This is a genomic window from Xenorhabdus sp. PB62.4 (assembly GCF_014467285.1).
In the GTDB taxonomy this organism is placed as follows: Bacteria; Pseudomonadota; Gammaproteobacteria; order Enterobacterales; family Enterobacteriaceae; genus Xenorhabdus.
The window spans coordinates 57,672-108,073 of the sequence record NZ_NKHR01000016.1 but is presented as its reverse complement, the minus strand read 5'-3'; the positions used below and the strand labels follow the sequence as shown (position 1 = coordinate 108,073).

Below are 50,402 nucleotides of genomic sequence, written 5' to 3'. Positions count from 1 at the left end.
CTGAAAATACACACCTCGTCGGGAAAAGTTTCACGCAACGTATCGAGCGTGAAAATCTTACACTTCGCAACAGAATTAAACGATTGAATCGTAAAACACTCGGCTATTCAAAATCCCCTGAGATGCATGACAAAGTTATCGGGACTTTTATTGAAAGAGAATACTATCTTTAAAGCAGAGCAACGGATTGAATACATGACCCAAAAAATTCGTCTCGCATTATTTTCCCTTTACTTAGGCATAATTTTAACATAACTAAAGTGGCTGTATAAACAGCCACTTTAGTTAACGGGTAAATATAAGGGAAATAGGAAATCAAATTTCCTGAATATCTGGATCAGCGAATTGACGAAGAATGTCGAGATGAATATGCATATCCAATTTACTGACATTTTCAAGTTTAATTTCGCCACCTAAAATAATGGCAGGTTCAAAGCCAAATATTTCGTGCTCACCTAATGGACCATGTTTTTTTACAGCTTTGGAAAAAATACCTGTTTTTGTTCCGCCTTTTAAATCAAAATCATCAGGTGATTTTATTCCAAAGAAAGAGGATATTTCTTGGTCTAACTTTTTCTTTTCTTTCTTGTATGCTCTTTTTTTCGAATAATTAATAGAGTTAAAAATACAAGATATTGTTAAATTAATTCCTGTTTGTTCGCCACAAAGATAAAGTTTACCAAAGCCACTTCTGGCAATAACATGATAAGAGTCCATAGATTCGAATGGGGTATCTTCTAACCACATATCAACGATATCTTCATAGTCATCAGGATTGACAATACTAAATAATCCATCTCTATAACTGTTCCAACCTTCATGTTTCCAATAATACAATAATTGCCCAGGCAGTTTTCCCAGCCATTTATCTATGGCTTCGTCAGGGACTGCTCTGTGTTGAGTGGCCTCTCCCATATCTTCAATGAAAAGCTCAAAATCTTCATCCCGCATCACTTTTTCCCCTTACCTCGACACAATTCTAATTGTACATTCATTTTGGCATCACCTACCCCACTGCCCAGAGCTTCTTTAGCTGCATCATCAAGTGATTTTATACGTTTTCCATTCCAGCTACCACCGATGGCGCTGTTAATTCCCTTATCGCCCATTTTCTTAGGTGCATATTGACCATACCCTCCTGCTACCATATCAGGTTCATGCAACGCAGCCAATCCATCAAATATATCGTCTGCTTTTTTCTGTGATATTTTCTTCGCTTCTTTTGCAGGAACTCCTCGGTTTTTTAAACTATCATATATTTTTCCTTTTATATCTTCTTTAGTATCATTTCGGAAATCTTCCTGCGCTTTCCCAGCCAGACTATTCCGCTTATTCTTCTTATAAGAATCCCGTGCAAATTTGAACTCTTCAGGCGACATATTATTAATCGCATCCTGCTGTCTGCGCAGTTGTGCAGAATATTCTTTCAAAAATGCCTGACGCTCTTTCTCTGTTTTTAATCGCTTATAGCGTTTGCTGTTATAAGGATTAAAACACGGGACTTTAGTTTTTTTAGCCCCCTTGACTTTTCCGCCTTTTTTCTCTGGTTCGTCAGGTTTTCCTGTCTTCTCCTGTGGTTTTTCAACCTTATTAACTGTTTTTTTCTTTCCTTCTTTAGCAGTCACTTTTTCAATGGCTTTCCCGATATGCTTAACGCCCCCGACGATCCCTTTAACGACACTTTTAACAGCTCCTTTCGGGTTCAGATCTCCCAGTAGTGCACCGGTCTCCTGATCTGAATTGTCTAATGTCACCCGGAGTTCATCAAAATTGTCGGTGGCAGTGCTTTTTCTGGTTTCTTCAGCAGCTTCTGATAACACCCTGGCCTGTTCTTTATTGCCAAGGATATCATGCCACCTTGCTGCATCTTCCATATCACGGGCGGCTTCCATTTTGGCCGCAGGGTATGCAAGTTCCGCAAGATCCACCCCAAAATTCCAGGTATCTTTTGCCGCACCCTTCCCCATTTCAACGGCGCTTTCATATACCTGATTGGCAAAATTCTGTTCGTTCTGCGTGCCGGGCTTAAGTACCGGACTCGCTTCATCAGGGGCTGTAGTGACTTGTGGTGGCTGCCCGACAATTTCACCGAGGGTATTGCCTTCCCCTGTTGCAGCATCATTACGTGCCTTTTTTTCCAGTAAAGGTTTATCGCTCACCATAAGCGGTGTTTTTTTGGTTTTTTTTGCCATCGCCGTCTCCCTATGCGCCGTTCATCCAGAATTTATCCCCATGTCGCAGTAGCAGTTTGTTGCCTGCTCGGACACTTTTTGAGTGTTCTTTCGGGTGGCACTTACCCCCGACTGTGCCGCTTTTGATGCCATTGGCCACACCGGGCTGATCGCCCAGTGTCTGTGGCACAAAACTTTGGGCGAAGACCACCACGGGTTTGCCATTTGTCCGCACGGATTTGACTGGTACAGAGCTGTCTGCCAGTTTGGCCACCACCGGATAGGGAATGGGTGGCGTTGATGCCCCCATCGGCGTTTTGCATACGTCAGGTACAATGCTGACGACCATCCATTGGGTTGCTGTCCGGGCGAAATAGTTATCAGCCATAATGCACCTCCCTGCCATCACCCAAATCGACCCTGACCAGAGGTGCAGCCGGATCCATCTCAAACCGGGCCTCCATCACCCGGATGTTGTCGTCAATCTCGGCGTGGTAGCGGTAGGTCATGGAGAGCGTGAGGGCTTCGCTGTCGATAATTAAGGTATCCGGATACATCAGATCAGGTAACATTTCGCCATTCAGCATTCTCAGCAGCATAAAGGGGCGATGTCCCGGTAGCTGCACCCGCAGTGTGCCCTCACGGGTTAAATGAAACAGGCTGATACGGATATTATTATCCGGATGGTCGATTTGCTGATCTTCCGGCGCGTTATTCCAGTAGCTGAAATCAAAATCATCGGGGAGATACGGATGGCGTTCTTTCAGCCAGGTGTTATCGTAGGTGCCAGCTTTTGTGCGACGGGGCAGCCAGGGACGACCAATCATACCGAATCCTGCCGGCAGGCAGCCGAGGTCTGTCATGGCGGCCGGCTGCCATGCGCATTGGTCCATGTGTTTCCCGGTAACAGGCGCATCAAAATGTTCAAGACGTGGAGCCGGATAACGGGAAAGTTTTTTCGCTTCCACATACCACGGTGTGACAAATCCCGTGCCAATCGGATTGTATTCGAAAGTGGCATGGGCAATGGGGGGTGCCTCTTTTTCCGGATGCTGTGCCCGTTGCTCATCGGACAGCCTGAATCCATCTGCCACGGCAGCGGCTGCCTCATCATTTTCGTAGATCTTACACTGTCCGCCAAAGGCATACCGGTAGTCTATCGGTAGTTCCGTGAATTTTTGCGGCGGGGTCAGTTGCCATTCCCCTTCTAGGGAACGCTGAAACTCGCGTTCTCCCCACACCAGTAAGGTTTTATCAATAAGGGGTTGCCGATCCGCTGTCGTGACGAGTAACCGGACAGGGACTCTTTCAGCCGGAATGCCCGCTGGTGCATAGGCCACCCCGTTGACAATCACATCACATTTCGGTTTTAAGGGGGCCAGATCACTTTCCAGCCGGACAGAGGATAGGTTAAGTTCACCGCTGAATTCATCCTGCAATGTCAGCTCCCCGAACGGCTCGGTTAATACGGCCTGATAATACGGTCCGTTGCCGACAGGCTGGAGCTGATAAACGATTTTCATCGCAACAACATGATATTCTTCGTCTTCGGTATCCAGCATCTTGTAGTGCATGACCGAAAAGGGTGTCAGATTCTTAAATTCCATCGCAAAGCTCCTTAGTTCAGGTCAATGTCCTGTGCGCTGATTTGAATGGCATCACTAGCCTGAAACAGGAAGTTATTCCCCTGAATTGTGACATTACCCAGCTTGTCCATGCGCAGGACGCTGTTGCCACAGCGCAGCTCAATCACCGTGCCTGCGGTAATGGATAAGGATTCACCCACATCCAGTGTATCTGTCAGGCCAATGGTCTCTTCCCGGTGTTCGTAGACATCAATGGTCTGGTTTTTTTCGACCGTTTCACTGTGGTTCGCCAGCACGTGGGTATTACGATCATTGAGTACTTTGGTGTTCATGTCTTTTTGTGCATGAATAAATACTTCCTCACTGCCTTTCGCATCCTCAAACCGCAGTTCATTAAAACCTTTGCCTTTGTGGGTTTTGGTTCTGAAGGTCGTGCGGGTTTTCTGGGCCGGTAAATCCAGTGGCGGGCGGTTCAGGCCGTTATAAACACAGCCGGTAACAATCGGCCGATCAATATCCCCGTTGAGATAGGAAATAATCACTTCCTGTCCGATACGCGGGATGGCCATAAAGCCAAAACCGTTGCCGTTCCAGCCCTGTGCCACCCGTACCCAGCAGGAAGCACCGTCATCCGCTTTGTCATAGCGGTTCCAGTGGAAATGCACTTTGATAGCCCCATCTTTATTGACGAAGATTTCTTCCCCCTCAGGCCCAACGACAGTGGCGGTTTCATCACCATCAGCCTGTGGTCTGTAATGGAACGGCGGACGCCAGTCGGCGAGACCATCAATAAAGCTGAAGTGATTACTGAGCGTTGTGCCATCACCACTGCTATCGCCCAGTGCCTGCGGGCAGCGACCGTGATGGCTGATACCGACAATCTGCCAGCGGGCATTGAGCGGCAGGTGTGGGTGACTGATGATTTCGAAGATTTTGCCCGGCATCAGTTTGATGCAGTTGCTGCTGCCGCTGCCGGTCTGTTTCTGGTTATCCAGAGCATCATGGCGGTATTTGAGAAACGGTTTGGCGGCGGCATCTTTCTGAAAACGGCCGTAACTTTCAAACACGGTATAGGGGGTTTGGGTGCCAAAATCGCGAAACCCCTCGCTGCTTTGCATATGGGAGAGGTGATAGCGGGGATTATCGTAGTTAAAATCTTTGTGAAGGCTGCGTTGCGGACTCATCCCGACACCCAGTCGCACCTGATAAATCGTATCTGTACCCAGCGCGGTTTCCGGTTGCGGGCTGTAAGTCAACGGCAATCCCGCAGTCATGCCTAAATGGCTGTCGCTGAAAAACAGGGTTTCATCCTCGAACCAGAAACTGATGCCTTCTTCTGCTGCCAGCCGGCTGAAAAAGGCATAATCCGATTCCCGCTTCTGGGTAACATATTCTCTGTCCTGATGGGGATCGTAGAGTTTCGAATCGGCCCGGACTTTATGTTTTTTCAGTAAGCCACTCAGAATGGCCGGCACATTTTGCTGATGGAAAATACGGCTCTCCTGATTCAGCGTCAGACACCAGAGTACCGGGCGGACAGTGACGCTATAGAGCGTCTTATTGCCGTCGGTGCCGATCCAGTCCGCGTGGGAGATGATCCCGGTGATTTTGCGTTGCAACAATGGGCCGTGAAAAATTTGCAATACCGCTTCCTGCATCAGCAGCGACGTTAACTTAATCTCTGTCAGTGGCTTAAAGGGATTCAGATTACCGGCTCTGACCAGCGTCAGGTTCAGGGTAAACAGCTCAGATAATCCTTCCTGAAGGGAAAACTCCCCTACGCTGAATGTCCCTTCGGGCAATCCTGCTATCTGAAAAGTAAAGCGTAATCCACTTTTAGCGGTGGGAAGTCCATCTGTAATATTCATCATGTTTTGTGGTGCTCCTTGTTGTAATGGGATGATGGCTTACATCTCTGCGCGTGTTGCCCGTTCTGACCAGTGTCAGATTGAGGGTAAAGAGTTCGGATAATCCTTCCTGTAGAGAAAAATCGCCAACCGCAAAGGTGTCTTCCGGCACACCGGCGATGTGGCAGGTAAAACGTAATCCACTTTTCATTTTTTATTCCTTATCGTTTATGACATGCATGCCTTACATGGCCGGGCGTAATCCATCGACATGCCAGAACTGCCATAGCACCTTGTGACTGTCTGGGGTGAAAATCTCCAGCATGACAAACGTGGACTGGGTGATAAAACAAGCCAGCGCCTGATTGATTAACCGGCAGAAGCGATACATTTCTCCCTGATTACGATAACAATCAGGGTTCAGCGTCAGTGAGAGTAAATGCCCACGAATGGGGCGCCCCCGCCGCATCCGGTCAGTCAGACTCTCTTCCACCTGCACAATGCCTTCAATATGTTGGCGGAACTGGCGGCTCAACGGGCGATTCGTATCGGCATGAGGGACAAACAGGCGGAGAAACTGTTTCAGGCTTTCTGTGGTAAATAACATCACCGGCGAGCTGGAGAGGCAGGACAGCAGCGGCCAGCCGGAGTTTTCCTGCAACAACGGCGGATAGTCGGTAGTAACCGGAGTAATATTCTGCACACCAAGATGGGATGGTGAGCTTTCCTGTGTCACCGTAATAGCACCTTGTGCCAGTGTCAGCGCCTGTTCATGGTAGCCGGTGAAATGGCATGAAACCGCAATAGCGGGCAGGTCATTTGCGGGTTTGCCGGTCAAATCAAAAAAATGCAGCCGGTGCTGGGTTCTGCCCAGAAAATCCCGCGTGGTCTGAAGCTGGTAGTAAAAGTAATCAGGCTGTTGATCATCATCCAGAAAATACCCTGCCGGAGTGAACTGTTCAATCGGCAGCCAACGATAAGGCGTGCCCCGTTGTTCACTGTCATCGGGCTGTTGCACCACCTGAATATCCCGCAGCCGGAACAACCGCAACGATTCCCCCCAAAGACAGCGGATAATTGTGATTGCCAGCGCCTAGCAGGATCGGCGGGCTGATCTGGTTTTCCAGATGAATAGCAGATACGCAGCCCAACAAAAATGCTTCATCGACATTATCCAGTGGCAGTTCACCCTCAAAACGCCAAATCAGTTCAAACGTGCCATCTTCATTCAGCGGAACGTTCATACAACTCTTACTGATATCCAGAGTCACAAAATTATAAAGCTGGGGCAGCGCATAATATTCCACCAACGGTTGCAGGCCGGAATACGTATTCTTTGGCGCAGGCAGCACCGGATTATCAAACAGATCATGCCAGCCATAAGGGGAGCAGCCCAGTTTTCGCTGCTCTCCCTGTGTTATCAGGCTGATATCACAGAGATGCTGATCCAGCCACAAACTAAGCTGTGCCGCTTTTTCCGTATCGGTGCCGAGGAAAAAAGATAATACGCCGCTTTGCCAGACCGGAGAAACGGTGCCGGTTTGACACAGGGTCAGTATGATTTCACTGTGTGTGCCGGTTTTTTTCACCATGCGTTGTTGCACGATCAACGGCTCAATATGCAGGGGGCGGCAGGTTTTAAAGGTGAGTAACTGCCCGTTGAGGCTGGCAGACACGGACGTGCTCGCCGGAATATCGGAGGTGCCCTGATGCTCGCCCTCAGTGGGATAAAACTGCAATACGGTCGTGGGCGGGATCGGACACAGAGCTAACGGCCAGATACGGGACAGAATGCCGTGGGTAATTTCGGGAAAGTCATCGTCCAGTTTATCCCGTAAATTGGACGTCAGCAGGGCAAAGGCTTCGAAAACCCGTTCAATATCGGGATCATGGGATGAAGACAGAAAATCAGCTAAATGCGGCGAGTCTTTCGCCACGCGTTGCGCCAGTTCCCGCAGGTAGGCGCGTTCTTGCAGGTACAGCGATTCCTTGTTGTTTATCATTCGATTTCACTTATGTTTTATCAATCAGGGATCGGTATCATGCTGAATAATGTGAGTATAAAAATGGATATCCGTCAGTCAAGGTGGTTTATTGTACATGCTTACCAATAAAATTAATTAACCAATTAGATTCAATTTTCATCTAATTTTGGCGGGATATGGGGATGTCAGCCGTTTTTGAGAAGGAATTCAGATAAAAATAGGGGCAACTACCGTTTGATTCCACCATACCTGACCGCTAGCATCCTTTTTCTGCAATAACGATCCATCGCCTATCAGGATCGCCTTCGGGTGGCGAATGAAAACACCCGTAGCCTGCAAGGGAGAGCAAGATTGCGGTACATCTGCTCACTTTTGGAAGCAGATATCGTCGGACACATAACTCACCGTCTACTACTGTAGAACTTAATCATTTTAATCGTGTTTTTTTATTTAACCCTGTTTTCATTATTTACTATTAATGCCTTATATCTTATCCACCAAATTATTTTTAATACTCAGCTATTATTATTCAGCCGTAACTGACGAATGTATTTTTATCACAGAAAAATGAAATTGCTTAAAAAGCAATTTGCATTATTGGCAATGTACTCATTATCGTTTTTTCGGCACGATAATTCGTGATGTACGTATGATATAGCCGCCTAAAAATATTTTCAGAATGATATACCTGTCATTTTGTGGCGGTAGCTTTATCCAAATATATTATCCTGCATCTTATTTTAATTGAAATCAATCATAACCATTTTCATTTTAAAAGAGGCTATTATGTCTACAAGCACATCTCAAATTGCTGCTGAATATCCTATTCCTTCTTATCGTTTCGTTGTTTCCGTCGGAGATGAACACATTCCATTTAATAGCGTTTCAGGACTGGATATTAATTATGAAACCATTGAATATCGTGATGGTGTCGGTAGTTGGTTCAAAATGCCGGGTCAGCGCCAGCCAATTAATATTACCCTGCGTAAGGGTGTTTTTCCGGGAAAAACTGAATTGTTTGATTGGATTAATTCTATCCAACTTAATCAAGTAGAGAAAAAAGATATTACCATTAGCTTAACTAATGACGCAGGCACTGAATTATTAATGACCTGGAATGTCGCCAATGCTTTCCCTACCTCATTGACGTCTCCTTCTTTTGATGCCACCAGCAATGATATTGCCGTTCAGGAAATTACCCTGACAGCCGATCGCGTGACCATGCAGGCTATTTGAGGCATCTATAGTTAATCATTTCATATAAGGGATTTTTTATGACAACCGTTACCAGTTATCCTGGCGTTTATATTGAAGAATTAAATAGCCTGGCTTTATCCGTATCAAATAGTGCCACCGCTGTTCCTGTTTTTGCAGTGAATAAAGAAAACAAATATATTGGTGAAGAAACTGCCCATCGAATTAATTCTTGGATGGATTATCTTAATCTGGTGAACGACTTTGACAATAAGGATAAATTGTCAGTTTCTCTTCGGGCTTATTTTACCAATGGCGGGGGTTATTGTTATCTCATCAAAACGCCAAATTTAGAAAAACTCATTCCAACCTTAGATGATGTCACTTTATTGGTTGCTGCGGGCGAAGATATTAAAACAGCAGCGGCAACTTTATGTCAGCCGGGAAAAGGATTATTTGCCATTTTTGATGGCCCGGAAGAAGCGTTGACTATCACGAATGCGGAAACAATCAAGAGCAAGTATGACGCAACAGCATTCGCCGCAGTTTACTACCCGTGGCTGAAAGCGGACTGGGCAAAAATCACCATTCCACCGAGCGCGGCTATCGCAGGGGTTTATGCTTCCGTCGATCTCTCCCGCGGCGTGTGGAAAGCTCCCGCCAATATCGCATTAAAAGGTGGACTGGAACCTGCATTTTTGGTCACGGATGAAGTTCAGGGCGAATATAACTCCGGTCGCGCCATCAATATGATTCGAAATTTCAGTAATACCGGCACCACGGTTTGGGGAGCAAGAACACTGCAAGACGATGACAACTGGCGCTATGTCCCTGTGCGTCGCCTGTTTAATACCGTCGAGCGGGATGTTAAGCGCGCCATGAGCTTTGCCATGTTTGAACCTAACAGTCAACCAACGTGGGAACGTGTCAGAGCGGCAATCAGCAATTATCTTCATAGCCTGTGGCAACAAGGGGGATTGGCGGGCAGCAAAGAAGAAGATGCCTATTTCGTACAGATTGGCAAAGGAATTACGATGACGCCAGACCAAATTAATCAGGGACAGATGATAGTCAAAGTCGGTCTGGCGGCTGTTCGACCGGCGGAATTTATCATCCTCCAGTTTACGCAAGATGTAGAACAGCGTTAATCACATTGATTGATAAGGAATTATCATGCCAGCTAATCTAAAAACGCCCGGCGTTTATATTGAAGAAGATGCGTCCCTTGCATTGTCTGTCAGCAACAGTCCCACCGCCGTGCCTGTTTTTATCGGTAAATTCACCCCAAAAACCGTAGAGCCAACTCAAGCCTGTATTCGCATCAGCAATTGGCTGGAATTTACTTCCGCTTTTTCTTTGGCTCCAGTGACAGAAATTGTTATTACATCGAGCCTTGAATCCTCTTCTAATAGCGAAATAAAAAAAGAAGAGGCCGAAAAAGAAAAAGCCGAAAATAAAGAGACTGAAACCCAAGAAACACCCAAAGTTCAAGCTCTCTCTGCCACCGAAGCAGAACCCAAAAAATGGCTCCACAATATTGAGAGAATCAATCAATCTCTGGCCGTAGAAGCCTTGAGGCTCTATTTTCAAAATGGGGGCGGAACCTGCTATATCTACCCATTAAACAATATTAATGACGAATTGGCTCTGGCTGCCATTCCCGAATTAATTGAACAAAAAGGGGATATCACTCTACTGGTTTGTCCAGAAGCAGAGTGGGATTACAAAAACAAAGTTTATGATGCAGTCAGCTCACTGCTGAACGATAACAAAGTGGGCTATTTTATGATTGCAGATAGCCCTGATGGTGAATCGATACCGAGTTCAGGAACTCGCACCAAGGTTGCCGCCTATTATCCTCAGTTGGAAACCAACCTGAAATTCTCCGCCTTGCCCGATGATAAGGACGTTATGATCAGTGGGTATGAGGATGAATCAGGCAAGGATAAACTGAAAAATCTGGATGAATTCAGGAAAAAAAATGAAACGCTGGCGCAGGATATTGATGCCAGATTGCAGCAGGAGCAACAACGTCAACTCACTCTTCCACCCAGTACCGCCATTGCCGGAATTTATTGCCAGACAGATAACCAGCGTGGCGTCTGGAAAGCCCCCGCCAACGTTGCACTGACAGGCGTCAAGGGATTGACTGATAAAGTCGATGATGATCGGCAAGGTGCTATGAATGACAAAGGTATCAATGTCATCCGTTCATTTACGGGTCGTGGCTTAATAGTTTGGGGAGCCCGTACTTGTACAGATGTCAACGATACCCACTGGCGCTACATTCCTGTCCGTCGTCTGTTCAATTCCGTTGAACGCGATATCCGTCAGGCACTGCGTGCCGTGTTATTTGAAACTAATAACCAACCGACCTGGATGCGCGCCAAAGCCGCTGTTGACCAATATCTTTATGCTCTTTGGCAAAAAAATGCCCTGATGGGAAACAGCCCGGAAGAGGCTTATTTTGTCCATATTGGTCAGGATATCACCATGTCTGATGCGGATATCAAACAAGGCAAAATGATCATGAAAGTCGGTCTGGCCGCAGTGCGACCGGCTGAATTTATCGTTCTGCAATTTACGCAGGATGTCACTCAGTAATCTCCATAAACACCGGGCACTGTATCAACAGTGCCTATCTCACCCAATTAAAGGAGATGATGATGGAAAGAATTCAACCGGGCGTGATCTTAACAGAAAGTATCATCAATACGGGTCAGCAAGAAATACCCAGCGCAGTGCCGGTATTTATTGGCTATACCGCCCACAATCAACAACAAGCAAAAACCGCCGTTCGTATCGACAATCTGGCGGAATATACCCGGCTATTTGGCGACCATCATTTGATGGCATTGGCAGTCAGACACTATTTCGATAATGGCGGGCAACAGGCTTTTGTTTTACCACTGCAAGGCAATATACCTTCAGCAAATATCACTCAAGCGGAAGCCAAGGCACTGATTGAAGCACTCGACTCTGACGCAGTGAAAGAAGCCATTGGCGGGGAAACACAGATCACCCTGATTTTGGCACCGGATATTGCCCGACTAAATGACAGTGTGATTGATGATCAACACACTTTGGTCAATTTATGGTCTCAGGGTTGGAGTACACTGCTGCAACTAAGCCAGATCCGCTCTAATCTCTTTGTGCTGTTGGATGCGCCGGATGAGGTTGAACAGGCACGGCAATGTCTGGAAGGTCTCTCGTCAGAGTATCGCCAATGGGGAGCCGCTTATTGGCCGCGTCTGGAAACCACTTATCAGGATATATCCAGCCCCCAAAATATTGTGCTCTCCCCTACTGCCGCTATCGCAGCACTTATCCAACACACGGATAGCGAAGTTGGTGTATGGAAAGCGCCAGCCAATATTGCCCTGTCTCAGGTTATCCGGCCGGTTAAGTCGTATCTTCAAGGGAGTGCATTGTTTAACACCAATGGAACTTCTCTTAATGTGATCCGCACTTTCCCCGGCAAAGGCATACGCGTATGGGGATGCCGGACGCTGGAAAACACAGATAACACGCCGTGGCGTTACCTGCAAACGCGACGCTTGGTTTCTTATGTCACCGTGCACTTGGCGCAATTAGCCCGGATGTACCTCTTTGAGCCTAATAACGAATTGACGTGGATGAAATGCAAAGGACAAAGTTACAACTGGCTACGGCAACTCTGGTTACAGGGAGGCTTGTACGGCTCACGGGAAGATGAGGCATTTACTGTGCTGTTAGGGGTAAATGAAACGATGACCGAAGAGGATATCCGTGCCGGGAAAATGATCATGAAAGTCGCCTTGGCCGTCTTGTCTCCCGCTGAATTTATCGAGATCAGCTTGGTATTTGATACCCAAACGGGCGGGCTTTTGTCTTAAAAAGGAAAGAGCACAATGAACGATTATTACACCCCCGTGGTATCCCACCGTTTTATGGCGAGTTTTATTTTTAATGGCATTCCTGATCCACTGGATATTCGTTTTCAGCGCATTTCCGGCCTGAGTCGGGAACTCCAAGTCACCCAACATAGCCAAGGTGGCGAGAACGCCCGCAATAACTATCTGGCCGAAAAGATCCAACACGGCACATTAACGCTGGAGCGTGGCGTGATGACGGTTTCCCCTTTGACCTGGATGTTTGACCGGGTATTGCGCGGAGAAAAACTCGCTTATGCCGATGTGGTGATTATGCTGTTAAACGAAAATTCGCTGCCCTTGTCCAGTTGGACGTTGAGCAATGCCTTACCGGTACGCTGGCAGACCAGTGATTTTGATGCGAATAGTAACGCCATTCTGGTGAATACCCTTGAACTGAGTTATCAGGATATGTGCTGGTTAGGAGTCAAAGTATGACAGTCGAAATCAGAGAATTAATTATTCAGGCAAAAGTGGTTTCATCAGCACCAATACTACCAACACAAACGACTGGAACAGCTCAACAAGGCCATTCTTTGATTCAGGAAAGTCTGGATGAAGCCATTTGGGTTGAAAAAATTAAACGCGAAGTGCTGGCGGCATTACGCGATGAGGAAGGGTGGCGTCCATGAGTTTAATAGAACGTGGTTTAGCAAAACTGACCATTAATGCTTATAAAGACCGGGAAGGAAAAATACGGGCAGGCACCATTCAAGCCATGTATAACCCTGACTCCCTGCAACTGGATTACCAGACGGATTACCAACAATCCCAAGCAATTAATAGCGAAAAGCAGAGCAGCATTTATGTACAGGCCAAGCCTGCCGGGTTATCCCTTGAACTGATTTTTGACGCCACAATGCCGGGCAACAAAACCCCGGTTGAAACTCAGCTAATGCAGCTCAAACAACTGTGCAGCGTGGATGCCACCAGTAATGAAACGCGATTCCTGCAAATCAAATGGGGAAAAATGCGTTGGGAAAGCCGCGGCTATTTTGCCGGCAGGGCGAAAGGCTTATCGGTGAATTACACCTTATTTGATAGGGATGCCACGCCTTTGCGGGCACGGGTTATCCTGACATTAGTGGCGGATGAAAGTCTGATCTTGCAGGAGACAGAGCAGAACCTGAAATCCCCGTCGAAAATCGCCTTACGGGTACAGGATGGCGTTTCACTGGCCCTGATGGCGGCCAGCACCGCTTCAACGCTGTCTGGTGGTGTCGATTACCTGACGCTGGCCTGGCAAAACGGACTGGATAATCTCAACGGATTTGTACCGGGTGAAATATTGCAGGCCACCAGAGGAGACGACTCATGAGCCGCCAACTGAAAATCATTGCAGATGGTAAAGCGCTGTCCCTGTTGGCCGCTGTCGATGTGGACACCTATTACCGCGTTAACAGCATTCCTTCTGCGACGCTGAAACTCAGCCTGCCAGACAGGCCACTTTCCTCATTCAGCCAAACAGGCGTACAGGCTGAGCTGGCCCATTGTCAGGCAGGAAAAACCCTGCGCCTGGAAGTGACTGACGGCGGCAGAAAATCGGTGCTGTTTAACGGGCTGATTACCCGTCATACGTTGAAGATCAAAAACAAGCAATTATTGCTCACTTTGGTCGTCAAGCATCGGTTGCAATTGATGGCAGATACTCAGCACTCACAACTGTTTAAAGCCAGTAACGAAAAAACCATCTTAAATACCTTGTTGAATCAAGCTGGCATCAAGGCTCGCTTTGAACGGATAGCTGCATTAGATCAAAAGCATGAGCAGATGGTGCAATTTCGCTGTTCAGACTGGCGTTTTCTGTTGTGTCGGCTATCGGCAACTGGCATATGGCTGTTACCCACGACAGAAGGTGCTCAGCTTGTCCAGCCTGACGCCCTGAAATCCAACCCAACCCATACCCTGAAAAGCCGCGGGGATGAGAAAAAAGATATTATCGTCAAGGATGCCAGTTGGCAGTTTGATAACCATCTTAACCCTGCTTCGCTGGAAGTCAGTGGCTGGGATATCAGTAAACAGCAGGAGTTATCAGGCGGTCGCTATGGCAGCATTGCTGTAGGGAAAGCCGCACTCTCCCCTGACAGGCTGGCATCTTTAAATAAAACGAGTTGGGACATTCGCTACAGTAGCCCGTTAACCACCCAAGAAAGTGGTTATCTGGCACAGGGGCTGTTGCTGAATCAACGTATTTCTGGTGTTACAGGTGAATTTCTGCTGAAAGGCGACGGACGTTATCAGTTAGGGGACAACATTCAATTGACGGGATTCGGTTCACAACTGGATGGAACGGCAAGCGTTACTGCGGTTCGCCATCGTTTTAACCGACGAATTGATTGGGAAACCACATTGAGCATTGGCTTACAACAGGAATATCTGCCGATGTTGCCCGATGCCACCGAACTCCATATTGCAACAGTCGCGAAGTACCAGCAGGACAAAGCCGCCCTGAACCGCATTCCGATTATTCTGCCGGTACTGAATCGGCCGAATGAATTTCTGTGGGCAAGACTAGGGAAACCTTACGCCAGCCACGAAAGCGGTTTCTGCTTTTACCCGGAGCCCGGTGATGAAGTGATTGTCGGCTTTTTTGAAAATGATCCGCGTTATCCGGTGATTCTGGGCGCAATGCACAACCCGAAAAATAAAGCGCCTTTGGAACCTACCCAAGATAATCAAGAAAAAGTGCTGATGGTGAAAAAAGGAGAAACGCAACAACAAATCGTGATTAATGGCAAAGAGAAAACAATCCAAATGAGTGCGGGAGAAAACCAAATAACGCTCCAGCAGGATAAAGATATTTCACTGTCAACGAAAAAAGAATTCACACTGAAAGCACAAACAATGAATGCCCAAATGGAGCAGGATATATCTCTATCAGCGAAAAAAGATTTAACACTGAAAGCGCAGACAATGAATGCCGAAATGGATAAATCGCTCAATCTGTCTGGCAAGAACAGTGTTGAGATCAAAGGCAGCAAAATTAATCTTACCCAGTGAAAGGTGAACAATGGAAAACCAAATACTGACACAACTCTATGGTCGTGGCTGGGCTTTTCCTCCCGCCTTTTCCCTTGAAAAGGGAGTGGAAATGGCAGAAGGAGCAGAAGAGGTGCGCCAAAGTTTGCACATTCTGTTCAGCACTGAGCCGGGGGAGCGCCTGATGCGCGAAAATTATGGCTGCGGATTAAATGATTTTATGTTTGAAAATATCCGCAACGAACTGTTTGCTGAAATTGAATCCCATATTCATGACAGCGTATTACGTTATGAATCACGGGCAGATATTACCGATATCCAAGTCCGTCAGTCGCCAAATAATAAGAGTACCTTGCAAGTGCAGGTGATATATCGCCTGCGGGGCAGCGATATTAATCAGCAAATTCAGGGAACTCTGGCGTTGGGTGAAGGCCGGGTGATGGAGGTGGTATGAGTGAAGCCATTGTGGTAGATGGAGACACCTTACTGTTTGATCTCAGCTTTGGGAATCGACAGGTAACACCTTCCAGCCCAGCTAAAATCAGCGGCACAGGACATGCACAAGTGAGCGGAAAGAAAGTCTGCATTCTGGGGAATGAAAAACAAGTCAGGGTTTCAGCCACCTATTTCACCGCAACACACACTACGCCGGGAACAGGAACCATTACCATCAGTGCGTTGGATACCAGCCAGCAGGCTCTTCAGTGTACCAGTGGAGCGCCTTTAATTATTAAGGGGCAGAAATTCACGGCGATGTTTACGCCTGAATCTCCCGCCATGAATAATACGGTGACTCCACCCCAACCGGATGTGATGACACCTTCACCGGGAAAGGGGAGTTTTATCACTCAACAAAACTTTGCCACCGTAAATTAAGGCATTGGCTGAATAAAATAGAAATTAAATGGTGTGAATAATCACTTATTCACAGAGGAATCGCTGTGCCACACAGGTGATATTATGGAATTAACTGAGTTAAATAAAAAATTATCAGACTTGGTACCGATGAGCGATTTTAAATTAGATAATCGCACCAGTTTGCAATTACTCAAATATATTGAGGATTACACCAAAATAATTCCCTTTAATCAGGACAATAACCATTGGAATGATTTTTTCTTTATGGCGAATAATACGCCAGAGAAACTTGCTGAATTATATCAAGGGGAAATGGAAGCCAATGGAGAATTATTACCTCATCAGGCTTTTCTATTAGCAGTATTACGATTGTTGGAAACCCCAATATCTTTATTGAATACCTTACCGGCGGCTCATCGCGAGCTCTATTATCGGGCGCTTTTGGGGCTGTCTTCCCGCCCGGCACAACCTGATCAAGTTGCTTTGTCGGTGGAACTGAATTCCACTGTCACAGAGCAACTGCTCACTAAAGGCACCTTATTTGAAGCAGGGCAAGATGAACAAGGCAATGCCCTGCAATATGCGCAGGATGCCAGTTTGTTGGCGAATCGTGGTTATATCAGCGACTTGTGCTGGCTCCGTAAAAAAGAAAACCAACAATGGGTTACCGCGACACCGTGGGATTCTCAGGCACAGTTATCATTGCCATCTGATGGAATACGGTTATTCAGTGAAACTGATTTGGATAAATCGGTATTGGGCGGGGTGTTAATCACCTCTGCACAACTGATGATGGAAGAAGGGACAAGAAAGATAACGGTTACCTTTGATAAAGACATGAGTAGCCAAAATCTGGTCGCCCAAATCAGTAGCGGTAATCAATGGCTAACCTTGACGCCCAAGGTGAACACAAAAGAAGTCACACTGGAGCTTTCAGATAAAGAACCCGCAATCAGCGCACCAGAGGATCTGGATAACCTTATTTTCAGTGAGCCAGTACTCAGGCTACAGGGAAAAGATAGCCAAGCACTGCCTACGGTAACAGCACTTAAAGTACAAGAAACAATAGTCGATAAGACCGCGTTCGATACGTATAACCTAACCCCCTTTGGTTATAGCCCCGAAATCAGTGAAACTGATTTGGATAAATCGGTATTGGGGGGGATGTTAATCACCTCTGCACAACTGATGATGGAAGAAGGGACAAGAAAGATAACGGTTACCTTTGATAAAGACATGAGTAGCCAAAATCTGATCGCCCAAATCAGTAGCGGTAATCAATGGCTAACCTTGACGCCCAAAGTGAACACAAAAGAAGTCACACTGGAGCTTTCAGATAAAGAACCCGCAATCAGCGCACCAGAGGATCTGGATAACCTTATTTTCAGTGAGCCAGTACTCAGGCTACAGGGAAAAGATAGCCAAGCACTGCCTACGGTAACAGCACTTAAAGTACAAGAAACAATAGTCGATAAGACCGCGTTCGATACGTATAACCTACCCCCCTTTGGTTATAGCCCCGAAATTGAGCCATTGGAAGAAAATCCCGTGTTATACCTTGGTGTCACTGATATCGAACCGGGACAAACCTTATCGCTATATTGGAAATTAAAATCGCCACAACAACCTACAAAAGTTTTTTGGTATTACCTGAACCAAAAGAATCAATGGGCGACATTGGATGCGTGGGTCAATGATAAAACCAAAAATCTGTATCAAGATGGCACTTGGCAAGTTGTACTGCCCGCAGATGCGACCAATCAAGCAACGCGTATGCCAACGGAACGCTATTGGTTAAAGGCCGTCGTGGTTATCCCCACACACAAAGGTTCATGGGGAAAAAATCCTTGGTTATATGGCCTGATCTATAACGCCATAACAGCAACATTGGTCAATGTCGATAGCATCAGTAACAGCCATTTCTTAGCACCATTACCGGCTGGCAGCATTCAACGTCCGGTTGAACCCATCATGGTGGTCGCTTCAATCAACCAGCCTTGGCCGTCATGGAATGGACGTGTACCGGAATCCTACAACGCTTTTTTTGAACGGGGAGCACAACACCTGTCCCACCGTAACCGTGCCTTAACCTGGGGCAATATGGCAACACTGTTAAAAGAGCATTATGTCAGCATCTTTGATGTTAAGTATCCCAGTAATGATGAACTCACCAGAGTACCCGCACTGGAGAAACAACAACTGACAATTATTCCGGCCAACCGCTACAACGACAGTGATGATCCATTTCGCCCGGTACTCAACCCGGCACGCCTGCAAGGAATGGCCGAGTGGTTACAGCAAAAAAGTTCTCCCTGGGCTGAGATTGAGATCAGCAATCCCCAATATGTTGATGTGAAAATCAATTACACAGTGATTTTTAAGCCAGATGTTAACGAAGATTTTGGCTATCGCCAGCTACGACAGCAACTCAGTGAGGCGTATATGCCCTGGAGCGTCGATGAGCAGCGCCCCGTTATGCTGAATAACAGCATTAATTATTACCAGTTACTGGCGACCATCCAACAGCAACCGCTGGTTGAACGGGTCACTTGTCTGACACTGCGTCGATCAGATGCAGCTAAAGGCAGTGATATCACTGCATCAGTAGAAGCCAAAGATAATGAGGTGCTGATTTTAGTCTGGGAAGCAGATGACAAGCTGCAATGCCGAGGAAATAACTATGAGTAATCAAGATGCACTATTTCACAGTGTAAAAGACGATATTCACTTTGATACCTTGCTGGAACAGGCTCATCAGGTGGTTGAGCAACAGGCCGGAAAACTGTGGAGCGACACGGCAGAACACGATCCCGGAATCACCTTTCTGGAAGGGCTTAGTTACGGTGTGTCAGATTTGGCTTACCGTCATACCCTTCCCTTAACAGACTTATTGACTCCTGCGCCCAATGAGCAAGGACAGCAAGACGGGATTTTTCCCGCTGAATTTGGCCCTCACAATACGCTGACTTGTGGGCCAATCACCACTGATGATTACCGGAAGGCATTACTGGATCTGCATAGCAGTGACTGGAAAGGAAAAAAGTCAGAGTCAGAACAGGATAAAGGGGATTTTCTGTTCCGTAACGTGCAACTGGTACGTGAACCGGAAACGCAACGCTACGCCTATTGGTATGATGCCACCAAAAGGGAATATAGCTTTGTCGAGCGTAAAGAGGCAAAAAAGTTTACGCTACGGGGAAATTACTGGCTCTATCTGGAACCAACCCGTCGTACTCAGGAGAATCTGACTACTGCCGATCAACAACTAAAAGACTTTTTGACGCAAAACCGCAATATTGGTGAATCGGTCAGCCAAATTATCTGGTCAGAACCGGTTGATTTCCCGCTATTACTGGATATTGAACTGGATGACGATGTAAAGGTACAGGATATCCCAGTTATTTTTGCTGCCGTCTATACTACAGCAGAACAATATCTGATGCCTGAGGCACAGCGTTACCACACTGAAACGCTGCAAGATGCGGGAATGCGCAATGATGAAGTCTTTGAAGGGCCACGATTAGAACATGGCTGGATCCCTGAATTACCGACAGCCCGTGATTATACCAAGTCGATTATCCTCAATCTTAGCCGGTTGGTTAATAAGCTGCTTGAAATTAAAGGCATTCAGAATGTAATCCGCCTTCGACTGGATGATAATTTTAATCAGGATCTGATTACACCGATTAAAGAGGATAGTTGGTCATGGTCAATTAAAGAAGGCTACTATCCTCGCCTGTGGGGTAAAGATCCAATCTATCAACTAGCACAACATGATGGCCCGTTAAAGGTGATTGCCAAAGGTGGGATCAGCGTCACAGTTGATGAAGACCAAATTCGGGGCAGTTTACCTGCTTCTCCCCTGATTCAGAATAAACCTGTGGTATTGGTTTACGGGCGGCATCGTGATGTGGGTCGTTATTATCCCGTCAGCGATACTTTGCCTGCTTGCTATGAGCTACAGCAACCCTTATCTGAAGGTGAACATGCCCAACGCTTATTGTCACTTCACCAATTTATGCTGCCATTTGAGCAGTTGTTGGCTTGTGGCTGCCAACAAATTGCCATGCTGCCAAAATTGTTGGCTTTTAAGCGTGAAGGATATGAAGTTTGGGGCGATCAATGGCCGTTTAAGCCGGGTTCTGTCAATGATGAAGCACATCAGGATTATGCCCCCGCGTTAAAGAAATTTTTAGAACAGATTGCACTTGATAGCGATCACGAATTGGATATCGTCAATTATCTGCTTGGCTATTTTGGCACTCAGCGGGCGCCACGCACCTTTACCACGCCCATTGAGGATTTTCGTGATGTCCAACAAGGCTATCTGGCGCAGCAACCAACATTAACTTATCACCGTGCCAATATTCGGATTGATCAGGTCTCGTCACTACAAAAACGTATTGCTGCCCGCATGGGGTTAGGCAATGAACTGTTTAAACCGGAGCCTGATCTGAGCCAACTGCCTTTTTATCTGGTGGAACATCGGGCACTACTGCCAGTTAAGCCCAATAACCAGTTTGATAAAGAGCAGCAGCCAGATTCAGTAACAGAAGACAACCAAACCGATCAGCATTATTTGGTGATTAAACAAGCAGGTATTAAGGGCAAGCTGACACAGGGGCAAGTGATCAATTTAGTCGTCTATGAGGGCGAACAGAACCAAAACCGATTTACCGTGCGTGGTCAAATGATCACCAAAACCGAAGGGGATCAGTTTTGGCTGGACGTGGGCAACAGTACTCAACTGGAATACAATCTGGAACGGGTCATGACTGCCGCCAAAGCGAAAAAATTGTTCTGGCAAAACAGCGTGGTCTGGATGGAGGATATGAACTATCGTTTAGCCTACGATAGCGACCAATCCCAAAATGGAAACCCGTTGCCTGAAAACCAACGGCGCCTGACCCGCACAGCACAAACTCCTTTCCCATCCCTGATTGCGGTAGGTAATGAAATTACCCTGACCAAAAATTTAGGGATAGTCGGTGTCATACAGGAATATGCTGATGAATCAGAAGAATTGTATGCCAAAGTCGTCAGCTTTGATCGCATCAAGGGCACCTTGGTTATTGAACGTCAGAAACATTCTACGTTGGCGTTTCCTGACCCAGAAAAAGCCTGGCGATACAGTTGGCATTTTTCTGGTGAAGAATATGAAAAGACAGACCGTTTCTCATTTGTTATTAGCGTGGTGGTAAACAGTGATTTAATTAAAGTACCCGGTGTTGATCCCTATAAATTAGAGGAGTGGGTTAAGGAAACCATTCTTACCGAATTCCCTGCCCCTATTTCCATGATTATTCATTGGATGGATCGGGAACCCTTTTTAAATTTCGGCAATACTTATCAGCGTTGGCAAAACAATGGCGCGCCATTAGGGGATGCCGCCTATTCCATTCTGGAAAGCTTGACGTTAGGTAAATTACCTTCTTCTTTAAAAGGAGTAGGGACAATGCGTGTTGCCACACCACAACAAAGAGAGGAAGTTGTCGGTAAAAATAACGATCAGTGGAATACTGATAAGATAATCCAGAATGAATTATTCTATGTTCCCAAAGAGAACGAATAAAAAAAACAAGCAACTATCAATCACAATTTTATATTAAATCTATTTTATGGAGTTAACCATGAAAGAAGTTCGTTATTCTGCAAAAATACAAGAGCAACAAATATCATCTAATGCAAAAGGAATTGGGCCTGAAACTGATAAATTAAAAGATAAATTTAAAGAAGGCAGTATTCCCTTGCAAACCGACTTCAATCAATTAATCGATATTGCTGATGTTGGACGCAAAGCCTGTGGTCAGGCACCACAACAAAGTGGCCCGGGAGAAGGATTGAAACTGGACGATAGTGGTACGCTTAGTTTAAAAATGGGCACTCTTTCCAACCAAAATTTCTCGCCGTTAATACTAGAAGAGCATGTTTTATCTGTAAGCCTTGGTAGTGGTCTGATTAATCAAACTGACGCAATAAGTGGTAGTAAAGGGGTTGCAGTTAAAGCTAGTAATGGAATTAGTGTCAGTAATACGGGGGTTGCAGTAAAACCCGATAATGGAATTAGTGTCAGTAATACGGGGGTTGCAGTTAAAGCTTATAATGGAATTAGCATTGCTAGTACAGGGGTTGCAGTTAAAGCTTATAATGGGATTAGCGTTGCTAGTACAGGGGTTGCAGTTAAAGCTTATAATGGAATTAACGTTAGTAATAATGGTGTTGCAGTAAAACCTTATAATGGAATTAGCGTTGATAGTAATGGTGTTGCAGTTAAAGTTAAAACTGATGGTGGAATTAAAGTAGACGCTAATGGTGTTGCAATTGATCCTAATAAGATATTGCCAAAAGGTATGATTGTAATGTTTTCTGGCAGTAGCGCACCAGAAGGTTGGGCTTTTTGTGATGGAGGAACTCATAGCGGGGTTAGAGTTCCAGACCTGAGAAATAGATTTATTCTTGGTGCGAATACTTTATCTGAGCAAGTTAATTCTTCAGGAGCCATCAGTGGCAGTGGTAGTAACAGAACTTACAATGTAACAACAACTGCAAGTACGGTTTCAGTTAATGTGAATGTTAATTCAACATCATTAACAATAGATCAAATACCCGCACATCAGCATATTGGTGGTATGAGATTCCGTTCCACTAGTGGCATGGAATTTTCTTACTCTACGAGAGTAAGTGGTTATTCTATAAATAACTCTTCGCTTACAGAGAGTGATTCTTGGCCTTACGGCCCTTATACTAGTTATGTAGGAGGTAGTAATGGACATACCCATACCGCAACAGCAACATCATCTACACATTCTCATTCAGTTAATGTTTTACCTCCATATTATACTCTGGCTTTTATCATCAAATTATAATAAACATTAAATATGGCAATGAGCGTTTAAAAATACGCTCATTGATTAATGTTTGGTAAGGTTAACTTCTGGAACTTCTATACGATGGTCTCTGAAAAGCATGGCGTCAACTTTATTGATAGAATCACTATTTCCATTGATATTTCATATTATAACAATGAAAAAATAATGGATGACCTTTCATCTTTATTTAATAAAAAAATTAAATATATCATTAATGATGAAATTACAAATCTGCCATTAAATATAAATAGTAAATTATCTATTAAAAGGGTAATTCTAGATCTTGGTAATATTGAAATTGATTTATTTGAAAGAGAAATAACAAGAAGATTGGAAGCGGAATTAAAAAAATATTTTAAAAAATATCATGATTACTTCAAACCCCCTTCAAATACAGAAAAAATATACTCACAACCAGAAAAAGAAAAATTAAATCAAAATATATATATAACAAATAGAGAATCTAATAGTAAAAAAATCCCATTATGTAATTTCAGCAAGAAAAAACCAGAACAATCAGTAAATAGCATACATCCCAATGTCTTTTATGAATCTTCATTAATAAAAAAAGTGGATCATTACTTGAGCAAGGGGAACTGGTTATCTAATGACAGTAAACACCATGCTACAAATATTGTGCGTATTGATAATAAATTCTGGCGACAGATCAACCACCAACCACAACAATGGCTACCTATGTTAGCTAAACACTGTTTACAACCAGCAGGGCTAAGTCGCTTAATTCAACTCTGCCAGCCAGATGTTCTTACTATGCTTTGTCAGTTATTTACTGAAACAACAACATCTGAATTTATTAATTCGCAAGCACAAGCAAGCATAGTTACAAAAGTGACGCCAGAAAAATTAAGTTTTGCAGCTGAATATTATCTTCAACAGCAGATGAAACATACCCATGCCACACAACAAGCACTTGCATTACAAACTCAAAATAAACTGACCTTTCATAAAAATATTATTGAAAATAATTTTAATCCATTAAAACAGGATAATAACGAAGCTAATACGCTAACAGAAACAGCATTACAAACTAAGATTAAGCAAACACCAACGGTCAATATGGCTCAGAATGATAGCAATCTATTAAAACAGACTTGCAATAACCCCCATATGCAGATGGATGCAATCCCCCCACTTGCACTCCAGCCCATGCAAACACACCATCAGCCAACGGCCACACAACCGCATTATGGTTTGATCAAGGAGATTGCAGAACAAAACCCTGCGACTTTACAAAACAGGGAGCAACACAAAGAATTACCGGAATCAGCTTTATCAGCGAAAATATCACCCATACAACTTAATAATGGGATTCAAACTCCATCTGCACAATCCGTTTTACCCATCAGCAATGCCGGTTGCATAATTTTATGGCCGCTATTGCCCACATTTTTCCGTGCCTTTGATTTATTGGAGAAAAACCGATTTATCAACCTTGAAGCACAAAGAGAAGCCGTTTGTTTACTTGATTGGTTAATTTGGGGCGAAGAGGAAATACCCGCATGGCGACTGACTCTCAATAAAATACTTTGTGGATTATCCATACATGATAACGCGCGCTGGCATCCCCCAAAACCAGAACAACAAATTGCCATCAACCAATGGCTGGAAAAAATCATCGAACAACTTCCGGCGTGGAAAAAAATGGGCGTAAACGATGTGCGACACTTATTTTTGCAACGTTACGGGGAATTAAGTGAATTAAACAATATGACAAATATCCATATTAAACCCGAAGTTTATGATGCACTAATAAGCGAATGGCCATGGCCAATGAATATAGCGAGCTTTAGCTGGTTGAAACACCCCATCACCATAACGTGGTTATAACCATCAAATACAATAAATTTAGTCTGAGTAAAAAGTTATGAATACAGCGCCTGTTTTCCCTGATTTATTTCAGCAAAATAATGACCCTAATTTAGCGTTTTTATTTAGCCAACTGGAACGCATCGATCTCGTTCTTCAATACCATGTTCATTGCGTATCAGCTCAGCGAGGTGATCTCCTTGATGAGTTTCTGTTAAGCGAAGAAGATATTATCGCCAGACTGGATAACCCAGTGGGTAAACCCCATTGGCTCAATGATGATTGTCTGGCAATACCACAGACAGTTACGCCCGTGGCATCCCGGTTAACTGAATTGGTTGCACGTTTTGAACTAACTGATTTTGAAAGAGATGTGTTGCTGTTAGGTTTACTGCCCCATTTTGATAGCCGCTACTATCAACTGTTTGCGCTGATTCAAGGAGAACAACAATCCCGGTTTCCCACTTTTACGCTGGCGTTGGAACTATTTTGTCACTCAGTTCTGGAGAAACAGGCACAACAGGCGAGTTTTCTGCATCGATCCCCTCTGATTGGCTGCCAGTTATTATCCATTGATAGCCGTCAGAAAACGTCACTCTGGATTCAGACACCTTTTATTACTGACAACAGCGTGTATCATTTTTTACTTGGGCACCACTATATTACGCCTGATTTGGAACATTGTTCTGAATGGTTAATTCCCGCAGAAAATGGTTATTACCCAACCAAATTAAAACAATTGCTCAGTAACGCATTGTTATCTGACCATGATGATATTCGTCCCATTATCTTATTAAAAGGCATTACCGACAGCGCCAGAACTCATGTAGTTGCCAATATCATGGCGTCCGAAGAGCGGCAAACACTAATAGTAGATATCACTAAATTGGCTGACAATGATGATAAAACTCTGCTTTCCCAAATAAAGTCTATTTTGCGGGAAATTCGCATGCGCGGCGCCTGCTTAATATTGCGAAATTTTTGCTTATTCGCCGAACAGAATCAACAGCTACTGGAACCTCTGTCAGGTTTATTGCATCAACCTGAATTAAGGATTATTTGTTTAATTGAACCTTCTTCTCCACTGGTCTGGTTGAAAAAATTATCGGTATTATTGGTAGAGATGCCTGTTTTGACCTCAAAGGAAAAAGCCAATCTATTAACGGCTCAATTACCCAATCACTGCGCAAATAATATTGACGCAATAGCCTTAAGCCAGCGTTACACCTTTAACCCTGAAACCCTGCCATTGATTTTGCAGGAAGCCCTGCTTTACCAACAACAGAGAAATCCTTTGGATATTTTGCAGCAATGCGATATCCATAAGGCACTCAATTTACGCGCCCAGCAAAATTTTGGCCAATTGGCGCAACGTATTACGCCTAAACGTTCATTAAAAGATTTATTAGTATCCGATGATATTACTCAACAGATACAAGAAATACTCACGGCAATTAAGTATCGGGAACAAGTTTTGGTGGGGGGGTTTAAAGATAAGATTGGTTATGGTACCGGTGTCAGTGTCCTGTTTTATGGTGATTCAGGTACGGGAAAAACCATGGCAGCAGAAGTCATTGCCAATTGCATTGGCGTTGACTTAATCAAAGTGGATTTATCCAACGTCGTGAATAAATACATCGGTGAAACCGAAAAAAACTTATCCCGTATCTTCGACTTAGCAGAGCAGGATGCCGGTGTTTTATTTTTTGATGAGGCAGATGCTTTGTTTGGTAAACGTAGCGAAACCAAAGATGCGCAAGACAGACATGCCAATATTGAAGTCTCTTATCTATTGCAACGACTAGAGAATTATCCGGGATTGGTTATTTTATCCACCAATAACCGCAGTCATTTGGACAGTGCATTTAATCGCCGTTTTACTTTTATTACTCGCTTTACTTATCCGGATGAAACTATCCGCAAGAAAATGTGGCAGGCAATCTGGCCTGAAAATATCAAAGTTGCTCAGGATGTGGATTTCGATAAATTAGCCCAACGAACAAGCATAACAGGGGCAAATATTCGCAATATTGCTTTATTGTCTTCACTTTTTGCTGCGGAGAATAACCATAACGAAGTCAGTAATGAAGATATCGAAATAGCATTATCACGGGAACTCGCTAAAGTGGGTCGGTTAATTTTTTAAAATTCATGACAATAAAAATAAGCCAAATATTAAATATACTGATGACTTAATGGTTATCACAATAATAAATTAAGAGGATTTTTTATGTTAAAAACGCAAACTGTTATTGATGTCAATAAAGCCATAAAAGCGGCTCTGGAAAAATATCTGGATAAAAAGGTTGCGATTCGTTTTGATCTGCCTGAATTGGATACCGTACCATCTGATGCGATGGTCAGTGTCTTTCTTTATGATATCCATGAAGATCTACAGCTTCGTTCAACAGAATCCAGGGTATTTAATGCCGCTTCAAAGAGATTATTGCCGGGTTGGGCCAATATCAAATGTAATTATCTGATTACCTATTGGGAATCGACCAAACCCGCAACGGATGCCAGCAGCCCAGATAGCCAACCTGATAATCAGGCAATACAAGCCATGTCACAAGTTCTGAATGCTTTGATTAATAACCGCCAATTGGCAGATATTCCCGGCGCTTATACTCAGGTTGTACCACCGAAAGAAAGTTTAAATAGTTTAGGAAACTTTTGGCAATCATTGGGTAACCGCCCTCGTCTCTCTCTAAATTACTCAGTCACAGTACCCATTAGCCTCACCGATAAGCAGGATGAGGTGATTCCGGTAAGCACCATTTCTTCTACAGTGGAACAAATTGCATCGCTCAGTCAGGAAAAGATTAGCCATGATTTGCGAGAATTACTGATTACGGAATTACAAATACAACCTGTTGCAGAATCAGAAAGTGAAGAAAATATTAGGCTAGCGCTGAGCAAAGTTGAACTATTAACAACGAAAGAGGCTATGACTCCAGACAATTCAGCAGAAATTGCTATATCCCTGTCTGTATCAGGTATTACCCACCAAAAATATTTAGAGGATATCAATAAAACTTTTAATCTCTGGTTAAATAATAACAAAACTGTTATTACGATCGATTATTATGGAATCAGGATTAAGGATATAGAAAAAAACCATCTTTTCGGTATTTAATTTATTATTGTTCCCGTAACTCATTAAATAAAAGTTTATTTTAACTGGGATATTATTATGTTTATTTTAGGACATAAAAAATAAAAGGAAAATAAATTCTGTTTTCCTAAAGGTTCAGTTAATAGTAGCCAAGCAAGAATAATTTTCATTCTTTTAACATAATAATATCGCTCATTAACCAAACTAGGCCTAATGACATAAACCAACCTTATGAATAACAAGGTTTATTTATCATATATAGTAAACATTCCATTATTTTTTAATAAGATTTATTTATTTTAAAGTAATATTTATGAACGCACTGATTTGTATATTAAATTGTTGACAAATTCTAATGTGTATATATGATTATTGCATAATTAATGATTCTCACTGTGATGAGTAATTCATCAAATCATGTCATTAAAATAACAATGTAACTAATTTATTAATGATTTTATAACACCAGGAATAAACCCTATTGCATTTAAAAAGGAGTTGAGGTGTTTATTTCAAAAGACTTAGCAAATTTTATTGTTGTAGCCAAAAATAAATCAATAAATAAAGCGACAAAGGAGCTTTTTATCACACAGTCGCCAATTAGCCGAAGCTTAAAAAAACTGGAGTTCTCATTAGGTGTAAAACTTTTTGTCAGAAAGAGCCAAGGGTTAGTTCTAACGGAAGAAGGAGAGTGCCTATACAATAAAGTGCTATCAATTTATGAACAACTTAAAAATATCGAAAATGATTACAAGAATCATAAACAACCCTATTATGATATTTACAAAAAACAATACAATGATTTAACATAAAAAATAACCAGATAGATAAAATATATTCCAGATAACGATTTAACCATATTAAATAAACTTCAATATATACTTAAACTAAAAGGAAATATAATATGCCTGGATATCTCAGAGAGGCCGCGCCAGTACAAACACATTCTATCGATAGCGATCTAGGTAGCTTTACATCGGAGACAAGATTAAATTCATATATAATACCGGGAAACGATCTCATTACTCTAGATCAAATTCGAAATTATAAATTTTGGAAAGAAAATATTTCTCAATATTACAAATTTATGGTTGTTACCAAGGAGCATTTAAAGAAATTAGATCTCACTTTAAAATCAATGGACTCCACTGAGTCTTCAAAAATTAACCTGGCAAAAAATATAGGAACCACTGCACTACAATCTGTATTAAGTACAGCCGGAACGGCTGCCAGTGGTGCTATTGGGGGAGCAATAGGAACAGCCATAGCTGGTCCAGTAGGAACTATTGTTGGTACAGGGGTAGGTATGGCATCAAGTACCGGATTAAATTATATTAGCAAGAAAGCTGTCGGAAAATTAAATGATCAGCTTGGAATTGTACATCCTTATCCTAAAACAAGAAATATGATATTAGATATCAATAATTATGATAAGAATTTGATAACGAAAACAATTAAAACTGAAACTAACAAAGATAATTTGAAAGTCACCGCGGCTAACCTGCTAACATCACAACTTGCGGGTAAATTATCTCCGGTTAAAATCCCTGTATATCAACTTGCTGATTTGGCTGTATCGCATTATAAAGCATCAGGAAAACTCAGCAAAGATAAGGCTGAACATATATTGGATTTCACTAAAAAAATTAGTGAAGTGATAAATGAGAGCCATTCTGACGCAGTTAATTTTATGCGCAGAGAATATGGGGATGATGAAATGGCCCTTACTGGGTTATTCTCTAAAATAAAGAGAGATAAATTAACTTTAGATACACTGGTGAGGGCAAAAAATAAAATAGAAATCAGAATTAATAGTATTAATAAACAAGTACTAAAACTTTCATCAGAAAATAGAGATGAATAATTAATTCATAGTGGTATTTATAGTAAACATCAACAAACCTTAATCAAGAATTCAGAGGATACAATGGCATACAGTTATGACAATAAAATGATTTATAAAAAAAAGTCAGAGTTAAATAGGAATTTGGATGCTTTACATCTCGATAAACCCGATACAGAAAGAGTTTCCGCTGCCTATCAAGGTCTGCTATCGCCTTACATGGCAAGATTCCAGAATAAAACTGGCTCGATTCTTAAAAAGGAGAGCAAAAAAGCATTACAAAACTATGCAGCCCATGCTGGTTATTTGCATAATAATACCTATCAAGATGGTTTTATTAATTTTAAAGACAACAACCGAAACCTAGGTCGTGGAAAATTATTTCCCGGTGTGGAACTGCTGCCTCGGAAAACAATTCCGATCAACACACCAGAAAGTGGTTATAAAAACAAACCTAGCAATAATATAGTACGCACACTGAGAGATGATACAGCAACGGAATACCGGGTAAGCGATATGAGTCAGTTTATCTCAGGGCTGCAAGACATGTATGAAAAAAATGGGCAAACGCTACACCCGATGACTCAACGTCTGGTTGAAAATCATATTGCACATAACGGGGGCATTTTGCCGACAATGGCAGGTATTGCCGGTCTGCATGCCGAAGTACAAGCGTTGAATCAGATACTTATTGCAGCAGATCAGAATGAACCTCTTAATCCAGCACGCTATACCAAAGCAATGTTTCAATCATCCATTTTCACCAAACGGCTGACCACAGCGAATGCCGGGCAAGACTTCCCTGCTTGCCATAATTGCTCTGGTATTATTCAATCACCGGCCAATGTGATTACAGGAACGGTTGACAGTGCAGGCAGCAATTTTTCTAAGCAGGTAGCAAAACGCCATCGTTCTCAGTCACTAAGTCAATAAGTGACTCCCTTTGTGAACCTGAACAAGGTTCCATAGAAAAATCGTAATACACAAACTATTTTGCGGCCTAATCATAGAATTAATTTCAATTATTATTGCCAATTTATAATTATAAAAAAATAATCATTTAAGCCACTCATTACCCATATAAATCGCCACATTCTCATTGAACATGGAAAGATGTAAAAAGATTGAAGCCCTATAAGAACCAGAAAAATAACCGATCATCCCGATTGAAATATTAAGGAATCGTTATGCCCGTATATGAAAATAAAGAAAAGAGAAAGTATTCAAAAAACCCTTCAAATAATGCTTCGCCTAATAATCAACTTATTGATCAAAGTCTGGAACCTACCTCACAACAAGAAACAGCAACACCGTTTCTCATCAATGAATTTAAACAAGGTGATATTCTCTATGGTCTGGATGCACCAAGGGCTAGTGCGTTATCAAAGCTAGACAAAATGGGATTTAAGCGTAAAGGCCCTGCACCAGATTCTTCAAAAACATTTTTTTCCAGATTCGGTCAATTTCTTGGAAAAAAGGAAAAGATAAAAAACAATATACTGATACAAAATGACATAACCAATGCTGTCTGGGATACCAATAAACCAACAGAATATGCCAGCGATAAAAGTATCAAAAAAGAGTTACATGATTACAAACGTGCGATGGGGTTTAGGGAATTTCTCTCTACTCATCCTAAATACAATGTTAAAAATGATGAAGCACTCTTAACAGCATTAATGAGAAACCCATCACTGGGCGCGGCAGTACCGCTCTGGAAAAAAACAAGTAAAGCCGGATTGGAATATCAGTTAATGCACAGAAAAGCCCCTGTTCATTTTTTAGCTGATACTATTGGGGATGATATTAATACCGTGATATCAAAAAAGGATCACGGTGCAAGTATAACGTCCAGTGAATTACGTTGGCTATATCGCCATAAAGATATCGAAGCCGTTAAGCAGAATTTAAAATTTTGGCGGGATGGGAAAGCAATCCCTCACAGTGAAGTGTTTGCTGAAGAAAAATGGAATAATTATCACCCTAAAAACAGGTATCCCAAAAGCGCTAATCAATAAATAAGTTAGTATTACTGAATTGGGCTGGCTAACTCAAAAAGAACTTAGCCAGCTTTATACTATGCAAAATCCTTAAAAGTCGGCCCCTGAAAGTAAACGGCTTTAATGTGGCAACTACGGGGTTGGGTGATCACAAACCGTAGCGTTTCCCATACGGAACGACCGTTAAGCATTTTCTCTCCCATGGTTTTATGGTCATCCAGCACTTCATCAAAACCATTAAGTTCAAAATCAGGGGGATAAAGCCCGGTTACACGAATATTTTCTTTACTCAGGTGATGGGCTAAATTCTGGCTAAAGCCACTCATGGCATGTTTGGCAGCAAAGAATGCTGGATGAGCAACGGATTCGGTAAATTGAGGAATACCACAAACCGATACCATAGCAACGATATCGGCACCTTGTGACTGACGCAGGCTCGGCAGTAATGCTTTGGTCAGCAGGATAGAACCCGTTATACCGGAATTGACGGTGCTAACGATATCAGCATCGCTGTCCCCTTCCCCCAAATGCCCTTCCAGCCATTGGGCGGCACTTAATATCAGGATATCGATAGGTTGTTCGTCTTGCAGTAATTGACTGGCAAAGTCGCGAACAGAGCCGGTATCACTCATATCACACTGATAACCCCGGGCCGTACCACCTTCACGATGAATAATCTCACAGGTTGCTTTCGCGCTGGCTAATTGGCGGGCACAGAGATCAACATACGCCCCTTCACGCGCTAACCAAACAGAAACCGCTTGCCCAAAATCGCGGCCACCGCCTGTGACTACAACTCGCTTACCTTTTAACTTGCTTGTTCCGCTGGCTTCATTAAACATTATGTGGCTATCCTTATATCAATTATAAAGCGGGATGAGGAACCGTCAGATTTATTGATAATTCACTGTTTAGAAAGCCAATCTTACTTGAGAACTTTCACCATCGTTCTACTGTTTTGTGCTATTTTTGTGCTATCTGAAAAAACTTTAATCATGTTTCAAATACGAACGTTTTCCTGAATATATTCGTCATATTCTATTTTACGACTGATTCAGAGAGCATTCTGAAGATCGAAAACGTTGACATCTGCTAAACTGTAGGCAGCAGATAACGTAAATCGTGTGCTGGATTACTGTAGTTTTTAACACCATAAAACCACAATCATCACCTGTGAAGGGGGTTATATGAAAGCACTTGTTTATCACGGAGCCGGAAAAAAACGCTGGGAAGAAAAAGCACCACCTCAACTCATTGAACCAACAGATGCTATCGTCCGCATCGTCAAAACTACCATCTGTGGCACAGATCTGCATATCCTCAAGGGAGATGTTCCCACTGTCGGACAAGGCCGGACATTGGGCCATGAAGGTATTGGGATCGTTGAATCAATTGGGGAGTCGGTCCGCAATATCAAAGTCGGTGACAAGGTGATTATTTCCTGTATCACCGTCTGTGGTAGTTGTACCTATTGTAAACGCCAGCTTTATGCACACTGTAAAGATGGGGGCTGGATCCTGGGGCATAAAATCGATGGTACACAGGCAGAAAAAGTACGGATCCCCCATGCTGATAATAGCCTGCATCGTCTGCCGGGAGGTGTCAATGAAGAAGCGGCATTAATGCTCAGCGACATCCTGCCAACTGGCCTTGAAATCGGTGTTATCAATGGCAGGGTCCAACCGGGACAAACTATCGCCTTAATTGGCGCGGGGCCAGTCGGGTTATCAGCGTTACTGGCATCACAATTTTACTCCCCGGCACATATCATCATGATCGATACTGATGATAACCGCCTTAGCGTCGCCCGGCAGTTTGGTGCTAACACGGTTATCAACCCGACAAAACAAAATGTAGTAGAAACCATCAACAAACTGACTGACGGTATTGGTGTAGACGTCGCTATTGAGTGTGTGGGGATCCCCGCAACTTTCAAAATATGCCAGGATATCATCGCAGCAGGTGGATTCATTGCCAATGTTGGTGTCCACGGCAAATCCGTTGATCTGCATCTGGAAAATCTCTGGATCAAAAACATTACCCTTACCACTGGACTGGTAAATACAAGCAGTACTCCCATGCTGCTGAAAAGCGTCCAATCCGGCAAAATTGCACCTGAAAAGCTGGTCACCCATCATTATCCATTGAATGAAATAGAAACTGCTTATGAAGTATTTAGTCATGCAGCCCAAGAGAAGGCATTGAAAATTGTCTTGTCAGCATAACAGGTATAGCAGGAAGAGTAGCCGGATTGCCCTCTTCCTGCTCAAAGTCATAGGTATTGGTGAAGGGAGATGCTTTAATTTTTCTAATAAAAACCACCAGCGTTCTTAAAACATTCCCTCTGATATAAAACAGAAAAACCGCCGCAATATACTGCATCAACGTTCCTATGCAATTCATTACGGCGGCCTTTATACTATGTTGGATACTATATGTGATATTACATTTGATTTGATATTACACTTAATGTATTAATCAATTAAATTATTAATACATTAATAAACCATCAATCTATAGTTCGCTTTCTTCATCCAAATCTTCTTGAGAAAGATTCCCGATAGCAATAAATTCATCCAATAACCCTAAAAGTTGGGCCAATTTTTCTGGAGAAAAAGCGTTTTCAATCGCCAGATAACCCTCAGCAATCTGCCCTTTTGCCTGCTCATAGAGTTCCTGCCCAGCCGGAGTTAAAGAAACATACAGCTTACGCTGATCATTCATAGGCTTCAGGCGGAAGATAAGCCCATCACGCTCCATACGTGTCAAAATGCCTGTCAGGCTTGGACGAAGGATACAAGTGAGACAAGCTAGATCATGAAAATCAATAGAACGGCTACTTGCAAGTACACGAATAATACGCCACTGCTGTTCAGTTAAATTATAGCTCTTCAAAATAGGCCGAAAAAAACCCATCGCGGTTTCTCTCGCTTGAAGCAATGCAATTGTTAAGGATTCATGCATAAGTAAAAGTGACTCTTTAGTTAATCGCTAGTCATTCTATAAGTTTAACGCCCACGCTATTTATTATAGACAACATGAACACCAAAAAGACTAACACGCTCATAATCATCCACAAAGGAGAAAGACTTCAACATTAACAAATAAATAAAATCATCCCATTCCTAAAAAGTTAACAATAAGTTAAATACGAACCCAAATGACCTTGGTTAAAAATATAACAGGCTGATCTTTATGTAGTAAAAATGATCAGCAATAAAGTGTTGTTACATAGATCACAATTAAAATTAACAATCAAATTAACATATTGAAGATTGCCCGAACATGATTTATTAATATATTAATAACATTCTCTCTATAAGCCGCTTAGGTTACAAGGAGTTGTCAATGAAAGGCACCGTCTTTGCCGTCGCCCTAAACCATCGTAGCCAGATCGATTTCTGGAATGGGGCATTTCACGAAGCACCCTATAAAACACCGCCAAAAACTCCAATTTGGTTTATCAAACCCCGCAATACTGTCATTGGCTCAGGGGATGTGATTCCTCATCCTGCCGGAGAAACGGTACAAAGCGGCGCAACTCTGGCAATGCTGATTGGAAAAACCGCCCGTAAAGTCTCTATTCAGGATGCGGATCAGTACATTGCCGGATATGCCTTAGCAAATGAAGTCAGCCTACCAGAAACATCGTTTTACCGTCCCGCGATTAAAGCGAAATGTCGGGATGGTTTTTGCCCGATAGGTCAAATGAGCAAGATAAGATCCGTGGAATTGCTTGATATAGTGACTGAGATTAATGGGCAGGAAGTTGATCGCTGGTCAACCAAAGATCTTGTCCGTTCAGCGCAGGAATTGCTGGTGGCATTAAGTGAATTCGCCACACTGAAAGAAGGTGATGTCATCCTGTTGGGAACTCCCCATCAACGCGCCACTCTCCGTTCCGGTGATCAAATCACAATCAAGGCTGAAGGCTTCCCCAACCTGGAAAATAGGGTCGTACTCGCAGGAGGTCAGGCATGAAACACGCCAAAATTTATTATCAGGGTCAGGAACTGAATGTCACCGTAGATGAGCAGGAAAATATTCTCCTGCCCAATGGCAGTACGGTAAACAGTGAAGATGCTATATGGCTTCCTCCCGCCAACGGAACCCTGTTTGCGTTGGGGCTGAATTATGCCGATCACGCAACAGAACTGGAGTTTAAGCCACCGGAAGAACCTCTTGTATTTATCAAGGCCGCCAATAGCTTAACAGGCCACCGTCAGGTTTCTGTCCGCCCCGACAATGTGGAGTACATGCATTATGAAGCAGAACTCGTTGTCGTGATTGGCAAACCCGCACATAAAGTTTCCAGAGAAAATGCGATGGATTACGTTGCGGGATATACCGTTTGTAATGATTACGCCATCCGTGACTATCTGGAAAATTATTATCGTCCCAATTTGCGTGTAAAAAGCCGGGATACGCTCACGCCAATCGGCCCTTGGATCGTGGATAAGAATGCGATCGCCGATCCCCATAAGCTGGCCCTGAGAACCTGGGTTAATGGTGAGTTACGTCAACAGGGCACAACCGCCGATTTGATCTTCGACATTCCTTTCCTGATTACCTATCTCAGCGATTTCATGACATTGCAACCGGGCGACATGATTGCCACCGGAACCCCAAAAGGGCTGTCCAATGTTGTCCCCGGGGATGAAGTTATCGTGGAAGTTGAAGATGTTGGTCGTCTGGTGAATCACATTGTCAGCCAGCAAGAATATGAGGAGAGTTTGTCATGACTATTATCAATCATTGGATCAACGGCAAGAACGTTGATAGCAAAACCTATTTCGAAACAACAAATCCCGCAACCGGTGAGGTGCTGGCTGAAGTGGCTTCTGGCGGGCAAGCAGAGATTGATCAGGCGGTTGCTGCTGCCAAAGAAGTTTTCCCGAAATGGGCTAATACCCCGATGAAGGAGCGGGCTCGCCTGATGCGCCGTTTGGGAGAACTCATTGATCAAAATGTTCCTGAAATTTCTGCAATGGAAACGAAGGATACCGGTCTGCCCATCCACCAGACACAAAATGTGTTGATCCCACGGGCTTCCCAGAATTTTAATTTCTTCGCTGAAATTTGCCAGCAAATGAACGGGCGCACTTATCCCGTTGATGACAAGATGCTCAATTATACCTTGATTCAGCCTGTCGGGGTTTGTGCATTGATCTCCCCATGGAATGTGCCTTTCATGACGGCAACATGGAAAGTCGCCCCTTGTCTGGCTCTGGGAAATACGGCTGTTTTAAAGATGTCCGAACTTTCACCACTCACGGCTAATCGTCTGGGAGAGCTGGCGCTGGAAGCCGGTATTCCGGCAGGCGTATTGAATGTGGTACAGGGTTACGGTAACACCGCAGGTGATGCGCTGGTAAAACATCACGATGTGCGCGCTATTTCTTTTACGGGTGGAACAGCTACCGGTCGCGTAATCATGCAGAATGCCGGGCTGAAAAAATATTCCATGGAGTTGGGTGGAAAATCCCCCGTTCTGATCTTTGAAGATGCCGATATTGAACGCGCGCTGGATGCCGCGCTATTCACCATTTTCTCCCTAAATGGCGAGCGTTGTACGGCAGGTTCCCGTATTTTCATTCAAGAAAGTATTTACCCCGAATTTGTTAAACGCTTTGCCGAACGTGCCAATCGGCTTCGCGTCGGCGATCCCAACGATCTCAATACTCAGGTTGGCAGCTTAATCAGCCAACAACACTGGGAAAAAGTCTCCAACTATATCCGTTTGGGGATCGAAGAAGGTGCAACATTGTTAGCGGGTGGCCCCGATAAACCCACTGGTTTGCCTGCCCATCTGAAAAATGGCAATTTCCTGCACCCCACTGTATTGGCTGATGTGGATAACAGTATGCGTGTCGCACAGGAAGAGATCTTCGGCCCTGTTGCTTGCCTGCTACCATTCAAGAGCGAAGAGGATGGGCTGCGCATGGCTAATGACGTGGAATATGGCCTTGCATCCTATATCTGGACACAGGATGTCAGCAAAGTTTTGCGTCTGGCGCGTGGCATTGAAGCGGGTATGGTGTTCGTCAATTCGCAAAATGTCCGTGACCTGCGCCAGCCATTTGGTGGAATCAAAGCCTCCGGTGTCGGGCGTGAAGGCGGGGAATACAGCTTCGAAGTCTTTGCCGAAGTGAAGAACGTTTGTATCTCTATGGGCGATCATCCGATTCCCCGTTGGGGCGTTTGATCAATCAGGAATGAAATAAATTCCAGCGTTAACCACAGTTGGCCATCCTAATATTAAGTGAGGGTTTATGGGAAAGTTAGCGTTAGCTGCGAAAATTACACACGTGCCTTCTATGTACCTGTCTGAACTGCCGGGCAAGCATCACGGCTGCCGACAAAGTGCCATTGACGGACATAAAGAGATCAGCCGCCGTTGTCGTGAAATGGGTGTCGATACCATTATCGTTTTCGACACCCATTGGCTGGTTAACAGCGCCTATCATATTAACTGTACTGACCATTTTTCTGGCATCTATACCAGCAATGAGCTACCACATTTTATCCGTGACATGACCTATGAGTACGACGGTAATCCTGAATTGGGGCGGATGATTGCGGAAGAGGCGCGTCAGATGGGAGTTCGTGCTCAATCACACGAGATCCAGAGCCTGAAGCTGGAATATGGCACGCTGGTGCCAATGCGCTATATGAACAGTGACCGCCGTTTCAAGGTGATTTCAATTTCTGCCTTTTGTACTGTCCACGCTTTTGAAGATAGCCGCAAATTGGGAGAAGCCATTTTACGGGCCATTGAGAAATACGATGGCACGGTTGCAGTGCTGGCCAGCGGCTCGTTGTCGCACAGCTTTATTGATGATCAACGCGCCGAAGAAGGCATGAACAGTTATACCCGCGAGTTTGATGAGCAAATGGATCGCCGTGTTGTACAGCTTTGGAAAGAGGGCAAGTTCAAGGAATTCTGCAAGATGCTGCCGGAATATGCACAGTATTGCCGGGGAGAAGGCAATATGCACGATACCGTAATGCTGCTTGGCCTGCTCGGTTGGGATAAATATGACGGCAAAGTGGAATTTCTGACAGAACTGTTCGCAAGTTCAGGTACAGGGCAGGTTAACGCCATTTTCCCATTACCGGACACGATTAATAAGTAGCAGACATTAATGAAAAGGCCGTCGATAAAATTGATGCCAACAGGAGTAAACCGTGCCACATTTTTATGCAGAGTGTACTGAAAATATCCGCAAAGAAGCCAACTTGCCGGAATTATTTGCCAAAGTGAACCAAGCGCTGGCAGAGACGGGCATCTTCCCTCTGGGCGGTATTCGCAGTCGCGCCATTTGGTTGGATACCTGGCAAATGGCGGATGGAAAACAAGATTACGCATTTGTTCATATGACATTGAAAATTGGTGCCGGACGCAGCCTTGAAGATCGGCAGAAAGTCGGAGAGATGTTATTTGCCTTAATCAAAGCGCATTTCGCCGATTTAATGGCGCAGCGTTATCTTGGCCTCTCTTTCACTATGGAAGAGCTCGATCCTGTGCTGAATTATAAATCCAATAACGTTCATAGCCTGTTTAAAGCAAAAGAGTAACGACGATAGGTGGCATAATTAAGATCACTCGCGTCTGTTTTTTTAAATAAAGAGGAAACTATGACAAGTTATCTGGATACATCATTGCTGCGCCAACAGGCTTATATCAACGGTCAATGGGTTGATGCAGAAAATAAAGCGACCTTTGGAGTGACTAACCCTGCCAATGGTGAAATCATTGCCAATGTCAGTAATCTGGGAGCAACAGAGACACAATCTGCCATTGAAGCCGCTAACCATGCGCTTCCTGCATGGCGGGCGTTAACCGCCAAGCAGCGCAGCCAAAAGCTCAAGCAATGGTTCCATTTGATTATGGAAAATCAAATCGCTCTGGCTGAAATAATGAGTGCGGAACAGGGTAAATCCCACGCGGAGGCAATGGGAGAAATTGCTTACGGTGCCAGTTTTATCGAATGGTTTGCAGAAGAAGGCAAACGCATTTACGGTGAAACCCTCCCTTCCCCAATGCCGGGCCGACGTCTTGCCACCATTAAGCAGCCCATTGGCGTTGTTGCTGCCATTACACCGTGGAATTTCCCCAATGCGATGATCACCCGTAAAGTCGGGCCTGCACTGGCGGCGGGGTGTACGGTGGTTCTGAAACCTGCGGCTGAAACGCCACTCTCTGCGTTGGCACTGGCTGTATTGGCAGAGAAAGCTGGAATTCCGGCCGGTGTCCTGAATATCGTCACCGGAATAGATGCCAAAGCGATCGGAGAAGTACTGACTTCAAGTCCTATCGTACGCAAACTTTCGTTTACCGGTTCTACACGTGTTGGCAAGTTATTGATGGCACAAAGTGCTGATACCGTGAAAAAACTCTCCCTCGAACTGGGTGGCAACGCGCCTTTCATCGTGTTTGATGATGCTGATCTTGACGCTGCTGTAGAAGGTGCAATGGCAGCGAAATTCCGTAACAGCGGGCAAACTTGTGTTTGTGCCAACCGGATTCTGGTACAGGAAGGCATTTACGATGTGTTTGCGGAACGTTTAGCACAAGCAGTGAAACAGCTTCATGTCGGGCCGGCCACTGACACCAGGTCACAACAAGGGCCACTGATTAATCAGGCCGCAGTGGAGAAAGTACAGGCTCATATCAGCGATGCGGTTTCCAACGGCGCACGTATTCTGGCAGGGGGTAAATCCCATGCTCTGGGTGGTTTGTTCTTTGAACCAACGGTTCTGGCCGATGTTACGGAATCCATGCAGGTTGCCCACGAAGAAACATTCGGCCCATTGGCTCCCCTGTTCAAATTCCGTGATGAAGACGAAGCCATCCGCATTGCCAACGACACGGAATTTGGCTTGGCCGCCTATTTCTATTCCCGCGATATCGGCCGGATTTATCGCGTGGCGGAAGCGCTGGAAAGCGGTATGGTAGGCATCAATGAGGGACTGATTTCCAACGAAATTGCGCCGTTTGGCGGTATCAAACAGTCGGGACTGGGACGTGAAGGTTCACGTTACGGTATCGAAGATTATCTGGAAGTAAAATACCTCTGTTTTGGAGGATTAGAAGCTAAAGGAGCTTAATTTCCTATGCTACAGCAAGAAGTCGTATCACAGGTTGCACGCCGTTTACATCAGGCAGAAAAAAATCGTGAGCAGATCCGCCAGCTCTCATTGGATTATCCAGAAATGACGATTGAGGATGCTTACGCCATTCAACGCGAATGGGTAAATTTGAAAATTACGGAGGGCCGAGTTCTCAAAGGTCATAAGATCGGCCTGACGTCTAAAGCCATGCAGGCCAGTTCACAAATTAATGAACCCGATTATGGTGCCCTGCTGGATGATATGTTTTTTCAGGACGGCGGTGATATCCCTTGCGAACGCTTTATTGTGCCACGCATTGAGGTCGAACTGGCCTTCGTACTGGCAAAACCCCTGCGTGGTCCAAACTGTACGCTGTTTGATGTTTATAACGCGACAGATTACGTCATTCCGGCGCTGGAACTTATTGATGCCCGCTGCCACAACATCGATCCTGATACTCAGCGCCCGCGTAAAGTGTTCGATACGATTTCTGACAATGCCGCCAATGGTGGTGTCATCATGGGAGGTCGTCCGATCAAGCCAGATGAATTCGATCTTCGATGGATCAGCGCCCTGCTTTACCGCAATGGCGTGATTGAAGAATCCGGCGTGGCAGCCGCCGTTCTCAATCATCCGGCCAATGGCGTGGCGTGGCTTGCCAATAAACTGGCACCACATGATGTTCAACTTGAAGCGGGCCAGATCATTTTGTCTGGCTCCTTTACCCGGCCTGTCCCTGCGCGCAAAGGTGATACCTTTCATGTCGATTATGGTGTCTTAGGCTCCATTAGCTGCCACTTTGTTTAAAATCTCTAAGGTACGATCATGGATCAATTAACAAATAGGTTTAAACAAGCTCTAAAATCAGGACAACCACAAATCGGACTATGGCTCGGGCTATGCAGTGGCTACAGTGCAGAAATTCTGGCAGGAACAGGATTTGATTGGTTGTTGATTGACGGCGAACATGCCCCCAACGATATTTCCACCATCCTTGCTCAATTGCAGGGCATCGCCCCTTATCCAAGCCAGCCTGTCGTTCGCCCCCCGTGGAACGATCCGGTGATCATCAAACAGTTGTTGGATATTGGCGCTCAAACATTGTTACTTCCAATGATTCAAAACGCAGAACAGGCCCGTCAAGCGGTTCGATCCACTCGCTACCCGCCTGCGGGTATTCGTGGGGCAGGCAGTGCGTTGGCACGCGCTTCCCGCTGGAATCGCATTCCTGGCTATCTATCCCGCGCCAATGACGAAATGTGTGTGTTGGTACAGGTAGAAACGCGTGAAGCCCTGCAAAATCTGCCAGAAATCGCGGCAGTCGAAGGTGTTGATGGCGTATTTATCGGCCCTGCGGATCTCAGTGCGGATATGGGACACATCGGCAATCCTCAGCATTCAGAAGTTAAAACAGCGATTGAACAAGCGATAGGTCAAATCAAGGCTTCTGGTAAGGCGGCAGGCATTTTGATGACCAATGTTGATGAGGCTAAGCATTACCTCAATATGGGCGCCCTGTTTGTTGCCGTAGGTATTGATACAAGCTTACTGACAGGGGCTGCCAACGCGCTGGCTGCACGTTTTGGCAACATTCGGGAAGAACTCAACACGCCATTATCCAGCAGTTATTAAGTACTCATTACCGAAAACAACACGACTCAATACCCTACACCGCAGATGTTGATCGCGACATCTGCCATTGCAGTTTGAATTTTCTGATAACTCAACTTCCTGATAACTCAATTTCCTAATAACAATAAAAAGGAAACGACAATGAGCACTTCACCTGACGCTATACCCAAATCACCCAAATCAAATAATCCGGCTTATTCACACCAAAAACTCACTTCTCAACAGCAAAACGTCATCAATAAATTATTCCGGCGTCTGATTTTCTTTCTCTTTATCCTGTTTGTTTTCTCATTTTTAGATCGCATTAATATTGGTTTTGCTGGTTTAACGATGGGGAAAGATCTTGGCTTGACGTCCACCATGTTCGGGCTGGCAGCCACACTGTTTTACGCCACTTACGTGATTTTTGGCATTCCGAGCAATGTCATGCTGAGTATTGTGGGAGCCCGCCGCTGGATTGCCACCATTATGGTGTTATGGGGAATTGCTTCTACGGCGACGATGTTTGCGACCGGTCCTACCAGCCTGTATATCCTGCGCATGTTGGTGGGCATTGCAGAAGCGGGTTTCTTACCCGGCATTTTGGTCTACCTGACTTATTGGTTTCCGACCTATTATCGGGCCCGCGCCAATGCGCTGTTTATGATCGCCATGCCCGTAACGATGGCATTTGGTTCACTCATCTCCGGTTATATTCTGGAAATGGACGGCATCTGGGATCTGCGTGGCTGGCAATGGCTATTTTTGCTGGAAGGCTTCCCTTCTGTTTTACTTGGTTTTGTTGTCTGGTTTTATCTGGATGATTCACCAGAAAAAGCCAAGTGGCTGGCCCGTGAAGATAAGCAATGCCTTCAGGAGATGCTAGAAAACGATAAACTTTCGCAGGAACACACCAACGCGCCTGTTCTGCAAAAAACCAGCTTATGGCGGGAAGTTTTTACCCCGATTGTATTGATGTATACCTTCGCTTATTTCTGCCTGACCAATACCCTGAGCGCCATTAACATCTGGACGCCACAGATTATGCAGAGTTTCAATCAGAACAGTAGCCATGTCATTATCGGCATTCTGACTGCCATTCCGCAATTCTGCACAATTTTGGGCATGATTTACTGGAGCCGCCGCTCAGACCGCCTGCAAGAACGCAAGATGCACACCGCCCTGCCTTATCTGTTTGCCGCCGCAGGCTGGATATTAACTTCACTTACCGACCACAGCATGATACAGCTACTGGGGATCATCATGGCTTCCACCGGATCGTTCACTGCCATGGCGGTATTCTGGACGACACCGGATCAATCGATCAGTCTGCGCGCCAGAGCGGTGGGGATCGCCGTGATCAACGCCACGGGCAATGTGGGATCTGCTGTCAGCCCGCTTTTGATCGGCTGGTTGAAAGATCAAACCGGCAGTTTCAACGCAGGACTCTATTTTGTCGCAGGGTTATTGGTTATCGGAGCATTGATGGTTTTGTTTATCCCAATGCAACATGCCAGATCACGGACAACATCGTAAATAACAGGCAAAATATCTTGGCCAGTAACGCGGCACAGGAGGGAAAAATCGATGTCTGTATCCAACATCACAAAACCTATCATCACCAATATCGATATCAGCAAGGATTATGATGAAACTCAGGGATCGGATGATGTGCATTATCAAACTTTTGGTCGCATGGCAGCGTTTTTTGGTCGTGATATGCAGGCACATCGCCATGATGGTTTTTTCCAACTGCATTATCTGGTGACAGGACGAATTGAACTGCAACTGGATGAACAGCACTATTCCGTACAAGCCCCGCTATTTATCCTGACTCCCCCTTCTGTTCCCCATGCTTTTTTTACGCAGGAAGACACGGACGGTTATGTCCTGACCGTCCGTCAGTCATTAATTACACCGTTGCTTAATTCACTTTATCCTACTCATCGGGAAGTGGTTGATATTCCTGCTATCTGCCTTTCTGTAGCAGATAAACCTGATGAACTGAAAACATTCAACCACTATTGGGCCTTAATCAGGCGTGAATCTGCCAACCAATTTGTTGGGCGCGAACAATCGCTGGCATTTCTGGCTCAGTCACTGTTTACCTTTCTGCTGCGCAGTATTCCCCTTGATGATCATCATTCCGGTGGTGTTCGGGGAGAGTTAAAACTATTTCAGCGCTTCAACCAGTTGATTGATCAACATTATCACCAACATCTTGCCGTACCGGAATACGCGGAAAAATTGGGGATTACGGAGTCTCGCCTGAAAGATATGTGCCGACGGTTTGCCAACCGACCTCCAAAGCGATTAATTTTTGACAAACAATTGCGGGAAGCAAAGCGGTTATTACTGTTTAGTGACAGTCCGGTATTTGAAATAGCCTATCAGCTTGGGTTTAAAGATCCGGCTTACTTTGCCCGGTTTTTTAATCGGCTGGTGGGGTGTTCACCAAGTCTTTGGCGGGAGAGGAATTTAGTTGGGAAATAATTCGCTTAGTAACCTGTATATTTTGTTGGAAATTAGAAAACTAACAAAAAAAATATTAAGAAAAGAAAATGTGGGCGGATTCGACTAATTACGTTATTACAATAAGTAATATTAAATATTTATAAAAAAATTAAAATTATTTATCATATTTATAAAGGGAAATCTTTATTTTATATAAAAACTTATATTACCACATGAACTCAATTCAATAACAATTTATCAAAACAATATACTACAGTCATAGATTTTTAAGGTTATTTTTGTGATTTATATCACTGCTAAATGTTTTTCAAAAATTAAACTGAGGTTGTTTGTTAGAGATATGCAATATATTTTTTAGCAAAATGGAGTTATAAGCCACATGTAGTAGAATTTATGCTTTTATTCAAAAAGATGAGGAATGAAAAATGAGAAGCTCTAAAATATTGGGCAATGCCTCGAATAAAGATCTTGAAAAAATTTCGGCAAACCTCAGCAGAGCAGCACAAATGATCGAGCCGAATAAAACAGACAAACCGAAAGGCCTGTTTATTATAAAATCAAAAACTGACTCTTTAGAAGAGAAACTAATAGAACAATGCTGTATTCGCTAACTATATGTTTTAAATATAGACTAATTGGTATTTACATTTAATATTGGTATAACTTACTGATCTATAGCTCCTCTTGTCTAAAATATTTCTGAAGATATGTTCCTTAGAAAAAAGTGGTATCTAAGGAGCATATTTTCTTAAAGACAAGAAAGGAAATTTACTAATCACAAGGTGGTAATTTCTTATAATAAAGAATTCCGCTATCACTAAATGAGTTATTCCTATGAAATGGACATATTTAGGTCATGCTTGCTATTTTATAGAAACATCAGATCTAACGATATTAATAGATCCGTTGCTAACATCTGTATTTCAAGCTGGAACTGCACAAGTATGCCCAGATCGATTAATAAATATTGAACAAATACCCAAAATCGATGTGATAATTATTACACATCAACACCCAGGCCATTTTGAACCAGAAAGTTTATCTATGCTAAATCGCGATGCATTGGTTATTTACCCTCCATTGCCAAGTGTCAAATTATGTTTAAATATGCTTGGATTTAGTAATACTCAAATTGCAGAAACTGGCGATAGGATAGAAATATCTTCATTGAAAATTTTATTTACCGGTGAACAAGAACATGCAGATTTCGAATTCGGTTGCACCGTAAAAGATGAACAAAATGTAGTCTCATTTACTGGTGATTCTCACTTAGATATTCGTGAAGTGCGACGTATAAAAACATTTTGTAAACAGGTTCCAGTGCTAATAGGTGGTTATCCAGATGTCCAACATCGATTTTTAACATATTGGGACTTAGATTTTCCTAGTACGGACATTGAGAAGAGGCTAACAGGCATAAAAACGCTTGCCCCATTAATGTTTTCTCCAAATTGCTCTGGAATGAAATACATAGAGAAATATGACTGGGCAAATTATTATAGTTTCCCGATGCACCCAAAAGACTTTATAGAAGAGATCAAACCTTATCTACTTGGTATAGAAATGGTTTCATTATTGCCTGGTGATGTGATTTCGGTGGTCAATGGAATACCAAATTTAGATACACAGGCCTCTCCAATAGTAAAAAGTATAGGGGATTTCGATCGCCCCAGAGTTGATCCGACAAAGAATTTACCCCTACTTCTAGATGATGATCCGAAATGTGTTGGCGCTAACAACCTAGAAAAAGCTGTTTTTGATTGGCTAAAAAATAAACTTACCCCATGGTTAGAAATGCAAAAGAAATTAACTGATGGTCCTATTTCAAAATTGTGTAAACAGCAGGTTCAATATGGGATAGAGATTATTCTTCCTTCAAATATATCCAGAGAATATGTTATAGAATTTTCCCAGTCAGGGATAACATTAGAAAAACATTCATTAAAATCTCTTCCATATGCTTCATTACATATTAGAATTTGCGCCTCTGCTTTACTAGCCTGCGAAGCAGGTGAAATACCTTATTTCGTTTTATACTTTAATTCAAGGGTGTATTCGACATTACATCGTATTTTTGAGTCAAATGATGGTGAGTTTAAGGTGCAAAGATACGATGTGAGAGATCCTATTTTCTTATATTTCAATAATGATCCAGAAACTCATTTCAATCGTTGGTTAACGAAAGAATCAAATCGATTAATACAGGATTAAAATAATGAAGATTAAAATGGCTTTCGGTGTTAATGGAATGAGTACTCCTAGAGGAATATTTATTAGGAATACATCAACTTTAGATAATTATTTTAGTGATCTTCTTACCCAAAAATTGTTCTTAGCTGTTCAATCCATACTATCTGATTGGACTGATATGGATGATGCTATTAACCAGATAAGCATAAAGTTTGATTTATCTAAAGAAATTATTGAGGCTTCTTTTAATCAATTAATAGATATAAAAATGATAATATTACAAGATGACCAGTCCCATAAGCATATAGATTATTTTAGAAATTCCTGGCAAGAACATGGCTGGGGAGAAGCGCTACAATATCATTTTTATACGACTAGGCTAATCAGGATGGACTATCTTGAGGATCCTAAAGGGCTTGAAGATAAAATGGGTATGCGCGCATATTTAAAAAAAGAAACACCTCCCTCTAATTATAAGATTTATGAAAACTTACCTTTTATTAAATTACCCAATCTTTCTGAAGTAAATGTAAAAAAAACACTTGGATTGAATGAAATTTTTTCAACAAATGTTTCAGAAGGTAACAAAGTAGGACAATTCAACATTGATGAGTTGAGTTATTTACTAAAGTTAAGTTTCGGTCAAACCGCAACAAGACGCCTACCTATCTCCGGCGCTCATGTAGCAAAAACCTCCCCCTCTGGGGGAAGCCGACATCCTACTGAGGCTTATATAGTTATCTTAGACTGCCTAGGCATAGCCAAAGGTCTTTACCATTATTGCGTCAAGCGCCATGGGTTATCTTTGCTGATTTCAGGGGATCATAGCGAACTATTATTCGAGCAAGTACTTGGGCATCGTTCACGACTTAGCTTCGAACCTATCCTAGCCTTTCTCTTTGGGACAATATTCGAACGAAGCATGTTCCGCTATCGAGAAGGTCGCTCATATCGCGTCATGCAGCATGACCTTGGTCATGTCATGCAAACATTAGCATATTTGGCTTCATCAATGGGACGGCGTTCTTTTCGAGGATATTCTCTTCCAGAGAAAGACATCGAGGCCTTTCTTGGGATTGATGGATTGAATGAAGCCGCTTCATCATTTGCGTTTATTGGTTAGGGAGAAAAATATGGTGTCTATAATAGATATGCCGAATGAACTTAAGCTAAATCCATTTTTTCGTATTCGATTCGGTAAAACAATACACATAGACCTTCTTTTACAAGAAGAAACCTATGTTATGCATGATACGAGAGTATTAAGTGCGCTAGCGTACATTTCTGGCTCTCAACCTATTTCTACTATCAGTGAAACATTTGCGAGGGTTCTTGAAGTTGATATAAATACCGCATTGGAAGTCATATCAAATCTCTATGAATCTAATATCATTCAAGATGCATCAGTAACTGATCCTCGAGAAGAAGCTGTTTCACATTGGATTGATCGAGGTTGGATGGAAGCACTCGTGATGCACCTACGCACACGAAACTTGCCATATTTAGATAGAAATGCGGATGATCCAATAAAACAACAGCGTGATACGCTGTCTAATTTGATTAATAAAGAATCTATTCCCGACTTTTGGAAGATTTACAGCAATAAAAAATATATTACCCTTCCTATTCCAGGGGTGCTTCCAGAAGAACCTATGGACCAATTACTTCTAAGGCGGCGCTCTAACCGTCCCTGGAAAAAAAAACAAATTGATCAAAATGAATTAAGTACAATTCTACATTTTGCCAATATTGAAACACGTAGGTTAAGAAAAGAAGCAGAACAATATATCGATAGTCAACCAGAAAGATTACTTAACTCATCATTCACAGCGTTAGAAAGTTACTTTTTTGCGTTCAATGTATCTGGCTTAGAAGCTGGTATCTATCACTATGACCCATTAGATCATCGTGTGGCTCTTATTCGCCATGGTGATTTATGTGAAGAGTTGATTAAAATGTGTATTGGGCAAGAACGTATACGAGGATGTGCTTGCGCTTTTGTAATATCTGCAATCTGGTTACGCTATATGTATAGGTATCGCCACTCAAGAGCGTATCGAACCTTAATGATAAATACAGCTGAATTGGCTCAAAAATATATACTACTTGGTACAGCTTTTCATTTCAGTACATTTTTAACTCCGGCTTTTGAGGATGATTACGCAAACCGTATCATGGGTATGAATGGTTATGAGGAGGCACCTTTATATGTCGTCGCAATCGGTTGATAGGGAAGATGTTTCTGATGATGATCGCTTCCCAATACATTCAAAATCCAGCTTAGCTTTTCACTTTATGTCAAGTTTCGGGCATTTCTTTGAACCATCTGTTCCATTTGAAGACTTAATTTTTGAATCGAAGCCAAACAATTTACAACCGGATAATTTACCACATGATACCCGATTATCTGACTTTTCTGAAATATTGCGTGCACGAAAGTCCACGCGAACCTTTGGTAAAATACCACTCACACTTCATGAATTATTAGATATTTTATGGTGTGCTGATGGTATCACTCATGACAGCCCAATAGGTATATGCCGTACGACTCCTTCAGCCGGTGGACTATTTCCCGTTTCATCTTTGATTCTTTGCCAGGAAGTAGAAAATTTACCATTAGCAGCTTTTATTTATGAACCATCAACTTCTCAACTTTTTGAAAAAAAAGAAATAATTTTGCCTTCTGATCTTTCAGTGCTTTTTCGCACACAACACATCGATTATTCATCTACTTCAGCAATTATCATGTGGATTGGAGAGATATTGAAAATTTGTCCCAAATATGGTGATCGTGGTTACCGTTACATGCTATTAGAAACGGGACACA

47 protein-coding genes (1 of these 47 only partly in view) are annotated in these 50,402 nt (G+C 43.4%); 37 read left to right on the top strand and 10 right to left on the bottom strand.

Going from position 1 to position 50,402, the window contains the following annotated elements; translation table 11 throughout:
• On the top strand, window positions 1-173 hold a 173-nt coding region (locus Xenpb_RS13745; RefSeq protein WP_222942853.1), incomplete at its 5' end, for an IS1 family transposase.
• A 142-nt stretch (window positions 174-315) separates the two neighbouring features.
• On the opposite strand, the gene Xenpb_RS13740 is transcribed toward Xenpb_RS13745, so the two are convergent.
• From Xenpb_RS13740 to Xenpb_RS20050, 8 genes are read right to left on the bottom strand one after another with little or no spacing between them, the layout of a single operon-like run.
• A complete protein-coding gene (locus Xenpb_RS13740; RefSeq protein WP_187654846.1) occupies window positions 316-951 on the bottom strand; it encodes a GAD-like domain-containing protein in 636 nt (211 codons plus the stop codon).
• Entirely contained in the window at window positions 951-2,192 is a 1,242-nt protein-coding gene (locus Xenpb_RS13735; protein ID WP_187654845.1) for a polymorphic toxin type 15 domain-containing protein, read from the bottom strand. The genes Xenpb_RS13740 and Xenpb_RS13735 overlap by 1 nt, the downstream gene beginning before the upstream one ends.
• A 10-nt stretch (window positions 2,193-2,202) precedes the next feature.
• Window positions 2,203-2,559: a DUF4150 domain-containing protein gene (locus tag Xenpb_RS13730; RefSeq protein WP_187654844.1), complete on the bottom strand. Its 357-nt coding sequence runs from the start codon at window positions 2,557-2,559 to the stop codon at window positions 2,203-2,205.
• Complete coding sequence (locus Xenpb_RS13725; protein WP_187654843.1) at window positions 2,552-3,778, bottom strand: DUF2169 domain-containing protein; 1,227 nt, start codon at window positions 3,776-3,778, stop codon at window positions 2,552-2,554. Before Xenpb_RS13725 ends, Xenpb_RS13730 begins: the two co-directional genes overlap by 8 nt.
• Before the next feature lie 11 nt (window positions 3,779-3,789).
• Window positions 3,790-5,625 carry a type VI secretion system tip protein TssI/VgrG gene (gene tssI / locus Xenpb_RS13720; RefSeq protein ID WP_187654851.1) on the bottom strand — a complete coding sequence of 612 codons (1,836 nt, stop codon included), beginning with the start codon at window positions 5,623-5,625 and terminating at the stop codon, window positions 3,790-3,792.
• Window positions 5,594-5,815, bottom strand: a complete 222-nt coding sequence (locus Xenpb_RS13715) for a hypothetical protein (RefSeq protein ID WP_187654842.1) — start codon at window positions 5,813-5,815, stop codon at window positions 5,594-5,596. Before Xenpb_RS13715 ends, tssI begins: the two co-directional genes overlap by 32 nt.
• A 33-nt stretch (window positions 5,816-5,848) precedes the next feature.
• The gene (locus Xenpb_RS20055) at window positions 5,849-6,655 is read right to left on the bottom strand and encodes a type VI secretion system baseplate subunit TssF (RefSeq protein WP_255523145.1); all 807 of its coding nucleotides are present in this window, start codon (window positions 6,653-6,655) and stop codon (window positions 5,849-5,851) included.
• The gene (locus Xenpb_RS20050; RefSeq protein ID WP_255523144.1) at window positions 6,606-7,607 is read right to left on the bottom strand and encodes a type VI secretion system baseplate subunit TssF; all 1,002 of its coding nucleotides are present in this window, start codon (window positions 7,605-7,607) and stop codon (window positions 6,606-6,608) included. Before Xenpb_RS20050 ends, Xenpb_RS20055 begins: the two co-directional genes overlap by 50 nt.
• A gap of 768 nt (window positions 7,608-8,375) precedes the next feature.
• On the opposite strand from Xenpb_RS20050, the gene Xenpb_RS13705 reads away from it, so the two are divergent.
• The 20 genes from Xenpb_RS13705 (at window position 8,376) to Xenpb_RS13610 (ending at window position 32,203) form a co-directional block, all read left to right on the top strand.
• Window positions 8,376-8,825, top strand: coding sequence for a phage tail protein (locus Xenpb_RS13705; protein WP_187654841.1), 450 nt, complete (start codon window positions 8,376-8,378; stop codon window positions 8,823-8,825).
• A 38-nt stretch (window positions 8,826-8,863) separates the two neighbouring features.
• Window positions 8,864-9,931, top strand: coding sequence for a phage tail sheath C-terminal domain-containing protein (locus tag Xenpb_RS13700; protein ID WP_187654840.1), 1,068 nt, complete (start codon window positions 8,864-8,866; stop codon window positions 9,929-9,931).
• Between the two features lie 25 nt (window positions 9,932-9,956).
• Complete coding sequence (locus tag Xenpb_RS13695) at window positions 9,957-11,387, top strand: phage tail sheath C-terminal domain-containing protein (protein ID WP_187654839.1); 1,431 nt, start codon at window positions 9,957-9,959, stop codon at window positions 11,385-11,387.
• 62 nt (window positions 11,388-11,449) lie between these two features.
• Window positions 11,450-12,658 (top strand): phage tail sheath C-terminal domain-containing protein, encoded by a 1,209-nt coding sequence (locus tag Xenpb_RS13690; protein WP_187654838.1) that lies wholly within the window; start codon window positions 11,450-11,452, stop codon window positions 12,656-12,658.
• 15 nt (window positions 12,659-12,673) lie between these two features.
• On the top strand, window positions 12,674-13,132 hold the full coding sequence (locus Xenpb_RS13685; protein ID WP_187654837.1) for a phage tail protein: 459 nt from the start codon (window positions 12,674-12,676) through the stop codon (window positions 13,130-13,132).
• Complete coding sequence (locus Xenpb_RS13680) at window positions 13,129-13,326, top strand: DUF5908 family protein (protein WP_187654836.1); 198 nt, start codon at window positions 13,129-13,131, stop codon at window positions 13,324-13,326. Before Xenpb_RS13685 ends, Xenpb_RS13680 begins: the two co-directional genes overlap by 4 nt.
• On the top strand, window positions 13,323-14,012 hold the full coding sequence (locus Xenpb_RS13675; protein ID WP_187654835.1) for a hypothetical protein: 690 nt from the start codon (window positions 13,323-13,325) through the stop codon (window positions 14,010-14,012). The genes Xenpb_RS13680 and Xenpb_RS13675 overlap by 4 nt, the downstream gene beginning before the upstream one ends.
• The gene (locus tag Xenpb_RS13670) at window positions 14,009-15,694 is read left to right on the top strand and encodes a phage baseplate assembly protein V (protein ID WP_187654834.1); all 1,686 of its coding nucleotides are present in this window, start codon (window positions 14,009-14,011) and stop codon (window positions 15,692-15,694) included. The genes Xenpb_RS13675 and Xenpb_RS13670 overlap by 4 nt, the downstream gene beginning before the upstream one ends.
• A gap of 10 nt (window positions 15,695-15,704) precedes the next feature.
• Window positions 15,705-16,127, top strand: coding sequence for a GPW/gp25 family protein (locus Xenpb_RS13665; protein ID WP_187654833.1), 423 nt, complete (start codon window positions 15,705-15,707; stop codon window positions 16,125-16,127).
• Complete coding sequence (locus Xenpb_RS13660; protein WP_187654832.1) at window positions 16,124-16,549, top strand: hypothetical protein; 426 nt, start codon at window positions 16,124-16,126, stop codon at window positions 16,547-16,549. The genes Xenpb_RS13665 and Xenpb_RS13660 overlap by 4 nt, the downstream gene beginning before the upstream one ends.
• 84 nt (window positions 16,550-16,633) lie before the next feature.
• Window positions 16,634-19,219 carry a hypothetical protein gene (locus Xenpb_RS13655; RefSeq protein WP_187654831.1) on the top strand — a complete coding sequence of 862 codons (2,586 nt, stop codon included), beginning with the start codon at window positions 16,634-16,636 and terminating at the stop codon, window positions 19,217-19,219.
• Window positions 19,212-22,103: a hypothetical protein gene (locus Xenpb_RS13650; RefSeq protein WP_187654830.1), complete on the top strand. Its 2,892-nt coding sequence runs from the start codon at window positions 19,212-19,214 to the stop codon at window positions 22,101-22,103. Before Xenpb_RS13655 ends, Xenpb_RS13650 begins: the two co-directional genes overlap by 8 nt.
• 58 nt (window positions 22,104-22,161) lie before the next feature.
• The gene (locus tag Xenpb_RS13645; RefSeq protein WP_255523143.1) at window positions 22,162-23,397 is read left to right on the top strand and encodes a tail fiber protein; all 1,236 of its coding nucleotides are present in this window, start codon (window positions 22,162-22,164) and stop codon (window positions 23,395-23,397) included.
• Window positions 23,398-23,481: 84 nt separating this feature from the next.
• A complete protein-coding gene (locus Xenpb_RS13640) occupies window positions 23,482-25,248 on the top strand; it encodes a contractile injection system tape measure protein (protein WP_187654828.1) in 1,767 nt (588 codons plus the stop codon).
• A gap of 37 nt (window positions 25,249-25,285) precedes the next feature.
• Window positions 25,286-27,373, top strand: coding sequence for an ATP-binding protein (locus Xenpb_RS13635; RefSeq protein ID WP_187654827.1), 2,088 nt, complete (start codon window positions 25,286-25,288; stop codon window positions 27,371-27,373).
• 84 nt (window positions 27,374-27,457) lie between these two features.
• Window positions 27,458-28,363 carry a DUF4255 domain-containing protein gene (locus Xenpb_RS13630; protein WP_187654826.1) on the top strand — a complete coding sequence of 302 codons (906 nt, stop codon included), beginning with the start codon at window positions 27,458-27,460 and terminating at the stop codon, window positions 28,361-28,363.
• A 482-nt stretch (window positions 28,364-28,845) separates the two neighbouring features.
• Complete coding sequence (locus tag Xenpb_RS13625) at window positions 28,846-29,154, top strand: LysR family transcriptional regulator (RefSeq protein WP_187654825.1); 309 nt, start codon at window positions 28,846-28,848, stop codon at window positions 29,152-29,154.
• A gap of 92 nt (window positions 29,155-29,246) precedes the next feature.
• Entirely contained in the window at window positions 29,247-30,206 is a 960-nt protein-coding gene (locus Xenpb_RS13620) for a hypothetical protein (protein ID WP_187654824.1), read from the top strand.
• A 63-nt stretch (window positions 30,207-30,269) separates the two neighbouring features.
• On the top strand, window positions 30,270-31,118 hold the full coding sequence (locus tag Xenpb_RS13615; protein ID WP_187654823.1) for a YwqJ-related putative deaminase: 849 nt from the start codon (window positions 30,270-30,272) through the stop codon (window positions 31,116-31,118).
• Window positions 31,119-31,372: 254 nt separating this feature from the next.
• Window positions 31,373-32,203 (top strand): hypothetical protein, encoded by an 831-nt coding sequence (locus Xenpb_RS13610; RefSeq protein WP_187654822.1) that lies wholly within the window; start codon window positions 31,373-31,375, stop codon window positions 32,201-32,203.
• Between the two features lie 59 nt (window positions 32,204-32,262).
• Here Xenpb_RS13610 and Xenpb_RS13605 read toward each other — a convergent pair whose 3' ends face one another.
• On the bottom strand, window positions 32,263-33,027 hold the full coding sequence (locus tag Xenpb_RS13605) for an SDR family oxidoreductase (RefSeq protein WP_187654821.1): 765 nt from the start codon (window positions 33,025-33,027) through the stop codon (window positions 32,263-32,265).
• Window positions 33,028-33,372: 345 nt separating this feature from the next.
• On the opposite strand from Xenpb_RS13605, the gene Xenpb_RS13600 reads away from it, so the two are divergent.
• Window positions 33,373-34,410, top strand: a complete 1,038-nt coding sequence (locus Xenpb_RS13600) for a zinc-dependent alcohol dehydrogenase family protein (protein ID WP_187654820.1) — start codon at window positions 33,373-33,375, stop codon at window positions 34,408-34,410.
• A 289-nt stretch (window positions 34,411-34,699) separates the two neighbouring features.
• Here Xenpb_RS13600 and hpaR read toward each other — a convergent pair whose 3' ends face one another.
• On the bottom strand, window positions 34,700-35,149 hold the full coding sequence (gene hpaR, locus Xenpb_RS13590) for a homoprotocatechuate degradation operon regulator HpaR (RefSeq protein WP_187654818.1): 450 nt from the start codon (window positions 35,147-35,149) through the stop codon (window positions 34,700-34,702).
• A gap of 384 nt (window positions 35,150-35,533) precedes the next feature.
• On the opposite strand from hpaR, the gene Xenpb_RS13585 reads away from it, so the two are divergent.
• The 15 genes from Xenpb_RS13585 to Xenpb_RS13515 form a co-directional block, all read left to right on the top strand.
• The gene (locus tag Xenpb_RS13585) at window positions 35,534-36,166 is read left to right on the top strand and encodes a fumarylacetoacetate hydrolase family protein (RefSeq protein ID WP_187654817.1); all 633 of its coding nucleotides are present in this window, start codon (window positions 35,534-35,536) and stop codon (window positions 36,164-36,166) included.
• Window positions 36,163-36,927: a fumarylacetoacetate hydrolase family protein gene (locus Xenpb_RS13580; RefSeq protein ID WP_187654816.1), complete on the top strand. Its 765-nt coding sequence runs from the start codon at window positions 36,163-36,165 to the stop codon at window positions 36,925-36,927. The genes Xenpb_RS13585 and Xenpb_RS13580 overlap by 4 nt, the downstream gene beginning before the upstream one ends.
• Window positions 36,924-38,390, top strand: coding sequence for a 5-carboxymethyl-2-hydroxymuconate semialdehyde dehydrogenase (hpaE, locus tag Xenpb_RS13575; RefSeq protein ID WP_187654815.1), 1,467 nt, complete (start codon window positions 36,924-36,926; stop codon window positions 38,388-38,390). Before Xenpb_RS13580 ends, hpaE begins: the two co-directional genes overlap by 4 nt.
• A 67-nt stretch (window positions 38,391-38,457) precedes the next feature.
• Window positions 38,458-39,321, top strand: coding sequence for a 3,4-dihydroxyphenylacetate 2,3-dioxygenase (hpaD, locus tag Xenpb_RS13570; protein WP_187654814.1), 864 nt, complete (start codon window positions 38,458-38,460; stop codon window positions 39,319-39,321).
• 52 nt (window positions 39,322-39,373) lie between these two features.
• A complete protein-coding gene (locus tag Xenpb_RS13565) occupies window positions 39,374-39,763 on the top strand; it encodes a 5-carboxymethyl-2-hydroxymuconate Delta-isomerase (protein ID WP_187654813.1) in 390 nt (129 codons plus the stop codon).
• A 60-nt stretch (window positions 39,764-39,823) separates the two neighbouring features.
• On the top strand, window positions 39,824-41,296 hold the full coding sequence (locus Xenpb_RS13560) for an NAD-dependent succinate-semialdehyde dehydrogenase (protein WP_187654812.1): 1,473 nt from the start codon (window positions 39,824-39,826) through the stop codon (window positions 41,294-41,296).
• A 6-nt stretch (window positions 41,297-41,302) separates the two neighbouring features.
• Complete coding sequence (hpaH, locus tag Xenpb_RS13555; RefSeq protein ID WP_187654811.1) at window positions 41,303-42,106, top strand: 2-oxo-hept-4-ene-1,7-dioate hydratase; 804 nt, start codon at window positions 41,303-41,305, stop codon at window positions 42,104-42,106.
• Between the two features lie 18 nt (window positions 42,107-42,124).
• Window positions 42,125-42,931, top strand: coding sequence for a 4-hydroxy-2-oxoheptanedioate aldolase (hpaI, locus tag Xenpb_RS13550; RefSeq protein WP_187654810.1), 807 nt, complete (start codon window positions 42,125-42,127; stop codon window positions 42,929-42,931).
• Between the two features lie 141 nt (window positions 42,932-43,072).
• Window positions 43,073-44,446 carry a 4-hydroxyphenylacetate permease gene (gene hpaX, locus Xenpb_RS13545; RefSeq protein ID WP_187654809.1) on the top strand — a complete coding sequence of 458 codons (1,374 nt, stop codon included), beginning with the start codon at window positions 43,073-43,075 and terminating at the stop codon, window positions 44,444-44,446.
• Between the two features lie 51 nt (window positions 44,447-44,497).
• Window positions 44,498-45,403 carry a 4-hydroxyphenylacetate catabolism regulatory protein HpaA gene (hpaA, locus tag Xenpb_RS13540; protein ID WP_187654808.1) on the top strand — a complete coding sequence of 302 codons (906 nt, stop codon included), beginning with the start codon at window positions 44,498-44,500 and terminating at the stop codon, window positions 45,401-45,403.
• Between the two features lie 407 nt (window positions 45,404-45,810).
• The gene (locus Xenpb_RS13535) at window positions 45,811-45,996 is read left to right on the top strand and encodes a hypothetical protein (RefSeq protein WP_187654807.1); all 186 of its coding nucleotides are present in this window, start codon (window positions 45,811-45,813) and stop codon (window positions 45,994-45,996) included.
• 223 nt (window positions 45,997-46,219) lie between these two features.
• Window positions 46,220-47,596: an MBL fold metallo-hydrolase gene (locus Xenpb_RS13530; RefSeq protein WP_187654806.1), complete on the top strand. Its 1,377-nt coding sequence runs from the start codon at window positions 46,220-46,222 to the stop codon at window positions 47,594-47,596.
• Window positions 47,597-47,600: 4 nt separating this feature from the next.
• Window positions 47,601-48,698: a SagB/ThcOx family dehydrogenase gene (locus Xenpb_RS13525; protein WP_187654805.1), complete on the top strand. Its 1,098-nt coding sequence runs from the start codon at window positions 47,601-47,603 to the stop codon at window positions 48,696-48,698.
• A complete protein-coding gene (locus tag Xenpb_RS13520) occupies window positions 48,664-49,803 on the top strand; it encodes a SagB/ThcOx family dehydrogenase (RefSeq protein ID WP_187654804.1) in 1,140 nt (379 codons plus the stop codon). Before Xenpb_RS13525 ends, Xenpb_RS13520 begins: the two co-directional genes overlap by 35 nt.
• A protein-coding gene (locus Xenpb_RS13515; RefSeq protein WP_187654803.1) for a SagB/ThcOx family dehydrogenase crosses the window boundary here: on the top strand, window positions 49,784-50,402 show its 5' portion. 158 nt of this gene lie beyond the right edge of the window; 619 of the gene's 777 nt are visible here — the first part of the coding sequence; the start codon lies at window positions 49,784-49,786; its stop codon lies off the right edge, out of view. Before Xenpb_RS13520 ends, Xenpb_RS13515 begins: the two co-directional genes overlap by 20 nt.

Bases quoted from the DNA above. Each gene is read 5' to 3' on its own strand.
- Xenpb_RS13740 (WP_187654846.1), bottom strand. From the start codon at position 951: ATGCGGGATGAAGATTTTGAGCTTTTCATTGAAGATATGGGAGAGGCC.
- Xenpb_RS13735 (WP_187654845.1), bottom strand. From the start codon at position 2,192: ATGGCAAAAAAAACCAAAAAAACACCGCTTATGGTGAGCGATAAACCT.
- Xenpb_RS13730 (WP_187654844.1), bottom strand. From the start codon at position 2,559: ATGGCTGATAACTATTTCGCCCGGACAGCAACCCAATGGATGGTCGTC.
- Xenpb_RS13725 (WP_187654843.1), bottom strand. From the start codon at position 3,778: ATGGAATTTAAGAATCTGACACCCTTTTCGGTCATGCACTACAAGATG.
- tssI (WP_187654851.1), bottom strand. From the start codon at position 5,625: ATGAATATTACAGATGGACTTCCCACCGCTAAAAGTGGATTACGCTTT.
- Xenpb_RS13715 (WP_187654842.1), bottom strand. From the start codon at position 5,815: ATGAAAAGTGGATTACGTTTTACCTGCCACATCGCCGGTGTGCCGGAA.
- Xenpb_RS20050 (WP_255523144.1), bottom strand. From the start codon at position 7,607: ATGATAAACAACAAGGAATCGCTGTACCTGCAAGAACGCGCCTACCTG.
- Xenpb_RS13705 (WP_187654841.1), top strand. From the start codon at position 8,376: ATGTCTACAAGCACATCTCAAATTGCTGCTGAATATCCTATTCCTTCT.
- Xenpb_RS13700 (WP_187654840.1), top strand. From the start codon at position 8,864: ATGACAACCGTTACCAGTTATCCTGGCGTTTATATTGAAGAATTAAAT.
- Xenpb_RS13695 (WP_187654839.1), top strand. From the start codon at position 9,957: ATGCCAGCTAATCTAAAAACGCCCGGCGTTTATATTGAAGAAGATGCG.
- Xenpb_RS13690 (WP_187654838.1), top strand. From the start codon at position 11,450: ATGGAAAGAATTCAACCGGGCGTGATCTTAACAGAAAGTATCATCAAT.
- Xenpb_RS13685 (WP_187654837.1), top strand. From the start codon at position 12,674: ATGAACGATTATTACACCCCCGTGGTATCCCACCGTTTTATGGCGAGT.
- Xenpb_RS13680 (WP_187654836.1), top strand. From the start codon at position 13,129: ATGACAGTCGAAATCAGAGAATTAATTATTCAGGCAAAAGTGGTTTCA.
- Xenpb_RS13675 (WP_187654835.1), top strand. From the start codon at position 13,323: ATGAGTTTAATAGAACGTGGTTTAGCAAAACTGACCATTAATGCTTAT.
- Xenpb_RS13670 (WP_187654834.1), top strand. From the start codon at position 14,009: ATGAGCCGCCAACTGAAAATCATTGCAGATGGTAAAGCGCTGTCCCTG.
- Xenpb_RS13665 (WP_187654833.1), top strand. From the start codon at position 15,705: ATGGAAAACCAAATACTGACACAACTCTATGGTCGTGGCTGGGCTTTT.
- Xenpb_RS13660 (WP_187654832.1), top strand. From the start codon at position 16,124: ATGAGTGAAGCCATTGTGGTAGATGGAGACACCTTACTGTTTGATCTC.
- Xenpb_RS13655 (WP_187654831.1), top strand. From the start codon at position 16,634: ATGGAATTAACTGAGTTAAATAAAAAATTATCAGACTTGGTACCGATG.
- Xenpb_RS13650 (WP_187654830.1), top strand. From the start codon at position 19,212: ATGAGTAATCAAGATGCACTATTTCACAGTGTAAAAGACGATATTCAC.
- Xenpb_RS13645 (WP_255523143.1), top strand. From the start codon at position 22,162: ATGAAAGAAGTTCGTTATTCTGCAAAAATACAAGAGCAACAAATATCA.
- Xenpb_RS13640 (WP_187654828.1), top strand. From the start codon at position 23,482: ATGGTCTCTGAAAAGCATGGCGTCAACTTTATTGATAGAATCACTATT.
- Xenpb_RS13635 (WP_187654827.1), top strand. From the start codon at position 25,286: ATGAATACAGCGCCTGTTTTCCCTGATTTATTTCAGCAAAATAATGAC.
- Xenpb_RS13630 (WP_187654826.1), top strand. From the start codon at position 27,458: ATGTTAAAAACGCAAACTGTTATTGATGTCAATAAAGCCATAAAAGCG.
- Xenpb_RS13620 (WP_187654824.1), top strand. From the start codon at position 29,247: ATGCCTGGATATCTCAGAGAGGCCGCGCCAGTACAAACACATTCTATC.
- Xenpb_RS13615 (WP_187654823.1), top strand. From the start codon at position 30,270: ATGGCATACAGTTATGACAATAAAATGATTTATAAAAAAAAGTCAGAG.
- Xenpb_RS13610 (WP_187654822.1), top strand. From the start codon at position 31,373: ATGCCCGTATATGAAAATAAAGAAAAGAGAAAGTATTCAAAAAACCCT.
- Xenpb_RS13605 (WP_187654821.1), bottom strand. From the start codon at position 33,027: ATGTTTAATGAAGCCAGCGGAACAAGCAAGTTAAAAGGTAAGCGAGTT.
- Xenpb_RS13600 (WP_187654820.1), top strand. From the start codon at position 33,373: ATGAAAGCACTTGTTTATCACGGAGCCGGAAAAAAACGCTGGGAAGAA.
- hpaR (WP_187654818.1), bottom strand. From the start codon at position 35,149: ATGCATGAATCCTTAACAATTGCATTGCTTCAAGCGAGAGAAACCGCG.
- Xenpb_RS13585 (WP_187654817.1), top strand. From the start codon at position 35,534: ATGAAAGGCACCGTCTTTGCCGTCGCCCTAAACCATCGTAGCCAGATC.
- Xenpb_RS13580 (WP_187654816.1), top strand. From the start codon at position 36,163: ATGAAACACGCCAAAATTTATTATCAGGGTCAGGAACTGAATGTCACC.
- hpaE (WP_187654815.1), top strand. From the start codon at position 36,924: ATGACTATTATCAATCATTGGATCAACGGCAAGAACGTTGATAGCAAA.
- hpaD (WP_187654814.1), top strand. From the start codon at position 38,458: ATGGGAAAGTTAGCGTTAGCTGCGAAAATTACACACGTGCCTTCTATG.
- Xenpb_RS13560 (WP_187654812.1), top strand. From the start codon at position 39,824: ATGACAAGTTATCTGGATACATCATTGCTGCGCCAACAGGCTTATATC.
- hpaH (WP_187654811.1), top strand. From the start codon at position 41,303: ATGCTACAGCAAGAAGTCGTATCACAGGTTGCACGCCGTTTACATCAG.
- hpaI (WP_187654810.1), top strand. From the start codon at position 42,125: ATGGATCAATTAACAAATAGGTTTAAACAAGCTCTAAAATCAGGACAA.
- hpaX (WP_187654809.1), top strand. From the start codon at position 43,073: ATGAGCACTTCACCTGACGCTATACCCAAATCACCCAAATCAAATAAT.
- hpaA (WP_187654808.1), top strand. From the start codon at position 44,498: ATGTCTGTATCCAACATCACAAAACCTATCATCACCAATATCGATATC.
- Xenpb_RS13535 (WP_187654807.1), top strand. From the start codon at position 45,811: ATGAGAAGCTCTAAAATATTGGGCAATGCCTCGAATAAAGATCTTGAA.
- Xenpb_RS13530 (WP_187654806.1), top strand. From the start codon at position 46,220: ATGAAATGGACATATTTAGGTCATGCTTGCTATTTTATAGAAACATCA.
- Xenpb_RS13525 (WP_187654805.1), top strand. From the start codon at position 47,601: ATGAAGATTAAAATGGCTTTCGGTGTTAATGGAATGAGTACTCCTAGA.
- Xenpb_RS13520 (WP_187654804.1), top strand. From the start codon at position 48,664: ATGAAGCCGCTTCATCATTTGCGTTTATTGGTTAGGGAGAAAAATATG.